43 protein-coding genes (1 of these 43 running past the window's edge) are annotated in these 57671 nt (G+C 66.0%); 31 read left to right on the top strand and 12 right to left on the bottom strand.

The annotated features are described in order from the left end of the window. On the top strand, positions 1-444 hold the 3' portion of the coding sequence (locus tag IEY07_RS16770) for an SDR family NAD(P)-dependent oxidoreductase (RefSeq protein ID WP_188896555.1). It extends 366 nt beyond the left edge of the window; the window shows 444 of its 810 coding nt (coding positions 367-810); the start codon falls outside the window, past its left edge; its stop codon occupies positions 442-444. A 15-nt stretch (positions 445-459) separates the two neighbouring features. Here the strand turns inward: IEY07_RS16770 and kce are convergent, their stop codons facing one another. Further along, positions 460-1404, bottom strand: coding sequence for a 3,5-dioxohexanoate:acetyl-CoA acetone transferase (kce, locus tag IEY07_RS16765; protein WP_188896554.1), 945 nt, complete (start codon positions 1402-1404; stop codon positions 460-462). Beyond that, positions 1404-2435 (bottom strand): mannonate dehydratase, encoded by a 1032-nt coding sequence (locus IEY07_RS16760; protein ID WP_188896553.1) that lies wholly within the window; start codon positions 2433-2435, stop codon positions 1404-1406. The genes kce and IEY07_RS16760 overlap by 1 nt, the downstream gene beginning before the upstream one ends. Before the next feature lie 125 nt (positions 2436-2560). Here IEY07_RS16760 and IEY07_RS16755 point away from each other — a divergent pair, with 125 nt between their 5' ends. Then, entirely contained in the window at positions 2561-3532 is a 972-nt protein-coding gene (locus tag IEY07_RS16755) for a mannonate dehydratase (RefSeq protein WP_188896552.1), read from the top strand. A gap of 8 nt (positions 3533-3540) precedes the next feature. On the opposite strand, the gene IEY07_RS16750 is transcribed toward IEY07_RS16755, so the two are convergent. Further along, the gene (locus IEY07_RS16750) at positions 3541-4962 is read right to left on the bottom strand and encodes an MGH1-like glycoside hydrolase domain-containing protein (protein ID WP_188896551.1); all 1422 of its coding nucleotides are present in this window, start codon (positions 4960-4962) and stop codon (positions 3541-3543) included. Further along, positions 4959-8036 (bottom strand): alpha-mannosidase, encoded by a 3078-nt coding sequence (locus tag IEY07_RS16745; RefSeq protein ID WP_188896550.1) that lies wholly within the window; start codon positions 8034-8036, stop codon positions 4959-4961. The genes IEY07_RS16750 and IEY07_RS16745 overlap by 4 nt, the downstream gene beginning before the upstream one ends. A 141-nt stretch (positions 8037-8177) precedes the next feature. On the opposite strand from IEY07_RS16745, the gene IEY07_RS16740 reads away from it, so the two are divergent. The 8 genes from IEY07_RS16740 to IEY07_RS16705 all read left to right on the top strand — a co-directional run bounded on the left by IEY07_RS16740 (position 8178) and on the right by IEY07_RS16705 (position 18868). Next, the gene (locus tag IEY07_RS16740; RefSeq protein ID WP_188896549.1) at positions 8178-8519 is read left to right on the top strand and encodes a winged helix-turn-helix transcriptional regulator; all 342 of its coding nucleotides are present in this window, start codon (positions 8178-8180) and stop codon (positions 8517-8519) included. A 163-nt stretch (positions 8520-8682) separates the two neighbouring features. Continuing rightward, on the top strand, positions 8683-9642 hold the full coding sequence (locus tag IEY07_RS16735) for an aldo/keto reductase (protein ID WP_188896548.1): 960 nt from the start codon (positions 8683-8685) through the stop codon (positions 9640-9642). Between the two features lie 109 nt (positions 9643-9751). Next, a complete protein-coding gene (locus tag IEY07_RS16730; RefSeq protein ID WP_188896547.1) occupies positions 9752-12331 on the top strand; it encodes a DUF4118 domain-containing protein in 2580 nt (859 codons plus the stop codon). After that, the gene (locus tag IEY07_RS16725) at positions 12328-13014 is read left to right on the top strand and encodes a response regulator (protein WP_188896546.1); all 687 of its coding nucleotides are present in this window, start codon (positions 12328-12330) and stop codon (positions 13012-13014) included. Before IEY07_RS16730 ends, IEY07_RS16725 begins: the two co-directional genes overlap by 4 nt. Before the next feature lie 143 nt (positions 13015-13157). Further along, positions 13158-14633: an alpha-amylase family protein gene (locus tag IEY07_RS16720; protein WP_188896545.1), complete on the top strand. Its 1476-nt coding sequence runs from the start codon at positions 13158-13160 to the stop codon at positions 14631-14633. Positions 14634-14730: 97 nt separating this feature from the next. Next, complete coding sequence (locus IEY07_RS16715) at positions 14731-15606, top strand: aldo/keto reductase (RefSeq protein WP_188896544.1); 876 nt, start codon at positions 14731-14733, stop codon at positions 15604-15606. Continuing rightward, the gene (locus IEY07_RS16710) at positions 15603-16265 is read left to right on the top strand and encodes an MBL fold metallo-hydrolase (protein WP_188896543.1); all 663 of its coding nucleotides are present in this window, start codon (positions 15603-15605) and stop codon (positions 16263-16265) included. The genes IEY07_RS16715 and IEY07_RS16710 overlap by 4 nt, the downstream gene beginning before the upstream one ends. A gap of 104 nt (positions 16266-16369) precedes the next feature. Then, positions 16370-18868 (top strand): hypothetical protein, encoded by a 2499-nt coding sequence (locus IEY07_RS16705; RefSeq protein WP_188896542.1) that lies wholly within the window; start codon positions 16370-16372, stop codon positions 18866-18868. A 39-nt stretch (positions 18869-18907) separates the two neighbouring features. On the opposite strand, the gene IEY07_RS16700 is transcribed toward IEY07_RS16705, so the two are convergent. From IEY07_RS16700 to IEY07_RS16675, 6 genes are all read right to left on the bottom strand, one after another. Then, positions 18908-19669 carry an IclR family transcriptional regulator gene (locus IEY07_RS16700; protein ID WP_188896541.1) on the bottom strand — a complete coding sequence of 254 codons (762 nt, stop codon included), beginning with the start codon at positions 19667-19669 and terminating at the stop codon, positions 18908-18910. 99 nt (positions 19670-19768) lie between these two features. Next, entirely contained in the window at positions 19769-21964 is a 2196-nt protein-coding gene (locus IEY07_RS16695) for an alpha-amylase family protein (RefSeq protein ID WP_188896540.1), read from the bottom strand. Continuing rightward, entirely contained in the window at positions 21961-24687 is a 2727-nt protein-coding gene (locus IEY07_RS16690) for a hypothetical protein (protein ID WP_188896539.1), read from the bottom strand. Before IEY07_RS16690 ends, IEY07_RS16695 begins: the two co-directional genes overlap by 4 nt. A gap of 39 nt (positions 24688-24726) precedes the next feature. Continuing rightward, complete coding sequence (locus IEY07_RS16685; RefSeq protein WP_188896538.1) at positions 24727-25608, bottom strand: carbohydrate ABC transporter permease; 882 nt, start codon at positions 25606-25608, stop codon at positions 24727-24729. A 27-nt stretch (positions 25609-25635) separates the two neighbouring features. Next, positions 25636-26580 carry a carbohydrate ABC transporter permease gene (locus IEY07_RS16680; RefSeq protein ID WP_229670197.1) on the bottom strand — a complete coding sequence of 315 codons (945 nt, stop codon included), beginning with the start codon at positions 26578-26580 and terminating at the stop codon, positions 25636-25638. A gap of 16 nt (positions 26581-26596) precedes the next feature. Beyond that, positions 26597-27907, bottom strand: a complete 1311-nt coding sequence (locus IEY07_RS16675; protein WP_188896537.1) for an extracellular solute-binding protein — start codon at positions 27905-27907, stop codon at positions 26597-26599. A 550-nt stretch (positions 27908-28457) separates the two neighbouring features. Here IEY07_RS16675 and IEY07_RS24490 point away from each other — a divergent pair. The 7 genes from IEY07_RS24490 (at position 28458) to IEY07_RS16645 (ending at position 37108) form a co-directional block, all read left to right on the top strand. Beyond that, the gene (locus IEY07_RS24490) at positions 28458-28592 is read left to right on the top strand and encodes a hypothetical protein (RefSeq protein WP_268239236.1); all 135 of its coding nucleotides are present in this window, start codon (positions 28458-28460) and stop codon (positions 28590-28592) included. Between the two features lie 253 nt (positions 28593-28845). Continuing rightward, positions 28846-31041: a malate synthase G gene (locus IEY07_RS16670; RefSeq protein WP_188896536.1), complete on the top strand. Its 2196-nt coding sequence runs from the start codon at positions 28846-28848 to the stop codon at positions 31039-31041. After that, a complete protein-coding gene (locus IEY07_RS16665; RefSeq protein WP_188896535.1) occupies positions 31038-31466 on the top strand; it encodes a GlcG/HbpS family heme-binding protein in 429 nt (142 codons plus the stop codon). The genes IEY07_RS16670 and IEY07_RS16665 overlap by 4 nt, the downstream gene beginning before the upstream one ends. Before the next feature lie 37 nt (positions 31467-31503). Continuing rightward, positions 31504-33024 (top strand): FAD-linked oxidase C-terminal domain-containing protein, encoded by a 1521-nt coding sequence (locus IEY07_RS16660; protein WP_229670196.1) that lies wholly within the window; start codon positions 31504-31506, stop codon positions 33022-33024. Beyond that, positions 33024-34247, top strand: coding sequence for an FAD-binding oxidoreductase (locus IEY07_RS16655; RefSeq protein WP_188896534.1), 1224 nt, complete (start codon positions 33024-33026; stop codon positions 34245-34247). The genes IEY07_RS16660 and IEY07_RS16655 overlap by 1 nt, the downstream gene beginning before the upstream one ends. A gap of 66 nt (positions 34248-34313) precedes the next feature. Then, positions 34314-35663: a heterodisulfide reductase-related iron-sulfur binding cluster gene (locus IEY07_RS16650; protein WP_229670195.1), complete on the top strand. Its 1350-nt coding sequence runs from the start codon at positions 34314-34316 to the stop codon at positions 35661-35663. Further along, complete coding sequence (locus tag IEY07_RS16645; RefSeq protein WP_188896532.1) at positions 35660-37108, top strand: NAD-dependent malic enzyme; 1449 nt, start codon at positions 35660-35662, stop codon at positions 37106-37108. Before IEY07_RS16650 ends, IEY07_RS16645 begins: the two co-directional genes overlap by 4 nt. Positions 37109-37148: 40 nt before the next feature. On the opposite strand, the gene IEY07_RS16640 is transcribed toward IEY07_RS16645, so the two are convergent. After that, on the bottom strand, positions 37149-37790 hold the full coding sequence (locus tag IEY07_RS16640; protein WP_188896531.1) for a GntR family transcriptional regulator: 642 nt from the start codon (positions 37788-37790) through the stop codon (positions 37149-37151). 622 nt (positions 37791-38412) lie between these two features. Here IEY07_RS16640 and IEY07_RS16635 point away from each other — a divergent pair. The 11 genes from IEY07_RS16635 (at position 38413) to IEY07_RS16585 (ending at position 53345) form a co-directional block, all read left to right on the top strand. After that, positions 38413-40143 (top strand): ABC transporter substrate-binding protein, encoded by a 1731-nt coding sequence (locus IEY07_RS16635; RefSeq protein ID WP_188896530.1) that lies wholly within the window; start codon positions 38413-38415, stop codon positions 40141-40143. 29 nt (positions 40144-40172) lie between these two features. Further along, the gene (locus tag IEY07_RS16630; RefSeq protein ID WP_188896529.1) at positions 40173-42314 is read left to right on the top strand and encodes an alpha-amylase family protein; all 2142 of its coding nucleotides are present in this window, start codon (positions 40173-40175) and stop codon (positions 42312-42314) included. Between the two features lie 62 nt (positions 42315-42376). Beyond that, entirely contained in the window at positions 42377-43369 is a 993-nt protein-coding gene (locus tag IEY07_RS16625; protein ID WP_188896528.1) for an ABC transporter permease, read from the top strand. Between the two features lie 49 nt (positions 43370-43418). Further along, positions 43419-44579: an ABC transporter permease gene (locus IEY07_RS16620; protein WP_188896527.1), complete on the top strand. Its 1161-nt coding sequence runs from the start codon at positions 43419-43421 to the stop codon at positions 44577-44579. A 56-nt stretch (positions 44580-44635) separates the two neighbouring features. After that, complete coding sequence (locus tag IEY07_RS16615; RefSeq protein ID WP_188896526.1) at positions 44636-45793, top strand: ABC transporter ATP-binding protein; 1158 nt, start codon at positions 44636-44638, stop codon at positions 45791-45793. Then, positions 45786-46853 carry an ABC transporter ATP-binding protein gene (locus IEY07_RS16610; protein WP_188896525.1) on the top strand — a complete coding sequence of 356 codons (1068 nt, stop codon included), beginning with the start codon at positions 45786-45788 and terminating at the stop codon, positions 46851-46853. Before IEY07_RS16615 ends, IEY07_RS16610 begins: the two co-directional genes overlap by 8 nt. A gap of 34 nt (positions 46854-46887) precedes the next feature. Next, positions 46888-48996, top strand: a complete 2109-nt coding sequence (locus IEY07_RS16605) for a beta-galactosidase (RefSeq protein WP_188896524.1) — start codon at positions 46888-46890, stop codon at positions 48994-48996. A 48-nt stretch (positions 48997-49044) separates the two neighbouring features. Continuing rightward, positions 49045-49935: a 2-hydroxy-3-oxopropionate reductase gene (locus tag IEY07_RS16600; protein ID WP_268239234.1), complete on the top strand. Its 891-nt coding sequence runs from the start codon at positions 49045-49047 to the stop codon at positions 49933-49935. Beyond that, positions 49932-50807 carry a hydroxypyruvate isomerase family protein gene (locus tag IEY07_RS16595; RefSeq protein ID WP_188896522.1) on the top strand — a complete coding sequence of 292 codons (876 nt, stop codon included), beginning with the start codon at positions 49932-49934 and terminating at the stop codon, positions 50805-50807. The genes IEY07_RS16600 and IEY07_RS16595 overlap by 4 nt, the downstream gene beginning before the upstream one ends. Before the next feature lie 76 nt (positions 50808-50883). Further along, positions 50884-52212 (top strand): alpha-galactosidase, encoded by a 1329-nt coding sequence (locus IEY07_RS16590; protein ID WP_188896521.1) that lies wholly within the window; start codon positions 50884-50886, stop codon positions 52210-52212. A 2-nt stretch (positions 52213-52214) separates the two neighbouring features. Next, positions 52215-53345: an enolase C-terminal domain-like protein gene (locus IEY07_RS16585; protein WP_229670194.1), complete on the top strand. Its 1131-nt coding sequence runs from the start codon at positions 52215-52217 to the stop codon at positions 53343-53345. Here IEY07_RS16585 and IEY07_RS16580 read toward each other — a convergent pair. Then, entirely contained in the window at positions 53332-54363 is a 1032-nt protein-coding gene (locus tag IEY07_RS16580; protein ID WP_188896520.1) for a LacI family DNA-binding transcriptional regulator, read from the bottom strand. The two genes, IEY07_RS16585 and IEY07_RS16580, sit on opposite strands and share 14 nt — an antisense overlap. 141 nt (positions 54364-54504) lie before the next feature. Here IEY07_RS16580 and IEY07_RS16575 point away from each other — a divergent pair, with 141 nt between their 5' ends. The 3 genes from IEY07_RS16575 to IEY07_RS16565 all read left to right on the top strand — a co-directional run bounded on the left by IEY07_RS16575 (position 54505) and on the right by IEY07_RS16565 (position 57281). Continuing rightward, on the top strand, positions 54505-55923 hold the full coding sequence (locus tag IEY07_RS16575; protein WP_188896519.1) for a glycoside hydrolase family protein: 1419 nt from the start codon (positions 54505-54507) through the stop codon (positions 55921-55923). 55 nt (positions 55924-55978) lie between these two features. Beyond that, positions 55979-56542, top strand: a complete 564-nt coding sequence (locus IEY07_RS16570) for a DUF1990 domain-containing protein (RefSeq protein ID WP_188896518.1) — start codon at positions 55979-55981, stop codon at positions 56540-56542. 376 nt (positions 56543-56918) lie between these two features. Next, complete coding sequence (locus tag IEY07_RS16565; protein ID WP_188896517.1) at positions 56919-57281, top strand: hypothetical protein; 363 nt, start codon at positions 56919-56921, stop codon at positions 57279-57281. The last annotated feature ends 390 nt before the right edge of the window (positions 57282-57671 follow it).

Raw genomic sequence — 57671 nt, 5'->3', positions numbered from 1 at the left:
CTGGCCGCCAAGTACGCCGTCCCGCAGCTTCGGGCCCGCGGCGGCGGAGCGATCGTCAACATCTCCTCGGTCCAGGGCTTCGCACCGGAGTCCCGGGTGGTCGGCTACTCCGTGAGCAAGGCCGGGATCGACGCGCTGAGCCGGTCGATGGCGATCGACCACGCCGCCGACGGCATCCGGGTCAACAGCGTCGCGCCCGGACCGGTCCGTACGCCACTGGTCACGGTCGACGGGGTTCGCGACGTCGATCCTGGCGCCGCGACTGCCCCCGACGGACCGGATCACCCGGCGGCCAATGGTCGCGGCCGGATGGCCGAGCCGGAGGAGGTTGCCGCGGTGATCGCGTTCCTGTGCAGCGATTCGGCGTCCTACGTCACCGGGACAACGGTGCTCGTCGACGGCGGAACTCTGGCCAATCCCGGCCACGTCCTGTTGTCCCGATGACCGTGAGCGGAATGATCACGGAAGTGGTTGTTCCAGGACAGTGCTTCCGGGTCCTTTGAGGGCGAGCAACTGTCGTGCCTCGTCCGGGGTGGCGACCTCCCGGCCGATGTCCTCGACGACGCCGCGGATCTTCTGCACCTGCTCGGCATTGCTGGTGGCGAGCCTGCCCTTGCCGATCCATAGGCTGTCCTCCAGGCCGACCCGGACGTGGCCGCCGAGCCAGGCGGAATGGGTGCCGAACTGGAACTGGTTGCGGCCGGCGGCGAAGCAGGAGAAGTGATAGGAGTCCCCGAAGAGCTTGTCGGCGATAGCGACCATGTGGGTGAGATTCTCGTGGTCGGCGCCGATGCCGCCGAGGATCCCGAAGACGCCCTGGATCAGGAACGGTGGCTTTGCCAGTCCACGGTCGGCGAAGTAGGCCAGCGTGTAGAGGTGGCCGATGTCGTAGCACTCGTATTCGAAGCGCGTGCCGCCGGCGCCGAGGGTGGTGAGGATGTGCTCGATCTGGTCGAAGCTGTTGATGAAGGGATGGCTGTAGGTGTTCAGGACGTACGGCTTCTCCCAGTCGTGCCGCCAGTTGGTGATCTTGTCGGCGATCCCGGAGTAGACGAAATTCATCGAGCCCATGTTGAGCGAGGCGAGCTCGGGGCTGAATCTGCGGGACCATGCGAGTCGTTGGTCCATGGTCATCGCCGAGGATCCGCCGGTGGTGATGTTGATGACGACATCGACCTGGTCGAGGATCGGCGGGATGATCTGCTCGAAGACCTCCGGCTCGAAGGCCGGGCGGCCGTCCGGTTGACGGGCGTGCAGGTGGATGATCGCCGATCCGGCCCGGGCTGCGCCGACCGCGGCTTCGACGACCTGCTCCGGTGCCAGCGGCAGATAGGGACTCTGGGACGGGATGTTCACCGAGCCGGTCACCGCGGTGCTGATGATCACCTTCGGGGACTTGATCATCAGACCGGCACGCTCTCGCCGACCAGGAGCTCCGGCGTAGTGCGTCTCAGGGTCCGGGTACCGAGCGACTGCAGCAGGCCGGCGATGTACCCGACGGCGAACAGCCGGCCGTAGAGCTGGTAGCCGGGACGGTGGTTGTCCTCACCCTCGACGCTCGGTACGTGATCGGGGCGGAGGACTCCGGTGAACCCCACCTCGTCGTAGGTCTTCAGGCACTCCAGCATGTCGGTCTGCCCGTCGTCGTGCCAGGTCTCGTGATAGTCCTCGACGGTCCCCGCGACGTCGCGCAGATGGACGAAGAAGATCTTGCCCTGCCGGCCGAATTTCCGGATGGTCTTCGGCACGTCGGGATCCATCAGCACGAAGTTTCCCTGGCACAAGGTGATGCCGTTCATCGGCGAGGGCACGATGTCCAGCAGCCGTTGGTAGTTGTCGATCGAGCTCATGATCCGCGCGACGCCGCGGATGGGCGAGATCGGCGGATCGTCCGGGTGCATCGCCAATTCGACGCCGGCCTTCTCGGCGACCGGCAGCACCCGGCGCAGGAAATACTCCAACGCCTCCCAGAGAGTCTCCTCGCTGACCTCGCCCCACTCCGTCAGCGGCGCGTCGGCCATGTCGGCGTGCCGGTAGCGGGTGACCAGTGAGCCGCCGCGGGACTGATAGCCGAAATCCGTACGCAGCCAGTTGAAGTCGGCCATCCACTCGTAACACCAGGTCCTGATCCCGACCCGGCCCATGTTCTCGAGCAGCTTGCAGACCACGTCGATCTCCGCATCGCGGCCCTCCAAGCCGCGCTTGGTCAGATTCAGCGGCGGCCGTGATTCGATCACCGGCAACGCAAAACCGGCGTCGTTGTGCTTCTGCTTGAGCCGCAGCAAGGGCAGGTAATCCCATGGAGCCTCACCGGGGCCACACAGCGTCGCGTCCGGGAGGGTGCCGACCGCGTACTGGACTCCCATCTGGCTGACGAGTCGCCAGAGGGGTTCATTGCCGGGGCCGTTGGGCAGCATTTCAGCGATCTGGACCATGGGAGACGCTCCATTGTGTCGGGGGTCAGACATTCCACTAGCAGCAACCGGTTCTCAGCGTAGAACGGTCCCGCGCACGGGCTGCCGCGGCCTCTGCTATCAATGCCTGAGGACGAAGGAGTCACATGAAGCTGACACTGCAGTTGTCGCAGGATTTCACCGAAGATGATCTTCGCTACGCCCAGCAGATCGGCGTCGAGCACGTCACGGTCTCCTCGACCGGTGGTGGTCGGGACTTCTTCCGCTCTGTCAAGCAGCGGGTGGACGCGGCTGGTCTGATCTTGACCAATGTCGGGAACACCGACGTGCACAACATGCCGTCAGTCACCCTGGGACTGCCGGATCGGGACCAGAAGATCGACGCCTACATCGAGCACCTGCGAGCGATGGCCGAGATCGGCATGACCTACACGACCTACGCCCACATGGCCAACGGGATCTGGGGCCGGGACCGGAGACCGGCGCGCGGCGGCGCCTCCGCGCGCTCCTACACCGACGGATCGGCGACCGGCTTCTGGGCCGGCACGACCTATCCGTCGACCGGCTTCAGCCACGGCCGCGCCTTCAGCGAGGACGAGATCTGGGACAACTTCGCCTACTTCGTCCGCCGGGTCGTCCCGGTGGCCGAGGAGCTCGGGATCAGGATCGGGCTGCATCCCGATGATCCGCCGGGTGTCCCGCTCGGTGGTGTGCCGCGGTGCATCGCCAGTTCCTGGGAGGGCTACCAGCGGGCGTTCGACATCGCGGACAGCCCGAACTTCGGCGCCTGCCTGTGCCTGGGCACCTGGCTGGAGGGCGGCGCCACGATGGGCCGGACGCCGACCGAGGCGATCCGCGGCTTCGCCGCCCAGGACAAGCTGTGGAAGATCCACTTCCGCAATGTCAGCTCGCCGATGCCGGACTTCGTCGAGTCCTTCATCGATTCCGGCTACGGCGACATGCGCGAGTATCTCAAGACGTTGGCCGAGGTCGGCTTCGACGGCACCCTGATCGTTGATCATGTCCCGCAGATGATCGGGGACAGCCGCAACGCCTGGAGCTGGTCGATCGGTTACGTCAAGGGAATGATGGACGCCTTGGGCATCCCCACCGCTTGAGGCCCACCTCAGCCGCGGGTGATGTCGACCCGATGCTCTCCCGTCAGCCCGCCCGGGACGTGGTGATCGTTTGCGGTCACGTCCTCACCGTCCACCAGCACCCGGGTGATCGGGCCGTCACCGTCGACCGTGATGTCGAGCAGCGCTCTGCGCCAGCCGATGCCGGTCGCACGCACGGTCCCCAGCCCGGGTATGTGATCATCGGTGAACCTCAGGCCGTCGACCTCGGGCTGCAGTCCGATCGCGCCGTGATGCACCAGCCGCAAGTACGACGTCGCGGACCAGGTCTGGTCGATCAACGGCGGCCACTCGTGACCGACCTGCCAGCCGCCGCTCGGCAGCCCGGTCCGGGCGTCGTAGATCTCCCAGAACCGACCGTCACGCCCGACCAGCGTGTGGAACTGGTCAAGGACCGTCCGAGCAAGATCGGGGGCGTACCGACTGGCGCCCAGTCCGACCAATCCCATGATCATCGGCCACAACATCACGTTGTGTCGGCCAGGATGGTCCTGGTCGTAGCGCTCGAACGACGGCCACACGCTGACGTGCCCGTACGGCTCCAGGTGCAGCTGCTGCAGCAGGCGGGCGGCTCGCTCCGCCGGTACGACCTCCAGCGCGGCAAGCAGGCCGAAGCCCGCCGCTTCCTGCGAGAGGTCGAGACTCCCGTCGCCGTGCCGGAAGTAGCCGTACGTCTGCTGGCGCGGATCCCACAGCTCGGCGTCGACGGCCGTCGTGAGTCGGTCGGCACGCTCGGTCCAGCCGAGGGAGGCGGCCGCGTCCCCGACTTCGGCGGCCATCCTGGCCAGCGCCCGGAGCGCTCCGACGTAGACGGCGTTGGTGGACAGCGAGGCGATGGTGTGCGCTCCCGGATAGTCCAGCACGAACGACGATTCCTCGCGGTCGGTCGCGGGTGGGGAGGGCAGTCCGGCGATGCCGTCCTGCATCAGGGCCGGGCCGAGATACAACCCGGTTCCCGGGTCGTAGTGGGTCGCGTCCAGGATCGCCAGCGAGCGCGCCCCGATCCCGTACGCGGCGGCGAGGAAGCCCCGGTCGCCGGTCGCTCGGGCGTGCTGCTCGGCGGCGATCACCCAGATGATCTGGTCCCACCATTGGTTGTCCTGGGCGATCACCGGTCCTTCGGGTCCCTCGTCGCAGACCATCCGCAGTGTGCGCTCGGCGACGTCCGGTCGCAGGATCGACGCCGCGCCCCAGGCGTTGAGCGCCGCATCCCGTGTCCACGGAGTTGGATAACCGGCCCCAGCACGGATGAAGTGGGCCGGGTCATCGTCCGGGCCCGGGACGATGTTGGCCGCCAGCGTCCGGATCGCGAGGGCATACGTCGGCCCGAGTTCGGCCGACCCGCTGGCGGAGATCGTCGGAGCCCAACCGGGCTGATCCGGCAGGGCGGGCGGTGTGGCCGGCGCGCTCATCGGGTCGCCCCGGTAGGAGTCATGCGGAGCGTGACGATCTCGAACGGGCGCAGGACCAAGTCGATCTTGTTCTCGGTCGCACCGAGCAGCGCCGTACCGTCCCGGTCGTCCTCGAGCAGATCGACCTCGCGGACACTCGTGACGGGGACGTCGGTCCCCAGGGTCGCCGTCGCGCGATCGCCGTTCGGCTCGTAGAGCCGGAGCACAAGATCACCGGACCGGTCGTCGGCGAGCTTGATCGTTTCCAGCACGACCGGACCGTCGACCACAGCGATCGGATCCACCGCAGCCGCGCCGCTGACCGACCGCTCCGGTGTGCCGAGTGCGTAGCCCTCGCGGACCGCGTCCGAGACGTCGGCGTCCAGGACCAGGGCGAAGCGGGCCAGGTGCCGCCCCTGGTCCGCCTGCGGATCGGGGAAGAGCGGCCCGCGGACCAGCGACAGCCGCAGCGTCGTGTAGGTGCCGCCGTTGGGATGCTCGTGCCGGGTGACATCGTGACCGTAGGTCGAGTCGTTGACCACCGCGGCACCCCAACCGCGCTCGCCGACATGTACCCAGCGGTGCGCGACGACCTCGAAGCGGGCCGCCTCCCACGTCGTGTTGTCGTGGGTCGGCCGGACCACGTGCCCGAACTGCGTCTCGTACGCCGCCGTGTCCGCATGGACGTCGACCGGGAAGGCGACCTTGAGCAGGTGCTCCTGCTCGTGCCAGTCGATCTCGGTGCTGATGTCGACTCGCAGGCCATCGGCGGCCAGCGCGATCTCCTGGACGACGGACGATCCGTGCCCGAACGACCGGGCAACCCGCAGTCCCTGGCGTCCGTCGCCGAGGGTCACGGGTGCGATCTCGTCCGCCGAGTCAAGATCGACGACGGTGTTGCGGTAGTACTTGTCGACGTCCCAGGCGTCCCACTCGGCCGGCAGGTCCGGATGGAGCTGGAGCAGATTGGCCCGAGTGCCGGGCGGCAGCACCTCGCGGCCGCTGGGGCCGACCGCCGAGACGATGGTGCCGTCGGCGGCGATGGTGATCTTGGCCCGGTCGTTGGCCAGCTCCCAGCCTTCGCCGGTCGAGACGACGGTGGAGGTGGTCGATGCACTCGTCGCGACCTGGAGGGCGTACGCCTCGATCCCGCGCCGGGCGTAGGGCGAAGCGTTCGCCACGAGCTGCGTATCGCCCGCACCGGCCAGAGCGGCCAGCGAACGCTCGATGATCGGTTCCAGAGCTGTCGCGATCTCGCGGTAGCGCTGGATGGACTCCTGATGGACCCAAGCGATGCTTGTACCGGGCAGCATGTCGTGGAACTGGTGCAGCAGCACCATCCGCCACTGTGCCTCGAGCTCGTCGTACGGGTAGTCGATCAGGCCGCGTACGGCTGCTGCGGTCGCCCAGGCTTCGGCCTCGTGCAGAAGCCGTTCGCTGGTTCGGTTTCCGCGCTTGACGTCGGCCTGGGTGATCGAGGTCGCGCGGTGCAGCTCGAGGTAGAGCTCGCCCTTCCAGACCGGTGGATCCGGGTACTGCTGCTCGGCCTCGGCGAAGAAGTCGGCCGGCTTGCGGATCACCAGCTTCGGTGAGCCTTCAAGATCACGAGCGCGCTTGGCACGCTGCATCATCTCCCGGGTCGGCCCGCCGCCGCCGTCTCCCCAGCCGAAGGGCAGGAAGGAATGATCGGAAACGGCCTTCTCGCTGAAGTTCTTCACCGAGTAGGTGAGCTGTTCGGCGGACAGCACTCCCTGCAGGGTGTCGGCCGGCGGGAAGTGGGTGTAGATCCTGGTGCCGTCGATGCCCTCCCACTGGAAGGTGTGGTGGGGGAAGCGGTTGGTCTTGTTCCAGGAGATCTTCTGGGTGAAGAACCAGCGGATCCCTGCCAGGCTGCAGATCTGCGGCAGCGCGGCGGAGTAGCCGAAGGTGTCCGGCAGCCAGGCCTCGCGGTTGGTGATGCCGAATTCGTCGCGGAAGAACCGCTGGCCGAAGGTGAACTGGCGGACCATCACTTCGGATCCGACCAGATTGGCATCCGACTCGACCCACATGCCGCCGATCGGGTGGAACCTGCCCTGCTTGACCGACCCGACGATCCGGGCCCACAGCTGCGGCCTGGTCTCCTTGATCCAGGCGTACTGCTGGGCCGAGGACATCGCGTACTGCAGGTCGGGCTCGCGCTCCATCAGGTCCAGCACGTTGGAGGCGGTCCGAGCCACCTTCCGTACGGTCTCGCGCACCGGCCACAGCCAGGCGGAATCAATGTGCGAATGACCGATCACGCTGACGGTGTGGGCGGACGGGACGGCCGGCTTGGCCAGGACATCGGCCAGTTCGGCGCGAGCAGCGGTGGCAGTGCCGGCGAGATCGGAGAGGTCGACCGCGTCGAGCGCGGACTCGAGGGCGTGCAGGATCTTCCAGCGTCGTGGCTCACCAAGATCAAGTCTGGACTGCAGGTCCAGCAGGAATTCAAGATCAGCGCCCAACTCGGCCAGCTCGGCGTGCCGGATCGTGATGTCGACCGGGCGGAGCTGACCGACGAGATCATCGCTGAGGGTGGCGCGATCGCCTTGCACGCTCGGCTGGAACGGTCGCGGACCCGGCGAGAAATTCGGATTGGCCGCTGCCTCGACGAAGAGGTCGATCGGATCGCCCGGCCCACCATCGACCGGGATCCAGTTGTTGTACGGGTTGAGCGCCTTGACCGTCGTTCCGTCCGGCCGGAAGACCAGGCCCTCGGCCTGCGCACCGGCCTGGGTGCCGTTCCAGCCCAGGTCGACGACGATCTCCAGAGCGTCGGCGGCGGCGATAGGTGCCGGGGGCACGGTTCCGGTGAAGTGGAACCAGGTCGTCGACCAGGCCCGGCCCCACGGCGTCCCGATCGCGAAGGGTTCGTAGGCGACGCCGGCCGCCACGGCCGCGTCCGGATCGAGACCGGGCATTGCCGTCTCCGCGGCAACCGGTTCGCCGGTGCCGCCGCCGACATTCCAGGCCTCGACCTGCAACTGCCCGACGGTGCTGTGCACGCTCGGCAGGATGCGGTCCAGCAGGACGCGACGGGTTCGGTTCTCGAGCAGCACGTGATCGTCGTGCATGGTTCCTTCCTGGGCGCCGGACGCCGCAGATGGTCAGGGGTGGAGGCTCTGCGACGATCTGAGCCTCGTCGAGCCGCGAAGAACGCTATCGCGGGTCCGTCGCGCATCGGCCGCGGCATCGGGCCGAGCTACGCTCGATGAGTGAGTCAGGATTCTGGACCGACAAATCTCGGTGGTCCGCGGGTCTGCCCGATCGCCGATGCGCTGACAGTCGTCGGCGAGCGCTGGAGTCTCCTGGTGCTGCGCGAGCTCGACTTCGGCGTGCACCGTTTCTCCGACATCCAGGTCAACACCGGAGCGCCACGGGAGACCCTCGCCCTGCGGCTCAAACGACTCGAGGACGCCGGGCTGATCGAGCGCCGGCAGTACTCCGCCCGTCCGCCCCGGGCCGAATATCACCTGACCGAATCCGGCCGCGACATCGCACCGGTGCTGGCCGCGCTGCGCCGGTGGGGCGAGCGCCACGTCGCTCCAGTGGGGTGAACTTCTGGCCGGAGCCCCGGGTCGTCGCCTCGGGCTTGCTGGTGTCTCGCTCCGACGGCCCCGGCGAGAGTGAGTTTGGTTTTCGAACTCACCCGGGTACTGTCGAGCCCGACCATGTGAGTTCGATTTCCGTACTAACGCCGGGAGGGCATAGGGGGCACCAATGACCTGGACCGCATCCACCCACCAGGAACGTCGGAAGCAGTTCGGGCGCTTCCTGCTCGGCACCGGCGGCATCGGTGGCATCGCCGCCGCGACCGGCCCCGGGCTCGGCCTGTCCGAGGAGGACGGACTGAAGCTGATCGACCGTGCGGTCGGTGAGGGCTTCAAGATCCTCGACACCGCCGACGTCTACACCGGCGGCACCAGCGAACGCGTCGTCGGCACCTGGAATCGGGAGCATGCCGGCACCGAGGTGCTGACCCAGACCAAGACCGGCATCACTCCCAGCGGGCCCGATCTCAGCCCCGAACGCGTACAGCGCCAGCTCGATCACAGCATCGCGGTCCTGGGGCACGTTGATCTCTTCGTCGCCCACCAGATCGACACCACGACCCCGATGCAGGACTGGCTGCCGGTCTTCAGCACGGCGGTCGAGAACGGCAGCGTCCGGGCGTACGGGCTGTCCAACGTCAGCGCTGCCCAGCTGACCGAAGCGCTCGAGACCGCGGACCGGCTCGGGCTTGCCCGACCGGAGATCATCCAGAACTCCTACTCGCTGCTGGTGCGCGGCGACGACAAGGACGTGCTGCCGATCGCGGTGTCGGAGGGCCTGGCGTACGAGGCGTATTCGCCGCTGGCGACCGGCGTCCTGGCCGGCCGCTACAGCAACGGCGAACGGCCGGCCGCCGGCAGCCGTGCCAGCGTCGCATCGCGCGCCGACACCTACCTCGACGACCCGGACCTGATGGAACGGGTCCGGGCCTTCGACCAACTCGCCGCCGAAACCGGTGTCTCATCCGCCGGACTCGCGTTGGCATGGCTGGTCAACCATCCGACCGTCACCGCGCCGATCGTCGGCCCGAGCAAGGACTCCCAGTGGCAGGGCATCCGCGAGGCCACCCAGGTCAAGTGGACGGCCGACCTGGCCGACCGGCTGGATGCGCTCTTCCCGGTGCAGTGACCAGTTGACAGCGTACGGACGCTGCTGATCCGTCAAGAACGCGTCAAGAAGGTAGGGGACGTCGCTGCAGCGGCGTTCCGGGTCGCGGTCCGCGGCGGACAATGGAGGCATGAAACGCGGTGCGCTGCGGGTCTACCTCGGCGCCGCCCCCGGGGTGGGGAAGACGTACGCCATGCTCGACGAGGCGCGGCGCCGGCAGGCGCGCGGTACGGACGTGGTGGTCGGTCTGGTCGAGACTCACGGGCGCGCCCACACCGCCGAACTGCTGCACGGGCTGGAGATCGCGCCGCGGCGGATCATCGACCACCGCGGTGGCAGCTATTCGGAACTCGACCTGGACTGGCTGCTGCAGCGGCGGCCCGAGGTTGCGCTGGTGGACGAACTGGCCCATTCCATCCCGGCGATCCAGCCCGGCCACAACACCAAACGCTGGCAGGACGTCCAGGACCTGCTGGCCGCCGGCATCGACGTGATCTCCACGGTCAACGTCCAGCACCTGGAATCGCTCAACGATGTCGTCGCCGAGATCACCGGTGTCCGCCAGCAGGAGACGATCCCCGACGACGTGGTGCGGGCCGCAGATCAGATCGAACTCGTCGACATGTCGCCCGAGTCGTTGCGCAAGCGGCTGGAGCACGGCAACGTCTATCCACCGGAACAGGCCGACAGTGCGCTGTCCCACTACTTCCGACCCGGCAATCTCGGCGCGCTGCGGGAGTTGGCGCTGCTCTGGGTCGCCGACCGGGTGGATGCCGGACTGGCGAGCTATCGCAGCAAGCACGGCATCAGCCAACCGTGGCCGGCGCGGGAGCGGATCGTCGTCGCCCTGCCCGGCGGGCCCGAGGGTGAGACTCTCATCCGGCGTGGGGCGCGGATCGCCCAGCGCGGTGTCGGCGGCGAACTGATCGCCGTGCACGTCAGCCGCAGTGACGGACTGCTGTCCCGGCAGGCCGGCACCCTGGAGGCCCAGCGAGCGCTGACCGAGCAGCTCGGCGGCACCTTCCACCGGATCGTCGGCGACAACATCGCGGAGGCGATCACCGACTTCGCCCGCGGCGCCAACGCCACGTTGATCGTCGTCGGCGCGAGCAGCAAGCGGCCCTGGCAGTCGCTGTTGGTCGGCAGTGTCAGCAGTGCCGTGGTCGGCGGCGCGGGTGACGTGATCGACGTGCATGTGGTCACCCACGAACAAGCCCGGCGGGGCAGCCTGCCGCGGCGCAAGGATCTGCTGAGCCGTCGCCGCAAGGTGCTCGGCTGGATAGCGGCGGTGTTGGTGCCGCCGGCCCTGGCGTTGCTGGAGAATCTGCCGGTGCTGTCGCTCGGATTGGCGACCGATGCACTGCTGTCGCTGGCCGCGACCGTTGGCGTTGCGCTGCTGGGCGGGATGTGGCCGGCGGTCCTGGCGGCGGTGTGGGGGTCCCTGCTGCTGAATTTCTTCCGTACGCCACCGGTGCACACGTTCACCATCGCAGCACCGGAGAATGCGTTGGCGCTGGTCGTGACGGTGATCGTCGGAGCGGCGGTGGCCTCGGTGGTCGACACCGCGGCACGACGCAGCCAGCAGGCCCGGCGGGCCAATGCCGACGCCGAGACGCTGTCGATCCTGGCCGGAAGCGTGATCCGCGGACAGGACACCGTGGCCGCGATCTTGGAGCAGTTGCGGACGACGTTCGCATTGGATTCGGTGACGCTGTTGGAGCGCCAGGATGAGCGGTCGGCCTGGCAGATCGTCCAGTACGCAGGGGATCCGGTCTGCCGGACGCCGGCCGCGGCCGATACCCATATCCGGGTCAGCCCGACGCTCGGACTGGCGATCTGCGGGCCTGATCTCGATGCCGGATCGCGGCGGGTCCTGGAGGCGTTCGCCGCCCAGACCTCGGTGATCTTGGAACGTGAGCGCCTCCAACAGCGGGCCGAGGAGGCGCGCAAGCTCGAGGCCGGCGATGCCATGCGACGGACCCTGCTGGCTGCGGTGTCCCACGATCTGCGCACCCCGCTGGCGTCGATCAAGGCCAGTGTCACGAGTCTGCTGCAACCGGATGTGGACTTCAGTCCCCAGGACCGGGAACAGTTGCTGGACATGGTGCAGCATGCAGCCGTACGCCTGGAGCGGATTGTGGACAACCTGCTCGATCTGTCGCGACTGCAGTCGGGGACGACGCGGGCGCTTTCGCAGGCGACCAGCATCGACGAGATCGTCTGGCCGGCGATCGCCGACCTGCCACAGGACCGGCTCCGGGTCGAGGTGGACGAGACCCTGCCGCTGCTCGACACCGATCCTGGTCTTGTTGAACGAGCATTGGGAAATGTCGTGGAGAACGCGCTGAAGTACGCACCTGGCACGATCACGCTCCGCGCCGGGCTGGCAGGCTCTCCCGCCGAGGGGCCGGCGATCGAGATCAAGATCATCGATCATGGCCCCGGTGTCGATGATCATGTCAAGGAGCGGATCTTCGACGCCTTCCAGCGAGCGGGTGATCATCGGCAGAGCAGCGGGCTCGGACTCGGGCTGGCGGTCGCCCGCGGCTTCGCCGAGGCCGTTGGTGGATCGCTGACCGCCAGGGACACACCGGGCGGCGGCCTGACCATGGTGCTCACCTTGCCGGTGCCGGACGCCGGCAAGGATGTGGATCTGCGCCCGGCGATGCCCGGCGTTGCCGGCCAGGCGCTGAGCGGGGACCGCCGGTGACCGGGCCGACCGTCCTGATCGTCGACGACGAACCCGCGCTGGCCAAGGCGTTGTCGATCAACCTGAGGGCCCGGCACTGGGACGTGATCACCGCCAGCAACGGCGCGGCCGCCCTGGAGGCGGCCGCCAAGCGACCGATTGACCTGGCGATCATCGACCTCGGGCTGCCCGACATGGACGGCATCGAGGTGATCGAGGGCATCCGCGGGTGGTCCCGGGTCCCGATCATCGTGCTGTCGGCACGGCATGATTCCGACGAGAAGGTGGCCGCGCTGGATGCCGGCGCGGACGACTACGTCACCAAGCCGTTCGGGATGGACGAGTTGCTGGCCCGGCTGCGTGCCAACCTCCGTCGTTCCCAGCCGGCGGACGAGGCGAGTGAGCCGGTCGTCACCGCCGGTTCGCTGGAGATCGATCTTGCTGCCCGCAGGGTCACCCGCGATGGCCGGCCGGTTCGGCTGACGCCGACCGAATGGCACTTCCTGGAGGTGCTCGTACGCCATCGGGGGCGTCTGGTGTCGCACCAGCAGTTGCTCACCGAGGTCTGGGGGCCGGGCTATCGCACCGAGACCAACTACCTGCGGGTCTACTCGGCACAGTTGCGCCGCAAGCTCGAGGACGATCCCGCCCGTCCGAAGTTCATCGTGACCGAACCGGGCATGGGCTACCGCTTCGACGGTTGACTCGATTCTGCAAACATCGGCCCAGGCTGTGTAGCAGCAGATCCCCAGCCACGTCCGGCCTGCAGCGCCGCCCGGCGTGATCATGAAATCGGTTCCTCTACTGTGGTAAGTGCCACCGATGTCCCCGCAGACAAGGAGAATCCATGCCTGATCCCGTCGTTGCCCTTCAGGTCGGCGCCGTATCGTTCGTCGACGAGGGAGTGACCGAAGTGCTCGACACGGTCGGCGAACGGGCCGGGGTGAATGCCCTCTTCCTCGCGACGCCGACCTGGACCCGCGGTACCGGTGGCCGTCAGGTGCCCGGCTTCCCGCTGCCCGATCACGGCAAGCAGGAGTACGACCTGGACTGGGTCGGCGGCAACTACGCGCGGGTGCATCCGGAGCACTACGGGCGTACGGCCATCGGTCCTGCCGGGCGGGCACCGGAACATCCGGACTTCGACCTGCTCGGCGACGTGATCCCCGAGGCGAAACGACGAGGGATGCAGAGCTTCGCCTGGATCGAGGAGAGCAGCTACGCCGACGAGCTGCGGCGTTACCCGAACTTCCTGTCCACCATGGAAGTCGACATCTGGAACAAGCCTGCGCGGCGGCCGTGTTTCAACAACCCGGACTATCGCAACTGGCATCTGGCGATCGTCGAGGACTATCTCAGCCACTACGAGATCGACGGTCTGGCCTGGTGTTCGGAGCGCCCCGGGCCGCTGACGATGTTGATGCAGGGCCCGACGGCCCAGGGGCTGGGCCTGGTCACGTGCTTCTGCCGCTATTGCCGGGAGATTGCCGCCGACCGCAACATCGACTGGCGCAGGGCCCAGGAGGGCTACCGCAAGCTCGTGGCCTGGAATGCCCGGGTGGCGGTCGGGGACACCGGCTCCGACGGGGCCTTCGTCTCCTTCTGGCGACTGCTCTTGCAGTATCCGGAGTTGATCAGCTGGCAGAGTTTGTGGACCGACAGCCAGCATCAGATGTATCGCGACATCTACGGCACGGTGAAGGCCGCCCGACCGGAGGTGCAGGTCGGCTGGCACGTGTATCACAACATCTCCTTCAGCCCGTTCTACCGGGCCGACCAGGACTACTCGGCGATGAGCCACTTCTCCGACTTCATCAAGGTCGTCAGCTACGACAACTGTGCCGGTCCGCGATTCCACACCTGGATCGACAACATCTGCCACAGCCTGTTCGCCGACGCGACACCCGAGGAGGTCTACCCTCTGGTGCTCAAGATCCTCGGGCTGGAGGAGGCGGCGTACGAGTCGTTGCCGAGCACCGGATTCAGCGCCGACTATGTGCGCCGGGAGACCGAGCGTGCAGTCGCCGGCGTCGAGGGGCGGGCCGACATCTGGCCGGGGATCGACGTGGACATCCCCGTGGGCCGGGCCGGCTCGCAGACCAGGCAGAAGGACATCACCGCCGACGCCAGCGGGATCAGCAGCCGGCTCGACTCGGGTGATCAACTGACCCGGTGCACCCCGGAGTCGGTCAAGGCGGCGACCCTGGCAGCCTTCGAGGGTGGAGCCCAAGGGGTGGTGATCAGCCGCAAGTACTCCGAGATGCGACTGGACAACCTGTCCGGCGTTGGAGCCGCCCTGCGCGAGCTGCAGCTGCTGGACTGACGCTGCTGGACTGACGCTGCTGGAATGGCGCGGCTGGATCCCAGCTACCGATGGACCGCAGACTGCAGTCCACCATCGACGATTGTGAAGGAGTGCTGTGCAGACCATCACCCTCGGCCGTACCGGCCTCGTTGTCTCCCGGCTCATCCTCGGCGGCTACCCCTTCGGCGGCGTGAATCGTGCCCATGACTGGGATCCCTGGTCGGCTGCCGGTCGGGCGACGGCGATCGGCACGGTCAACCACGCGTTGGACCGGGGCATCAGCTACATCGACACCGCTCCCAGCTACGGCGCCGGCAACAGCGAGTCGATCATCGGTGAGGTGATGAAGCCCCGCCGCGACGAATGCGTGCTCGCGACCAAGGTCAACTGGGAGGGCCGTTCCCGTCGGGATGTGATCGACAGCGTCCATGCCAGCCTCGACCGGCTGCAGACCGATCACCTGGACATCGTCCAGTTCCACGGCGGCTTCTACACCCCTGCCGATCATGACCACATCGTCAGCGGCGGACCGCTGCAGGCATTGCGGGAGCTCAAGCAGCAGGGCGTGATCGGCTTCATCGGCATCACCGCCGAGGAGCCGTGGACGGCACTGCCGTTCCTCACCGAGCCCGACATCGACGTCTACCAACTGGCCTACAACCTGATCTACCAGTCCGCAGCCCGGCACATCCTCAATGCCGCGAGGGAACACAACGTCGGCGTGATCACCATGCGCACCATGACCTCCGGGATTCTGCAGCGGACCGTGCGACAGCTGGCACCGGAGTGGGCGCGGGCGCGCGACGTGTACCGCACCGCGCTGGAATTCGTCCTGGCCGACTCACGGGTGCATGCGCCGATCGTCGGGATGCGCTGGCCGGACGAGGTCGATCTCAATGTGGACCTGGTCGAGTCGTTCGCGCCCGATTTCGATCTTGCGGACCTGCCCCGGATGACCGCCCACATCTATCAGGCCGAGGATGCCGAGTGAGTCCAGGCAGCGCCGGACTGCGCTGGGACGTGCTGAACATCGGCAATCTCAGCCGGAACCGGTTCTGGGGTGAGCCGGATGATCATGCCGTCCGGCGGGCCTGGTGCACGAGCACCCTGGTCCGGACCCGGGATCTCACCCTGGTCGTCGATCCGGGCCTCCCGGCCGAAGCGATGACGCAGGTGCTCGATCAGCGGGCCGGACTGCGGCCTGACGATGTCGACGCCGTGTTTGTCACCCATCGGCACGGTGATCATCGGGTCGGTCTGGACGCCTTCGCAGGCGCCACCTGGTGGATGGCCGGCGCAGAGTTGGAGAGTTGGGCCGAGGACGCCGCACAATCGGCCTCCGACCCGCCCGACGCGCTGCTGCGGGCGCGACTGCAACCGGCGCCGGACGTGCTCGTCAGCGGAGTCCGGGTGATCGCCACTCCGGGTCACACCGCGGGACATAGTTCCGTACGGCTGGAGGCCGATGAGGGCACCGTGATCATCGCCGGTGACGCGGTGATGACCCGGGACTTCCTGATCGGCCGGGAGGTGTTCTTCAACACCGTCGACCGAGAGGCGGCGCGCCGCTGCCTGGATGAGATCGCCGCCACCGCTGTCGTGGTCGTCCCAGGGCACGACAACGCGTTCACCGTCACCGCGGGAGCTTGATTCCGGGCGTTTCGCGCTGGGGCGATGCCTTGCCGACAGGCGACAGTCATGCCATGATGAGTCCGATATCTGGCAGTGAAATTCCACGATCCGAAAGTGATCCCATGGCAGACGACACAACAGTGACGTTGACAATTGCCCCTGAGCTCGACGGTCCGCCGGTTCGGTGGGCAGCGGAGATCCTGACCGGTCGCACCGGAGGGACGGCTGACGGGCCGTCGGTGGAGCTGGTCGCCGGCGACATCGGCCCGCAGGGCTATGCCTACGCCGCCTCCGATGATCGGTTGCTGATCACGGCCACCGATGCGGTCGGTGCGTCGTACGGGCTGGTCGGGCTCGCTGATCAGCTGAGTCTGGCCGGTGATCTTCGGTCTGCCGTCGCCGGACTGGACGGGCGCAGCGCTGCGGCTGCCATGCCCGTCCGTGGAATCATGCGCTCCTTCTCCAGCGTCGACGAGGACCTGGGATGGTTCACCAGCCGGGAGTTCTGGGTCGACTACCTCGATTGGATCGCGCAGGCACGATTCAGCCGGTTCCACCTGACCTTGGGGATGCAGTACAACTACGGCGCCGATCTCAACGGCGCGACGGACAACTACCTCTGCTTCGCTTACCCGTTCTTCCTCGACGTACCGGGCTGGGACGTGCGTGCCGAGGGCGTCAGCGACGAGGAACGGGACCGCAACCTGGAGATCCTGAAATTCATCATCGCCGAGACCAAGCGCCGCGGGCTGGATTTCCAGATGGGACTGTGGAACCACGCGTACGACTACGGCCGGAATTCGGTCCATCGCTTCCCGATCACCGGGCTGACACCCGACACCCACGCCGACTACTGTGCCGCGGCGATCACCGAACTGCTGCGGGAGTGCCCGGATATCGACGGCTTCTCGTTCCGTGTGCACTACGAGGGCGGCATCCCCGACGAGGGCCACGAACGCTTCTGGGGAAAGGTTTTCGACGCGTTGTCGGCGACCGGCAAGCCGCTCCAGGTGGACATGCACGCCAAAGGCGTCGACGACGCGCTGCTCGACGCGGTGGACAAGCCCGGACTCAAGCCGGTGCTGGGCGCTAAGTACTGGGCCGAGCACCAGGGCCTGCCGTATCACCAGGCCTCGATCCGCAGGATGGAGGAGTCCAAGCCCGTTCCTCCGGGCCATGAGCTGACTGCCATCACGGAATTCTCCCGACGCTTCACGCGCTACGGCTACGGCGACTTCCTGAACACCGACCGTCGCACCGATCTGATCTTCCGGGTCTGGCCCGGGACGCAGAAGCTGCTGCTCTGGGGCGACCCGGCACTGGCGGCAGGCTACGGCCGGCTGTCGACCTTCGCCGGCGCGATCGGCATCGACGTCTGCGAGCCGCTGTTCTTCAAAGGACGCAAGGGAAGCGGCGTCCCCGGCCGTCGCGATCCCTACATCGCCGACGATCTTCGGCTCGGCCTGGCGGACTGGACGAAGTACAAGTACACCTACCGGCTCTGGGGACGCAAGCTCTACAACCCCGACGCCCCGGCTGACGAGTGGCGCGGCTATCTGCGCCAGACCTATGGCGACTATGCCGAGGCCGTCGAGAAGGCGCTGGCCCCGCTGAGTCGGATCCTGCCGCTGGTCACGGTCGTCCACGGCGTCGGCGGATCGAACAACGGCAACTGGCCCGAGATGTACACCAGCCTGCCGGTCACCCAGGGGGTCGACCCCGGTCACTACGGCAAGGACACCGAGACGCCGCCGATGTGGGGGACCGTCAGTCCCTTCGACCCGACGACCTTCTACGTGATCAACGAATGGGCGGCCGATGCGCTGGCCGGACGACTGGACGGTCGCTACACCCCGCTCGAAGTCGCCGACTGGATCTCCGGATTCGTCGCCGAGGCCGACGAGCATGTCAAGATCCTGCGATCGGCACCGGAGCCGGACCCGCAACTGCGCCGTACGGCTGTCGACGCGGTGATCCTTTCCTACCTGGGCAGCTTCTTCGCGGCCCGGTTCCGCTCGGCGGCCGACTACGCGATCTATCAGCAGACCGGCGACCGCACCCGACTGGAATCGGCACTGGTCGCGAACCGCGAGGCGCGGGATGCCTGGATCGAGCTGATCGATGCCAGCGAGGGAATCTACCAGTCGAATCTGCGTTTCGGGCCGGAACGCAACGAGCACGGCAACTGGGCCGACCGGCTGACCGCGATCGAAGCCGATGTCGATGCGATGGCACGTGAACTCAAGGCCTGCGCCGACGAGCCCGGCCGGCCGGCGAGGGTCGCCGTGCCCGATCGTCCGGCGAGCACCGGCCTGCAGCATCAGCCGCCCGAGTCGTACGAGCCAGGGGACGATGTGATGCTGTCGGTTGCGCCAGCAGCCAATGTCACCGGCGTGCGGTTGCGGTACCGCCACGTCAACCAGGCCGAGCATTGGGAGACGGTTGATCTTGAAGCGAGATCCGGTCAGCTGGTCGGGACCATCCCTGGGGACTACACCAAGTCGACCTATCCGCTGATGTACTTCTTCGTCGTTGAGCACGACAATGGTGCGGTCGCACTACATCCCGGATTCGAAGCAGACCTGGCCAACCAGCCGTACTACCTGATCATGCCGAGCTGAGCATGTCGGGCTGACCAGCAGCAGGGCCGTTGCCCCGGGTCAGTCGAGGACTCCGAGCAGTTCCTGCGAGATCGCCGTGGCCTCGCTGATCAGCAGCGGGACCGCCTTCTTGCCGAGCTCCTTGGTGACCCGAAACGCCGGGCCGGAAATGGAGATCGCCATCGAGATCGGGACGTCCGGCACTGCCACGGCGTAACAGAAAACACCGTTCTCCTGCTCGCCGTTGTCGGTGGCATATCCGGCGCGCCGGATGCGGTTCAACTCGGTCCGCAATTTGGCGACATCGGTGATCGTCCGTTCGGTCGCAGCAGGCATTCCTGCTCGCTGGACGATGCGGGCCACCTGGTCGTCCGGCAGCTGCGCCAGGATCGCCTTGCCGACTCCGGTCGAGTGCGTGTGCGCCCGATGACCGACCTCGGTGAACATCCGCATCGGATGCGGAGAGGGCGACTGGCCGATGTAGACGACCATGTCGCCCTCGAGCACGGCAAGGTTGGCCGACTCGCCGGTCTCCCGGGCCAGGGTGTCGAGGTGCGGCATGGCGATCGGACCGAACTGGGCGTCGACGCGACCGGCCAGCCGGACCAGGCCGAGTCCGAGCCCGTAGCGCCTGTTCGGCAGCTGGCGTACGTAGCCCAGGGACACCAGGGTCTTCAGGAAGCGGTGGGTGGTCGGGGCCGGCAGATCGATGGCGTTCGACAGTTCGGTCAAGGATAGGTCCCCGCTGTCGGCGAGCAGTTCGAGCAGATAGAACGCTCGCTCGACCGACTGGACTCCTCCCGAAATCCTGGTAGCCACCATCTCCCGCTCACTGCCTCCAAGGGTGCACCCGGCCGATATCCACGCTGCGTGGAAGGTAGCACAGCGTCAAGGGTGCAGCGAGCCGGTCGATCGGCACTGTCACTGCACCGCCAGGTCCTCGATGACGATCACCTCATGATCGGTGATCTTGTCGACCTCGAAGCTGACATAGCCGTCTTCCGCCTTGCCGGTCAGCTCGACGCCGGTGACCCGGGAGGTGATCCTCGGCTCGGTCGGGCCCTCGTGGCGTACCCGCACCGCGACCGGACCGACCGGGACCAGATGCGCCTCCCGGCCGGGGACCCGGGAGGTCAGGACCCGGTTGGTCAGATGCAGGATCCGGCGTCCCGGCTGCCCGTACAGCGACGCACTCACCAGCCCATCGGCATCGATGGTGAAGGCCGGACGATCACCGATTGCCCACCGCACGGCATTGCCGATGATGGTGGCGTGGTCCGGTTGCTCGTCGCGGGCATAGCTGCGGTCCAGATCGGCCAGCAGCCACACCAGACGACCGCCCGCCGGCAGCTGCTTGGCGATGATCGCCGGCACCTCGGTGCGCGGCTCGCGCATCCACGAGGTCTCCGGGGGATAGATCGGGAAGTCCGGGACGAAGGTGGCCAGCACCTCGGCATCCTCGACCTGCGCGACCGGGAGGTAACCACCGAAGGCGATCAGATCGGTCTCGTCGAGGCCGGTAACGACCGGGTGCCGGCTGCCTACAGGCTCCGGCGCCGAGGTGTCGCTGGGGCCGTCGAACCGGGCACGTAGTTCCGGCGTCAGTCGCAGGTAGCTGTGCCGCGCGTGGGTCTCGATGTTGAAGTCTGCCAGGCTCCGGGCACCGAACGACTCTCCGGTCAGGTGCACGCCGAACAGATCGGCAAGCGCGGAGTCGGATCGGGGGTTGCCGTCGCCGTCCTGCAGCGCCACCGGACCGGAGATGATCACCGATCCACCCCGCTCGACGAATCGTCGGACGGCAGCCACCTGATCATCGGCCAGCACTTCGACATTCGGCAGCACGATCACCCTGACGCGGCCGGAGGCGGCGACCAGATCGTCGGCATGCAACGGCAGGTAGCCGAGGCCCGCAGCATTCACGGCTCGGACCACACCCTTGTACGGGTCGAGGGTCCGCTCGGCGGCACTGTCGCGGCCGGCGAAGTCGTTGTTCTCCTGCGACCAGACGATGCCGACGTCGGCGATCGGCGTCCTGTCGGTGAGGATGTCGGAGTTGTCCCGATGCCAGCCGAAGAGCGGCGCGGCCGTCCGGTACTGGCGACGATCGTCGTGCCGGGAGCCGATGTGGTGCCACCACGGCTGGATTCCGCCCGCGAAGCCTGCCGTCGCCCACAGGCGGACCTCTGCCGCAGGCATCGCCGCGACCCGGAACGCCGGTACGCCGAGCTGGTACTGCGGTGTGCTCTCGGGGATGAGCTTGTCCCAGCCGAGCAGCTCGTGCAGCCGCTTGCCGGCCTCGGTGTTCTGCTCGAAACCGTCGACCTGATTGCGATGCTGGTGGTCGAGCATGATCAACTCCGACCTCGACAGGATCTGCCGAAGGTCGATGGATCGGTCCGAATTCCGCAGCACCTCACCGCTGATCATCCCGAACCAGAGGCAGTCGGGGCCGCCGGCTTCGGTGGTGACCCGGTTGTTGAGATCCCACAGGTCGGTACGCCGCTGGTAGCTCCACCTGATCCAGGCCCGATACTGTGGCGCATCCCAATCGTGATCATGAGGGAGCTCGAATCCGGTGGCAGTGCGGAAGAGCTCGGCGCAATGACTGCAGTAGCAGATCGATTGGCGGGGGAGGCCTGCCCAACTGTTGTCGGCGAACCCATCCGGGTGGCTGCGTTCGATGATCTCCCTGAGGACGTCGGGAAGGTACTCCCGGTAGTAGGGGGAGTTGATGCAGGTGACCCACTTGTCGGCGACCGTGATCGGCTGGCCGTCGATGTCGCGGCAGATCCACTCCGGATGTGCGCGGTAGAAGGCTTCGTCGACCCGGTTGGAGTCCATCCTCGCGACGACAGCCAGTCCCTCGTCGCGCGCCGAGGCCACGATCTCGCCGTACAGATCGCGGTCACCCAGCGCCACGGCGCGATGATGCAGCTCGAATTTCGACGGATAGTAGGCGACGATTCCGCCGGCGTTGATGATCGCGCCCTGGACTGCCGTGTCGTGCCAGTGCTTGCGCCACCAGGCGTCGTCGTATCGCTGCGGATCGATCTCGGTCAGGTTGGTCTGGGCCCAGCGCAACGTTGTGCGGTACCACGGATCGGCGGCGGTCATGAGTGGAATCCCTTTCTGGAGCTGCTGTGGATCAGCACATAGGGCTGGTTCGCCAACCCCGGTTCGAAACCCGGCACTACGGCTTGCTGCCCGGACCTGTCCTTGATCGCGAAGAAGTAGATCAACGGAAAGCTGCTGGCTGTATAACCGGCGTCGATGGTGGCGTTGTAGCCGTCATTCGTCGCTGTCATGGCCAGTTGCTGGAACGCCTCGGCCTGGTCGACGTGTCGATAGTGCAGGACGACCTCTGCCAGCTCGGAGCCGCCCGTCACAGTGAGCTCGAGTGGCGCGCCTCGGTCGAAGGCAGTCGGTGGCTCGTGATGGATGCCCGGATCGGCCAAGCGCCCTGGCGGATCGTCCACCACACTGGTCGGGGTGCCGGCCGGGGCCTCGTCCAGCTCGGCGCGCAGTGCGGCAAGATCGCGGTCGATCGATGGCAAGCGGTCGGCCCAGGTGCCGCCCTCGTACGGTTCCTTCCCGAACATCAGCTGTGGTTGATAGACGCCCGCCGCCAGCTCCGCGATCTCGGCATAGGCGTCCCTGGCAGGACGATAGGTCGCGATGCACCTCGCGAGCAGGGAGACGTCCTTGGTCGCGGTGTAGGTCGAGTACTGCACGGCGGAACGGAACTTGCCGGCGAAAAAGGTGCCGAGACGGGCGAGGATCTCCAGGTCCAGCACTGTACGCCGCAACTGGGCCTGGTCGGGCGCGCCACCATCCGTCTGGGCGGTGCGCAGGAAAGACAGGTGCTGTTCACCGCGGCGGACCAGGTCCTCGAGCCATCCAGCGACCTCGAGCGGGGTGTAGCGGGCGTCGAGCCGGGAGTTGACGAGATCGTCGACGTATCCGTCCACCGAATAGAACAACGTCGGATCGAACGGGCTGATCCCACCCCAGTTATTGGCGTCGTCGGTGTCGTGGATGATCAACTCGTCGATGAGTTCGCTCTCCTCGTCGGCCGTGTACTCGATCAGTGCATCGCCACGGGCAGCTTCGTCGAAGTGCACGGAGTAGGCGTACGAGATCCCGAGCTTCTCAGCGCGAGGATCAGGTTTGCGTACGCTGACTGGTACTCCGGCATGGATCCTGGCCGAGATCGGCACGTTCGCGTACATCTCCGGCCAGTAGAGGTTGTTCGACCCGCTGGCCCCGTGGGTGACCGTGACCAGCGGCAGCACCTTGCTCAGCGAACTCAAGGCGCCCTCGACCGCAGACGCCGCCGCACCGTAGGTGTCCGCGAGGTAGCGACGCCAGATCCTGGGGTCGCAGTCCGGGTCGTGGAGCAGTCGTCCCCACAGCAGATAGGTGTACTTGTATTTCGTCCAGTCCCGGACGCCCAGCTGGAGATCGGAAGCTGCGTACGGATCTCGCGCACCGTGTGCCGCGGTGTCGTCGCGTCCCTTGAAGAACAGCGGCTCGCACAGGTCGACACCCCGTGAGCCCGCGAAGGTGCTGTAACGGCCGAAACCGGCGGCAAGCTCGGGATCGCCGGACAATAACAGGCGTTGGGTACCGGGCCAGATCCTGAACATGAAGTCGGAAGGACGATCCTCTGCGAGGAAGTCGCCGTAGCCGTAACGGGTGAAGCGACGGCTGTAGTTGGTGACGCCGCGCAGATCCGCGCCCTCCTCGATAGGCCGGGCCGCCTCACGAGCCCGGATGGAGGCCTGGTGATAGGGCAGACCACAATGCTCGGCCCAGTACTTGCCGGAGATCACCGGGTGCAGTCCCGGCTTTGAGGCCAGTGACTCCAGCAGCAGTCCGTCGACACCCTTGGCATGCATGTCGATCTCGAGGCTCTTGCCGGACTGCGAGGCCGCGGTGAACACCTTGTCCCAGAACAACTCGTGTCCGTCCTCGGGGATGCCTCCCTCGTAATGCACCCGGAAGGTGAAGCCACCGATGCCGGGACACTGGTCGAGCAGCTTGGCCAACGCCGCCGCCGAGTAGTCGGCGTGATTGCTCGCGTCGAGTCCGCTGATCGGGAACCGTTCCCTGGACTCCGGCCCGTAGTCGTAGGCGTGATTCCACAGGCCGAGCTGGAAGTGCAGGCCGCGGCGAACCGTCTCGGACGCGATGAACCGCAGCGATTCCAGGTTTCGACGCTGCTCTGCAGCGTCCACGCCCGCCGCATGCACGTCGAAACCCTCGACGTCGAAGAGAAACGGATAGGCGAAACACAGGTAGTTGTCCGTCACCGTGTCATGTGAATAGTTGTACTGCATGCCGAGAGTTAGGTGGAATCGGTTGACCCGACTGGTGGCGATCCAGTCCAGATACTCGGCCCAGAAATCGCGATCATGGAACCACGCACTGTCGTGGTCGACATTGGCGAAGTCGCGCTGGATTCCGCGGACCGGGACGGCCGCCGGATGATCACCGGTCCTGATCCCGGCCAGCACGGCGGCGGGATCAGCACCATCCCCAGCCGCATCGGCGACGTCGAGCAGTCCGTAGGCGAAGCCGCGTGAATCCGAGGCCCGCAGCGTCAAGGGGCCGTCACCGGAGGTCTCGAAACTGTAGAATTCGGCAGCCCCCGCCTCGGTGATCAGGTTCACGTGCGCCGAGGCGTCCGGGCCGGTCGCTGCGACGCCGATGCCGGAGGTCGCCAGGCGCTCGGTGAGGACGCCGATCGCCCAGTCGAGCGCCGGTGCTGACTGCACCGGGTCGGCCGTGTCGCGGCTGATGACGAGTCGGGAGGCTGACGGTGGATTGGTGATCAACTGAGCTGTCTCCTCGGAAGGTGGCGGACGGTGTCGGGCTTATCGGAGGCCGCTGGCCGCGATGCCCTGCACGAAATATCTCTGTGCCAGCAGGAACACGACGATGACCGGCAGGATGCTGATCGCCGATGCGGCCATCAGCAGCGTCGTGGTGGAGAAGTACTGGCCCGAGAACTGGGCGAGCGCGAGCGGGAGTGTCGCCAGATTGGTCGAGTTGATGAAGATCAACGGACCGAAGAGATCGTTCCAGGACTCGATGAAGGTGAAGACGGCAACCGCCGCGACGGCCGGCCGGACCTGTGGCAACAGGATCCGCCAGTAGATGCCGAAGATGCTGACACCGTCGATCTTGGCGGCGTCATCGAGCTCACGGGGCAGGCCCATGAACGCCTGGCGCAGGAGGAAGGTTCCGAACACGGGTGTCATCACCCGTGGCACCCACAGCGGCAACTGGGTATCGACCCATCCGATCCGCTGGAAGATGATGTATTGCGGGATGAGCAACACGATGCTCGGAATGATCGCCGTCGCCAGCACGAAGAAGAACGCGATGTCACGGCCCGCGAACTCCAGCCGTGCAAAGGCGTACGCCGCAATCGACGAGATCACCAATACACCGACGACGTTGATGACGGCGAGTTGCACCGAATTCCACAGGAACGGGCTGATGGCCGTGAATGCCTGCCCGTAGTTGCTCCACACGAAATGTTGCGGGATCAGCGACAGGGTGTGGGCACTGAGATCGGTCTCGCTCTTCAACGATGTTGCCAGCATCCACAGCAATGGCGTCGCGAAGGCGATAGCCAGTACCAGCATGAAGATCCATCGGGCGCCGCGGGCGACGAACCGCGCCGCGTGCGCGTCGGCTGCGCTCGGCGCCGGGATCGCCTTGGGTGGAGCAAGTTGGGCTTCGGTCGACATGGAACTAGCTCTCTTCAGCAGTCGGGACTAGTCGTTGTAGAACACCCAGCGACGTTGCAACCGCAGCTGGGCGAAGGTCACCAGGCCGATGATCAGGAACAGGATCCACGCCATGGCGGAGGCGAATCCAAGATCACCGAAGGTGAAACCGTTCTGGTACAAGTAATAGATGTAGACGGTTGTCGCCGTGCCGGGACCACCCTTGGTCATGACGAAGATCAATGCGAACACCTGGAACGACGCGATGATCTGGGTGATCAGCACGAAGAAGATCTGCGGTGTCAGCAGCGGCAGGGTGACCCGGAGGAAACGGTTCCAGGAATTCGCCCCGTCGACCTTCGCAGCCTCGTGGAGCGTCTCCGGGATGTTCTGCAGTCCGGCCAAGAAGATCACCATCGGATAGCCGATGGCCTGCCAGGCCGATACCAGGATGACGGCCGGCATGGCCCAGTGCACGTCGGTCAACCATGACGGGCCGTCGATTCCGATCTTCGCCAGCAGTTGGTTCAGGACACCACTCGGTGTGAACAGCTGGCTCCAGACCAGGCCGATCGCCACGATGCTGGTCACGTACGGGGTGAAGTACGCGGTCCGGAAGACGGCGTTGGAGACCTTGCCCTTGCCGTTGCACAGCACCGCTAGCAACAGGGCACCGATGATCGTGAGCGGAATGACGCCGACGGTGAACTCGATCGTGTTGAGCAGCGTGCGCCAGTACTGCGGATCCTTGGTGAACATCCGGGCATAGTTGCCGAATCCGAGGAACTTCGGAGTCGTGATCCCGTCCCAGTTCGTGAAGGAGGTGTAGATGGAGACCACGACCGGGATCCCTTGGAACGCGAGGATTCCCAGGATCAGTGGTCCGATGAAGAGCCAGCCGTACAGCGTCATGCGGCGTCGTGCCCGCCGCGCACTGGCACGACGCTCGGGAGCGGAGGTCGGGCCGGTTGCCCGGACGGGCATGTCGGACATCGTTGTCACCATCGGATCAGCCGGCCGCCAGCGCTTGCTCGACCTGGGCGCGGATGCCTCCGAGCGCTTTGGCTGCGGTGAGATCGCCGGTGTAGACCCGCTGCAGCTGGGGACGGAAGAGGCTGACCGCGGCCGAACCTGCCGTCGTGTAGTTGACGATCTTGTTGTGGTCGGCGCCCGAGCTGAGCAAGTCGATGTGGGCCGGGTATTTGCCGGGACTCTTCAGGGATTCCGCCGCCTTCTTGTTCACCGGGACAGAGACGCCGGCCTCGGCGATGAACCTTCCGCCGTCCGGTCCGATCGCGAAATTGAGGTAGTCCCAGGCGGCGTCAGGGTTCTTGCCCTTCTCCGGAATGATGTAGAGCACGACGCTGCCCTGTTGGTACTGGTTGACCTTGGCCGGGATCGGCGCGAGATCCCACTCGAAGTCCTTGACGTTCTCGTTGTAGTAGGCGATGTCGGACGAGGTTGCCAGCATCATGCCGAGCTTGCCGGCGACGAACATCCGCTCGACGGCCTGGTCAGGTGTCACGTCGCCCCATTTCGGCTGCACGTGGTACTTGTTGGTCAGATCGGCGACCCACTGGATCGCCTCGACGCCCTTGGGATCGGCCAGGGTGAACTTTTTACCGTCCGGCGAATAGGTGCCCTCGCCGCCGTTGTTGCGGGACCAGATCTCTTCGTATCCGGTGTCCTGGTAGATCGACGCACCGTACTGGCTGGTTCCTTTCGTCAGGGACTTGGCGGCGCTCAGGAAGTCGTCCCAGGTCCAGTGGTCCGCGACCCAGTCGGTCGGCGGCAGCGGAACGTTTTCCTTCTGGAACATCGTCTTGTTGTAGTAGAGCACCCGCACCTGCTGGGCGACGACCAGTCCTCGCTGACCGCTGGGTAGGTCCGACCAGGTGAAGATGGGGAAGAAGTCGTCCTTGTTCAGGCCGGACTTCTTGAAATAGGGCGCCAGGTCCTTGCTCAGCTTCTTCCCGGAGATCTCTCCCAGGAAATCGTCGTTGAGTCGCATGACGTCCGGCGGTGCGCCGCCGGCGAGGAGGGTGCGGAACCGGGTCTGGTAGTCGTCGAAACTGACACTGGCCTGTGCCTGGATCTTCTTGCCGGACTTCTTGGACCAGGCGTCCGCGATGGCGCCCTTGAGCAGGTCGCCGACGCCGTCCTCCCAGGAGGCGCTGGTGACGATATTGCTACCGCCACCTGCTGCTGCGCCGGCGCTGCCGTTGCCCTTCGCGCAGGAACTGAGCGCGAGTGCAGCGGCACTGAGCCCTGACGTCGTGAGCAGGGCGCGGCGGGACATCGTTGAGCTACCGCGAGTCATCGGCCAATCTCCGATCTCTGAGAAGCGATCCGTGGCTCTCATAACGGAAAGGCGTGTGACGCCACCGCGCGTGCAGTCGAATCGCCGCGCGCCAGGTGAGTCATCGTCGAGCCACTGGACATGATGGATTGAGCTATGCGATTGTCGGAAAGCGCCGTATCGTGAAACGCGATTTCCGGATGCCGACATACGTTCTAGCCGCAGGGCTGCAGGGCCTTGTGAGAAAAGCTCCGCTATGTGGTAGTTGAACTCCACGACATGGAAACTGCGTGCTAGCGTAGAGCAGGAGCTGACGCGGGTCAATGGCCCCGCCGAAGTTCCGGCTCGGGACCGATCCGACGCCGTGGCCGGTTGCCGAGAGTTCCCTCTGGGCCACAGATCCGAGTTGTATCCGGTGATGTGCGGAAGCTTCTTCAGAGTTGATCACGCCCGCAGTCGCTGTCCCGACGGCACGCACTCGGCGCCGGTTTGATCAGGCTCGGCGATCAGGCGCAGGCGCCGCTGGGCGAGTATGCGGGACGTGAATTGGACACGCTGGTGCAGTGTCTTGGTGGAAACCGCCAACCTTGCGATCCTCGACCGCGGCGCGGCGGTTTGCGTTGCGCAATCGCCGTCACCGCACCCGCTGCGGATGTTCACCGAGGTCGGTCACCGGGTCGCGCTGCACGACGCCGGGGTCGCGTAAGGAGATCCTGGCGGCATTGGCGGACGCGTCCGTTGAAGGATGCCGCTGAGCGGATCGGGCGTTGCCATGGACTCCGGAACCGCCCGATGATGGTGTGCCGGTGCCGACCGACGGTCCACGCTTGACCGGGACGTCGGTATGCTTTACCTTAAATTCCGGTGCGCGGAGTATCAATTCCGTAAAGTGGAATAGCTGCTGCAAGGGTCGTCGACGGTGGCACAACTGTCGGGGCCGTGTCGTCGAAGGGACGTTCATGTCGGATACAGAGCGCGTCGAGGTTGCGGGGCTGTCCGTGGCGGCCGGATTGCATCGGTTCGTCGAGGATGTCGCGCTGCCGGGTTCCGGGCTGGAGTCCGGCAGCTTCTGGTCGGGTGTGGCCACGATCTTCGCCGACCTCGCGCCGCGGATCGACCGGTTGCTCGCTGACCGGGACGAGATCCAGGCCAAGATCGACGACTACCACCGCGCTGCCCCCGGACAGGTCGACGAGGACAAGTACCTCGACTTCCTGACCGACATCGGTTACCTGGTCGATGACAAGGGCGATGTCCGGGTCGATACCGGAAACGTCGATACCGAGATCGCCGAGCAGGCCGGTCCGCAGTTGGTCGTCCCGCTGCTCAACAAGCGGTATGCAGCCAACGCGGTCAATGCTCGCTGGGGTTCGCTCTACGACGCTTTGTACGGCACCGACGCGATCGACCAGTCCGGTGACCAGTCGCCCGGTACGGACTACAACCCGCTCCGCGGCGCCGCCGTGGTGGATCGCGTACGGGACTTCCTCGACTCCGTCGCGCCGCTCGCCGATGGGAGCCACCGGAACGCGACGAGCTATGCGATCTCCGGCGGCCGGCTTGCCGTCGAGCAATCCGACAATGGCACCGTCGGACTGGCGGATCCGGACCAGTTCGTCGGATACCGCGGCGACCCGGCGGCCCCGGAATCCGTGATCCTGCTCCACAACCGGCTGCACCTGGAGATTCTGATCGATCGCCGGGCGCCCATCGGGCGCGACGACCCGGCCGGCATCAAGGACGTCCTGGTCGAGTCGGCCGTGACGACGATCATGGACCTCGAGGACTCGATCGCGGCCGTCGACACCGAGGACAAGGTGCTCGGCTACACCAACTGGCTGCAGCTGATGGCCGGCACGCTCTCGGCCGAGGTGACCAAGGCCGGACGGACCTTCACCCGCCGGATGAATCCCGACCGCGATTACACCGCCCCCGACGGCTCCCCGGCGACGCTGCGCGGTCGTTCCCTGCTCTTCGTCCGCCACGTCGGTCACCACATGAACACCGACGCGATCCTGGACAACGCCGGCAACCAGGTGCCGGAGGGAATCCTCGACGCGATCATGACCGGGCTCGGTTCGCTCCGCGATCTTCAGAGCCGAACCCAGCTCAACAACTCGCTGACGGGCTCGATGTATGTGGTCAAGCCGAAGATGCACGGGCCCGACGAGGTCGCGCTGACCGCCGACATCTTCGCTCACGTCGAGGAACTGCTCGGCCTGGCGCCGCTGACGATCAAGCTCGGCATCATGGACGAGGAGCGCCGGACGTCGGCCAATCTCGTCGCATCCCTGGTCCCGGCCCGAGATCGGATCGTCTTCATCAACACCGGTTTCCTCGACCGGACCGGCGACGAGATCCACACGTCGATGTATGCCGGCCCGGTGGTCCGCAAGGCGGAGATGAAGAGCCAGCCGTGGATCACGGCGTACGAGGACCGCAACGTCGACATCGGCATCCGGGCAGGGCTTCCGGGGCGCGCCCAGATCGGCAAGGGCATGTGGGCGATGCCGGATCTGATGGCCGACATGCTCGAACAGAAGGTCCAGCAGCCGCTGGCCGGCGCGACCACCGCCTGGGTCCCGTCTCCCACCGCCGCCACCCTGCACGCGCTGCACTACCACCAGGTCGATGTCTTCGCCCGACAGCAGGAACTGGCATCGCGACCACCCACCGACCGGCGAGAGCTGCTCCGAATCCCCTTGGCGGCCCGCGACTACACCGCCGAGGAGCGGCAGGTCGAGATCGACAACAACATCCAGGGCGTGCTCGGCTACGTCGTCCGTTGGGTCGACCAGGGGATCGGCTGTTCGAAGGTTCCTGACATCGACGACGTCGCCCTGATGGAGGACCGCGCGACGTGCCGGATCTCCTCCCAGCATGTCGCCAACTGGCTGCTGCACGGCCTCGTCAGCCGGGACCAGGTCGAGGAGACGCTGCGCCGGATGGCGGTGAAGGTCGACGAGCAGAATTCCGGCGACCCCGACTATCGACCGATGGCGCCGGGCTACGACGGCGAGGCGTTCCTGGCCGCCCGGGCCTTGATCATCGAAGGCACCGCTCAGCCGAACGGCTACACCGAGCCGATCCTGCATCGCTACCGTCGGCAGGTCAAAGACAAGTTGATCACTGAACCGGTGAGGAGTGCCTCGTGAGCACATTCGGTCTGGCAGCTGCCCGGGTCATCGTTGCGGCAGCCCTGGACACCGCGCACGCCGAGGATCTGAAGCCGATGGCGGTGATCGTGCTGGACGCCGGCGGCCATCTGATCGCCGCCGAACGCGAGGACGGCGCCTCGAACAAGCGCTTCGAGATCGCCCATGCCAAGGCGTACGGAGCCATCTCCCTGGGGATGGGCTCGCGGGCTCTGATGAGTCGTGCCGAACAGCAGGCGTACTTCATCTCCGGTGCCGCGTCGGCGATCGGCGGTGCGCTGGTCGCGGTTCCGGGCGGCGTGCTGGTCCTCGACGACGGCGCGGTCGTCGGTGTTGTTGGAGCGTCCGGTGACACGTCGGACAATGACGAGAAGGTCGTGATCGCGGGGATCGCCGCCGCGGGTCTGACCGCCCAGCCCGACTGAGAACCCCGACGCATCACGCCATCCGAAAGGTCACGCAGTGCCGCATCCGACCTCGCACCCCGTCACGGGTACTGAGCTGGGCGCCAGCGAACCGGCCGCGGCCGGGCGGGCCACTGCGGCCCGAAGTGCTTTCCAGGCGGCATTTCCGCCCGAGCAGCTGGTCACCGATGCGGTCGGACTGAAGGCGTACGAGTGCGACGGGCTCACCGCCTTCCGGATGCGGCCGGCGCTGGTCGTGCTGGCCGAATCCACCGAGGACGTCGCCAGGGCCGTCAGGATCTGTGCCGAGTACGGCGTCAGCTTCGTCCCGCGCGGGGCCGGTACCGGTCTGTCCGGCGGGGCGCTGCCCGGCCCGGACAGCGTCGTGATCAGCACTGCCCGGATGCGCAAGGTGCTGGCGATCGACGCCGACAACCGACGGATGACCGTCCAACCCGGGATGGCCAACAGCGCGGTGTCGGCGGCGGCAGAGCCGTACGGTCTGTACTTCGCCCCGGACCCGTCCAGCCAGATCGTCTGCAGTGTCGGCGGCAATGTCGCGGAGAACAGCGGTGGTGCGCATTGCCTGAAGTACGGCTTCACCACCAATCACATCCACGCCGTCACCGTCGTCACGCCCATGGGCGAGGTCGTCCAGCTGGGTGGCAACTCGGCAGACCCGATCGGTCCTGATCTGCTTGCGGTGTTCATCGGCTCCGAGGGCACGCTCGGCATCGTCACCGAGATCATCGTCAAGCTCCTGGTCCGTCCGGTCGCGGTCCGGACTCTGGTCGCCGACTTCGCGACAGCCGAACAGGCTGCCGATGCGGTCAGCGGCCTGGTGTCGCACGGAGTCATCCCGGCCGCGGTCGAGATGCTTGATCAACTCGCCATTTCAGCGGTGGAGACAGCCACCCATGCCGGCTACAACCGGGACGCCGGAGCCGCCCTGGTGATCGAGGTCGACGGATTCGACGCCGCAGTCGGCGAGGAGTTCGAGATCGCCGAGCGACTCTGCCGCGACAATCACGCCACCAACATCAGGATCGCCCAGACCCCACACGAGCGCGACCTGATCTGGAAGGGGCGCAAGTCCGCCTTCGCTGCCATGGGACGGATCAGTCCTGCCTACCTGGTCCAGGACGGCGTGATTCCGCGGACCCGGCTTGCCGAGGTCCTGACCCGCATCGACCAACTGGCCAACGCCGCCGCGCTCCGGGTCGCCAACGTCTTCCATGCCGGCGACGGGAATCTGCATCCGCTGGTGCTCTTCGACTCCGACAATGCCGAGGAGACTGAGCGCGCCGAACAACTCTCCACCGCGATCGCCGAGCTTTGCGTCGCCTTCGGCGGCGCGCTCAGCGGCGAGCACGGCATCGGAGCGGACAAGGCCTGCTCGATGCCGACGATGTTCTCCGACGACGACCTCGACACCATGCAGCGGGTCCGCAACGCCTTCAACCCGGACGGTCTGGCCAACCCGGACAAGATCTTTCCGACCCCGCGACTGTGTGGCGAGAGGTCCGGGAAGTACCGGCCGCACCCGTTGGAGACGACCGGCCTGATCGGACGCGGCTGATGGCCGCCGCCGGAACGGTTTCCGCCGTCGATGATCACCAGAGCCCGACCGACCTGGAGGCGGCGGCTCGGCTGCTCCGCGACACTGCGGGCGAGCGAGTCAGGATTCTGATCAGTGGTGCGGGCAGCAAACTGGGTTGGGCCGGACCCGTCGACTCTCCGGATCTGGAGATCAGTACCGCCGGCCTCGACCAGCTCATCGACTACCGGCCCGGTGACATGACCGTCGCCGTCCAGGCCGGCATGCCACTGGATGCCTTGCAGCCGGTCCTCGCCGAGCATGGGCAGTGGCTGGCCATCGACCCGCCGACCCAGGCAGCCGGAGCAACGATCGGCGGTCTGCTCGTCTCCGGTGATGCCGGTCCATGCCGACTGCGGCACGGCACGCTGCGCGACCTCTCGATCGGCTGCACCCTGGTCCTGGCCGACGGCACCATCGCCCGCGCCGGCGGTCACGTGATCAAGAACGTCGCCGGCTACGACCTGACCAAACTCATGCACGGATCCCTGGGCACTCTGGCGCTGGTCGTCGAGGTGGTACTCCGGCTCAATCCGCTGCCAGCGGCAAGCCGGACCATCCTCTGCAAGCTGGATGCAACCGGCGGGATCCGTGCGACCGCCGCGGTGATCGGCTCCGGTGTCGAGCCGAGCGCCGTCGAGTGGTCGGGAACGCCTTCCGGTACGGGTAATCTGCTGGTCCGCCTCGACGGCACCGCGCGGACGATCGAGGCATTGAGTGACCATGCCGTCCGGGCATTGCGCGACTCCGGTGCCCACAATCCGGAGATCGTGTCAGAAGCCCCTTCGACACCCTCAGGGATCTCGGGACCTGAGCTTGTCGCAGGGCAGCCCGCCCCCGCAACCGTCTGCCTCGGCACGCTTCCCGACCAGCTCCCGATGATCGCCGAGAAGATCGACAAGCTCGCAGATCGGCACCAGGTCGCAGTCTCCATGATCAGCAGCACCGGCCTCGGGCTGCACACGGCCAGGCTGTCCGGGCCGATAGCGGCGCAGGCGGCCATGGTCGACGAGCTCGGCGCCGTCGTCCAACACCTGGGCGGCAGCCTTGCGCTGCGCGACCGGGACCCCGAGCTGGATCGCGTCCGCGGGACGTCGGCCCCGATGCCGGAGCAACCGCCGGCCGCCGCACTGCAGCGCGCCGTCAAAGATCGTTTCGATCCCGATCATCGACTCGCCCCCGGCCGGTTCGCGCCCTGGTTCTGAGCCGAGCAGACCACCGATGCCCATGTCTTGGAGGGACCAGCGATGATCCAGCCGTCCGATGCCTTCGTGAGCGCGTCGATCCTGGACCGCCAGGGACGCGTCTTCGATGATCATCATCCGCCCGAGGACGAGTTGATCTCCGACTGCGTGCACTGCGGATTCTGCTTGTCGTCGTGCCCTACCTATCAGCTCTGGGGCAACGAGGTGGACTCGCCGCGCGGCCGGATCTATCTGATGAAGGCTGGCAACGAGGGCACGATCGAACTCGACGACGCGTTCGTGCAGTCCTTCGACAACTGCCTGGGCTGTCTGGCCTGCACGACCGCCTGTCCCAGCGGCGTGCAATACGACAAGTTGATCACCGAGGTCCGCCCGCAGATTGAACGGCACCATCGGCGCCGACTGCCCGACCGGGTCTGGCGGGCGATGATCTTCGCACTCTTCCCGCATCCCGACCGGCTGCGGGTGGCGGCGGTTGCGGGGGCCGTCTACCAGCGCACATTGCGGCCGGTGCTCGTACGATCCGGTGTGCTGGGACGGCTGCCGAAGAAGCTGCAGGCGATGGAGGCGCTGTTGCCGCCGGTACGGATCGGCGACGTCATGGCCCGGTTGCCGGAACGCACGGCGGCGACGGGACCCGTACGCCGGCGGGTCGGGATCGTCACCGGCTGCGCGCAGCAGGTCTTCTTCCACGACGTCAACCAGGCGACCGTCCGGGTCCTGGCGGCCGAAGGATGTGAGGTCTTCGCGCCGACGCATCAGGGCTGCTGTGGTGCACTGTCCGAACACGTCGGGCGCGAGGACGTGGCGCTGGACCAGGCCCGGAGGTTGATCGACGACTTCGAGCCGCTCGGCCTCGACGCCGTCGTCACCAACGTCGCCGGTTGCGGAGCCAACATCAAGGAGTACGGCCATCTGCTCCGTGACGATCCGGTCTACGCCGAGCGCGCGGCTGCCTTCTCGGCGAAATGTCGGGACATCTCCGAGGTCCTGGACGAGCTCGGCCCGGTTGCCGACCGGCATCCGATCAACGCCCGGGTCGCCTACCACGACGCCTGCCATCTGGCCCACGGACAGCAGGTCCGCAGCCAGCCACGGGCCGCGTTGCGGACCATCCCGGGGCTGGAGGTCTGCGACATCCCCGAATCGGAGATCTGCTGCGGATCGGCCGGGACCTACAACCTGACGAATCCCGAGCCGGCCGAGCAGCTCGGCAGGCGGAAGGTGGCCAACATCGCCACCACTCATCCGGACCTGATCGCCACCGGCAATGCCGGCTGCCTGCTCCAGGTGCGCCGCTATCTCGCCGAACGAGATGATGCGGTCCCGCTCTACCACCCGATCCAGCTCATCGACTTCTCCATCCGCGGCGTGCAACCGCGGTTGGACCCGCCGAAGAAGGTTGGTGCGCAATGAGTGCTGTCCCGTCGGTGTCGAATTCGATCACGGTCCGTCTCGAGGTGCCGGCCGGTGGTTCGTCGGTGTCCGCGCTCACCATTGCGGTCGAGCGGGCAGGCGGCAGCATCACCGCCCTCGACGTGACCGCGTCCGGCCATCAGCGGTTGCAGATCGATGTGACGGTTGCGGCGCGGGACACCACCCATGCCGACGAACTGGTCGCAGTGATGCGGGCTGTCCCGGGCGTTGTGATCGGCAAGGTGTCGGACCGGGTGTTCTTGGCCCATATCGGTGGCAAGATCACGATGGACGGCAAGCGGCCGATTCGCAACCGTGACGATCTTTCCCTGGTCTACACCCCGGGCGTCGCCCGCGTTTCCACTGCCCTGGCAGCGAATCCCGAGGACGCGCGGCGGCTGACGATCAAGCGCAACAGCGTCGCCGTGATCACCGACGGGTCCGCGGTGCTTGGACTGGGCAACGTGGGTCCGTACGCGGCGTTGCCGGTGATGGAGGGCAAGGCTGCCTTGTTCAAGCGGTTCGGTGGGATCGATGCCTGGCCGCTGTGCCTGGACACCCAGGACACCGAGGAGATCATCTCCGTCGTGCGGGCAGTGGCTCCGGGTTTCGCCGGGATCAACCTGGAGGACATTGCGGCACCGCGATGTTTCGAGATCGAAGCCCGGTTGCGCGAGGAACTGGACATTCCGGTGTTCCACGATGATCAACACGGGACTGCGATCTGCGTCCTGGCCGCGCTGCTCAACGCCTTGCGCGTCGTCGGCAAGCAGATCGAAGACGTCCGGATCGTGATGTCGGGTGCCGGGGCGGCGGGAACGGCGATCATCAAACTGTTGTTGGCCGCCGGCGCCTGGAACCTCGTCGTCACAGACATAGACGGTGTCGTGCACTCCGGCCGGCAAGGCATCGCGGGCGAGCTGTTGTGGATCGCAGAGCACACGAACCGGGTTGGGGTGGATGGCACGATCCATAAAGCGATCGTGGGTGCCGACGTCTTCATCGGGGTGTCGGCTCCGAACGTGATCACCGGTGACGATGTCGCCAGGATGGCGGAGCGGTCGATCGTGTTCGCGTTGGCCAATCCTGATCCGGAGGTGGATCCGGCGGAGGCGAGTCGGTATGCGGCGGTGGTGGCGACCGGTCGTTCGGACTATCCGAATCAGATCAACAACGTTCTGGCCTTCCCTGGCGTCTTCCGGGGCTTGTTGGATGCCCAGTCCAAGGAGGTCACGACGCCGATGTTGGTTGCTGCGGCGCACGCGCTCGCCGGGGTGGTCAAGGATGAGGAGCTGAACGCCGCCTACATCACGCCGAGTGTGTTCCATGCCGATGTGCACACCGCGGTGGCGGCTGCGGTCCGTACGGCTGCGGGCGGTCCGGTCGAGCTCCCGAAAGACACCGAGCTTGGAGACGACGAGATCGTCCGCTCCTCGGCGCTGTGATCATCTGGATACCGAGTGGTTGTCGTTCCCGGGATTGGACCTAGGCATCGGCCGCCTCGATGAAGTGGTGCTCGATCGAGCGCACCGAGTTGTCGAGGTGTGCAACCAATGACGCGCGGGCTAACTCGGCATCTCCTGCGATGATGGCCTCGTAGATCGCTCGGTGCTCCTTGGCGAGTTCCTGCGGACTGTGCAGGTGATGAGTCTGTTTCAAGACCATGCACAGATGGGCCTCACCGATGATCGAGGCGTAGATGCGCCGCATGCGAGGGCTGCCCACCGCGTCGACGAGCGACTGGTGGAACGCGATGTCGGCATCGACGACACCCTTGGTTGCGCCGGCCTGTGCCGCGCGGTCGAAGGCTTCCAGCGCGGCATCTGCCGCCGCGAGCGGCAGGTGCCGTTCAGCTAGGTGAACGACAACGGTGCTTTCGATGGCTGTCCGGGTGAAGTAGATGTCGCGAACGTCGCTCACCGTCAGAGCCGGAACACGAGCTGACTTGTTCGCTGTCCGCCGCAGCAGGCCCTGGTGCACCAAGCGATCGATCGCCGCCTTGGCGGTTGGCCGGGCTACGCCGTACAACTCCGCGGTCTTCTGCTCGACCAGCACCTCCGAAGGGTCGAGTTCGCCGGAGAGGATCCGGTCACGGATGGCGTTGTAGACCGCATCGACGATCGACACGGTCCGCACTGTCTCGCTCATGCCGGAACTCTCCTTGACCTCTCCGCGACCCGGCGGTCCACCGGGCCTGAGCGCATACTGCCATACCGCTGGCATACCGCCCTAACGGGTGTTCGGGTCTAGCCAGATTGCAAGTCTATCTGGAGCACTTGACAGACAATGTTACTAGCAAATACGCTCCCCGAGGCAGTGACAGCAGCCAGCCGAGCGGCCGGTCATGGTGCGCAATGACCACCAGGTCTCCTCGACAGACCTGTCCTGGTTGCCGCCGCGAGCACTTGGAGATCAAGGGAGATCCGATATGCGTAATTTGTCCGTACCGGGCAGCCGGCTGACCCGCCGACGGCTCATCGAGACCAGCGCACTGAGCGTCCTGGCTGTGGCCGGCGCAACCGGGTGTTCTGCGTTCTCAACCAAACCCAAGTCACAGGCGAGTTCGTCCGGTAACGGAGGATCTGCCGGCGGAACCGCGTCCGGGAATGCATCGACGGCGAAAGAGGCGCCATCCCTCGCTCAGCAGGTCAAGGCAGGCAAGCTGCCGCCGGTCACGCAGCGGCTACCCACAAAGCCGCTGGTCGTGACACCGGTGGACTCACCAGGCGTCTACGGAGGAACCTGGCGGATGGGTGTCACCGGCGGTTCGGGCTCGTTCTCCCAGATCAATCGGTTCCAGGGCTACGACGGGCTCATGCGCTGGCGCCCTGACTACTCGGGAGTGATTCCCAACGTCGCGGAGAAGGTGCAATCGAGCAAGGGCGGTGCTACCTATACGTTCAGCTTGCGTCAGGGCATCAAGTGGTCTGATGGCGAGCCGTTCAACGCCGATGACGTGCTCTTCTGGTACGAGGACGTCGTCCTGAACAAGGATCTAAGTCCGGATCCGCCAGCGTGGATGATGATTGACAACAAGCTGGGCAAGGTCCGAAAGATCAATGACTACGAAGTCGAGTTCAGTTTCGCCAAGCCGCACGGGCTCTTTCTCGAACTTCTCGCCGAACCAACGAACGACGCCCCGGTGCGCTACGCCAAGCACTACTTGAAGAAGTACCACAAGAAGTACAACCCGAAGGTCAACGACCTGGTGAAACAGGAGAAGCTGACGGACTGGGTCCAGCTGTTCCAGAATCATGGCGGCTCGGATGACGACACGGTGCGGTGGACCGTCTCGAATCAGCCCTTGCTCTATCCGTGGACCTTCACCAAGGCGCCCGACGGAGGCACCGGTAAAGCGGTCGCCCAACGGAACCCGTACTACTGGAAGGTCGACACCCAGGGGCGGCAGTTGCCCTATCTCGACGGGCTCGAATACTCCTTCCTGGCCGGATCGGACACCAACTCCCTCACCCTGATGGCTCTCGGTGGGCAGATCGACATGGAGGACCAGTTCTTCTGCATCCCGCAGAACAAGCCGGTGCTCGCCGACGGACGGCAGAAGGGCGGCTTCGACTTCTACACGACTACGCCCACTGAGCCGAACCAGGCAGTCATCCAGCTGAACCTGAACCACAAGGATCCCGTCAAGCGCGAGATCTTCACCAACAAGAACTTCCGTATCGGGCTGTCGTACGCCTTGAACCGGCAGGAGATGATCAATCTCGTCCTGCTCAAGCAGGGAGCGCCGTGGCAGGTGGCGCCCTCCAAGGGTTCGGCGTACTACAACGAACAACTCGCCACCCAGTACACCGAGTACAGCGTCGCGAAGGCCAACAGCGCACTGGACCAGGCGGGCTACAAGAAGAACGGGTCCGGTGTACGGGTCGGGCCCGATGGGAAGCCGATCTCGATCGCATTCGACATCGACAACGGCCGCCCGGTGTTCGTGGACCTGATGCCGATGATCAAGACGTATTGGCAGGCGGTCGGCATCCAGGTCAACTTCACAGCCATGGAACGATCGCTGTGGGAGGAGCGAGTGCGCACCAATGCTGACTTCGATGCGACGATCCATCGGTTCGGCGGCGGCAACGGCGAAGAAGTTGTCTTGGATCCGCGCTACTACTTCCCGCTGAACGGGAACTCGGTCTTCGCGGCGAAGTGGCAGGCCTGGTACAACGGGCTGACGGGCAGTTCGGCCTCGGCAGGCATCGAGAAGCCGCCGGCCGCGGTCCATAAGCAAATGAAGCTGTACGACCAGCTGAAGCAGACCGTCAACACCGATCAGCGGACGAAGCTCATGAACCAGATCCTCGCGATCGCGGCTGATGAGTTCTACGTGATCGGGGTGAGCGCCGTCGCGGACGGTTACGGCATCGTCCGCAACGACTTCCACAACGTGCCGAAGAGCATGCCCAACTCCTACATCTATCCCAATCCCGGCCCTTGTAATCCCGAACAGTTCTACATCGCCAGCTGAGTATCGCGATCGAAACGGAGTGTAGTTTGATGAATCTTGCGCAGGCGACCACGGCCGATACTGCTCTCGTCGCGTCGGCACCGTGGTACGACAGGACGCAACGCTGGGCACAACTCACTCTTGTGGAGAACGATCCCGGACGGTACGACCCGAAGTTCTGGCTGGACTACTTCAAGCGCTCCCGCAGCGACGGCACGTGCCTGAGCGCGGGCGGCTATGTCGCCTACTATCCGACCGATATCCGCCTTCACCATCGCAGCAGGTGGATGGGCGATACCGACCCCTTCGGTGATCTTGCCCGAGGCAGTCGGCAAGCCGGCATGACGGTCCTTGCGCGAACTGATCCCCATGCCGTGCATCAGCCCGTGTACGACGCCGAGCCCGGCTGGATCGCCGTCGATCAGGACGGCAATCCGCGCAGGCATTGGGCTGCCAAGGATGCCTGGATCACCTGCGCGCTCGGCCCGTACAACTTCGAGTTCATGACCGAGGTGAACAAGGAGATCGTCTCGCGCTACGACGTCGACGGCATCTTCAGCAACCGCTGGGCCGGGACCGGAATGTGCTATTGCGAGAATTGTGCCCGGCTCTTCAAGGAATTCTGCGGTTTGGACCTGCCACGGTCGATCGACCCTGCCGACCCGGCACGCCGGCAGTATCTGGTCTGGCACCAGCAGCGGCTCTTCGAACTCTGCCGGCTATGGGATTCGACCATCCGTGAGATCAACCCGGATGCCAGATTCGTGCCGAACTCAGGTGGTGGCGCCCTGAGTGAACTCGATATGAGCGAACTGGCCGGACTGACTGACACGATGTTCGCCGACCGGCAGGGCCGCGCAGGAATCATGGTGCCGTGGAGTGCGGGCAAGAACGCCAAGGAATACCGCGCCACGATGGGCGACAAGACCATCGGTGGAATCTTCAGCGTCGGCATCGAAGGTAAGCACCGTTGGAAGGATTCGACTCAGGGGAGCGCCGAGATCGACGTCTGGGTCGCCGACAGCATCGCGAACGGGATGCGTCCCTGGTTCACCAAGTTCGCAGGTGTCGTCTACGACAACCGCTGGCTCGCCCCGGTGGAGCGGATCTATCGCTGGCATGAGCGCTGGAGTCCTTACCTTGTGGATCAGCAACCGCTCGCCAGAGTCGCCGTCGTGTATTCGCAACAGACCGCCAAGTTCTACGGCGGTCCCGAGGCGGGAGACCGCGTCGAGGCCCATATCGAGGGCGTCTATCAGGCACTGATCGAGGCACGGATTCCTTTCGAGATGGTCCATGATCAACTGCTTGATGCCGAGCATCTGAGTCGGTTCAAGACCCTCGTGCTGCCGAATATCGCTGCACTCTCTGATGATCAGTGCCGGCAGCTCCGCGACTACGTCGCTGGGGGCGGAAGCATCGTCGCTACTCACGAGACATCGCTGTATGACGAGTGGGGCGTCCGGCGCGATGATCTTGGTCTCGGTGATCTCTTCAATGCGCGGGTCACCGGGAACCTTGAATCCGACCTCAAGAACTCCTACCTTGAGCTCGCCCAGGGCGCGGCTGATCGGAACCATCCGCTGTTGGCCGGTCTGCTGGACGCCGACCGGATCATCAACGGCGTCTCGCGGCTGCCGACCGAGCCGATCAAGCCGTTATCGGACCACCTGCTCGGTCTGGTGCCGTCCTATCCTGACCTACCCATGGAGGACGTCTTTCCGCTGACCGACGGCCCGCAGGGCGATGAGGTCTACCTCGGAGAATACGGTCGCGGCCGCGTTGCCTACTTCCCCTGGGACATCGACCGAACGTTCTGGGAGGTGCTCGATCCCGATCATGGTCGGCTGCTCGGGAACGCCGTTCGCTGGGCGTCCGAAGGCGAATCGCCGGCGGAGGTGACAGGAGAGGGCATGCTCGACGTCACCTGCTGGCGCCAGCCCTCTTCGATCACTGTCCATCTGGTGAACCTGACCAATCCGATGACGATGCGCGGCCCGTACCGGTCGCCGGTCGCCGTCGGACCGCAGCGGGTCACGGTGCAGTTGCCTACCGGAGAGAGCGTACGGCGCGTCCGGTTGCTGAGCAGCGGTCGGCAGATCGACTACGACGACATCGACGGTGCGATCACCGTCACTGTGCCGAACGTGCTGGTCCACGAGGTAGTCGCCGTCGATCTGGAGACAGCGTGACGGTGCGGACCGAGAGCGCCGAGACGAAGTCGACAGGAACCTGACATGAAAGGGGTGCACCGATGCTGACCTACATCGGACGTCGACTGCTTTACATGGTGCCGACCGTCATCCTGATCTCGATGGTCGCGTTCGTGATCATCCAGCTTCCGCCCGGTGACTATCTGACCGCTCTTGCTGCCCAGTTGTCGCAACAAGGGCAGTCGCTAGACCATGCGCAACTGGTGACCCTGGAGCACAGGTACGGCCTCGGCCAGCCGATCTATGTCCAGTACGGCAAGTGGATCTGGGCGATTCTCTCTCACGGCGACTTCGGCCAGTCCTTCGAATGGAACCGGCCGGTGTCGGCGCTGGTCAGCCAGCGACTGCCGATGACGATCGTGCTTGGCTTCACCACCGTGATCTTCACCTGGATCGTCGCATTCCCGGTCGGCATCTACTCGGCCATCCGGCAGTACTCGCCGGGTGACTACGTTGCCACCACGCTCACCTTCCTCGGTGTCGCGGTACCCAACTTCCTGATCGCCCTTGTGCTGATGTACTTGGGCTATCGGTTCTTCGGGCTGACCGTGGGAGGCCTGTTCTCGCCGGACTTCGAGAATGCGGGATGGAACCTCGGCAAACTCCTGGACCTCTTCTCACATCTGTGGGTCCCGGTGGTGGTCCTGGGTGCAGCGGGCGCTGCCGGTCTCGTTCGCACGCTTCGGGCCAACCTGCTCGACGAACTCCACATGCCATACGTCGTCGCGGCCCGCGCGCGTGGCGTCCCCGAACGCAGACTGCTGTTCCGCTATCCACTGCGGGTCGCTCTCAACCCGTTCATCTCGACCATCGGCTGGGTGCTGCCGACGCTGGTCTCGGGAGAGATCGTCGTAGCCCAGGTGCTCTCGCTGCCGACGACCGGACCACTCCTGCTCGAGTCGCTGGAGAGTCAGGACATGTACCTGGCAGGTTCGTTGATCTTGATCGTTTCGGTGCTGACCGTGGTGGGGACGCTGATCTCGGACATCTGCCTGGCCTGGCTCGACCCTCGCGTACGGCTGCGCTACAAGTGACGGCGCTTCAATTGATGGCGCCTCAATTGACGGAAGGGACGTGCCTGCCATGAGCGTCCAGACAACACTGGCGACCGAGTCGATCACCGACTCGGAGCCAGCCCAGACCGCCGCCGACGAGGTCGCGGTCGCACGACAATGGCGACTTGTCTGGCGTGCCTTCCTGCGGCATCGGCTGGCAGTCGTCGGACTCGTCGTCATGGTGATCATCTACCTGGTCGCGATCTTCGCCGAGTTCGTGGCGCCGTATTCGGCGACCCAGTTCAATTCGGACTATCCGTATGCACCGCCGCAGCGCATCCATCTGATCGACCACAGCGCGGACGGCACCCACGTCGGGCTCTTCGTCTACGGGTACAAGGCGAAGCTCGATCCGGAGACGCTCAAATCCACTTTCACGGTGGACACGTCGAACAGGATCCCCCTGACCTTGTTCGCCCACAGCACACAGCCGTATCGGATGTGGGGGCTCTTCAACGCCCACCTCCACCTGATCGGTCCGAAGGACGGGCACACTCAGGTGTATCTCCTCGGTGCCGATCACAACGGTCGCGATCTGTTGTCGCGATTGATCTACGGGACCCGAATATCCATGTCGGTCGGCCTGATCGGAGTCGGGCTGGCCTTCGTCCTTGGCCTGGTGCTCGGCGGGGTCTCAGGCTACTTCGGAGGGCGAACGGACACCCTCATCCAGCGGGTGGTGGAGTTCTTCATGTCGCTGCCCACCCTGCCGCTGTGGATGGGACTCGCGGCTGCACTGCCAAGCAGCTGGGGATCATTGCGGCGCTACTTCGCGATCACGATCATTCTGGCGATCATGGCCTGGACCGGCCTGGCCCGGGTGACCCGTGGCCGGTTTCTTTCGCTGCGTGAGGAGCAGTTCGTGACCGCGGCGCGGCTGGACGGGAACCGGTCCGGGCGGGTGATCTTCCGGCACATGCTGCCCTCGTTCACCAGCTACCTGATCGCATCGCTGACACTGTCAGTTCCCGGCATGATCCTGGCCGAGACCTCGCTCAGCTTTCTCGGCCTCGGTCTCCAGGAACCCGTCGTCAGCTGGGGGGTCCTGCTTGAGGATGCCCAGAACATCCGCGTCGTCGCGACCGCCCCTTGGCTGATGTTGCCGGGAGTCGCGGTCGTGATCGCGGTACTGGCGCTCAACTTCGTCGGCGACGGGCTGCGGGATGCCGCGGACCCGTACAAACGATGATCGACACAGCCGCGCCCCGGCACGAGAAGAACGAAGTGTTCGGGAAGGACATGGGGATGGACGAATCCGTAGCATCGGACGAACGCCGGCCGCTGCTCAGGATCGAGAGCCTGAAGACCCACTTCTTCGTCGACGACGGCCCGGTGCGAGCGGTCGACGGCGTCACCCTGACCGTGCCACGTGGGAAGACCGTGTGCATCGTCGGGGAGTCCGGGTGCGGCAAGAGCATCACCGGCCGGTCGGTCATGGGGCTCGTGGAACATCCGGGCAGGGTCGTCGACGGCCACATCTGGTGGAGCCCGGCGGACGGCGACCAGAGATCGAGCGCCGGCGGCCGAAATCCACTGCGCCGATCGCGTCGCCATGCCGCCGACTCCGATCAGGATGCGGTCGATCTGGCTGCCCTGGACCCGCGGGGTGAGGCTCTGCGTCGCATCCGCGGCAACGAGATCTCGATGGTGTTCCAGGAGCCGATGGCATCGCTCTCACCGATGTACACCATCGCCGAGCAGCTTATCGAGACCATCAGGCTGCATCGGCGGATGAGCAAGCGGGATGCTTATCGCCTCGGCGTCGAGCTGCTGACCCGCGTCGGCATTCCGCGGGCGGAGCAACGGATGAACGCCTACTCGTTCCAACTTTCGGGCGGGATGTGCCAGCGGGTCATGATCGCGATCGCGATCGCCTGTGGCCCGAAGCTGTTGATCGCCGACGAGCCGACCACGGCACTGGACGTCACCACCCAGGCGCGCATCATCGACCTGCTGGCAGAGATCCAGGCCGAGACCGACATGTCGATGATGTTCATCACCCATGATCTTGGCGTCGTCGCCCAGATCGCTGACGAGGTCGTCGTGATGTATCTGGGCACGGTCGTCGAGCAGGGCAGTGTCGAGGAGATCTTCCACGACCCGAAGCACCCGTACACCCGGGCGCTGCTCGCCTCCATCCCGAAGATGGGCGTGGGGGCGCGCAAACGTCCGGAAACGATTCGGGGGCAGGTGCCGCATCCGCTGAACCGACCTGCGGGCTGCCCATTCCATCCGCGGTGCGACCAGGCGATCGCCGGAGTCTGCGATACCTCTGAGCCGCCGACGGTGGAGCTCCCGAACGGCAGGCGGGTGCGGTGTGTGCTGTACGACCGCGAGCTGGTGACCACCGCAGCCAAGGGCGACCAGGCCGTCGAAGCGACGTCGGGAGGAACCGATGAGTGAAGCGGAGTCCACACCGGACGAAGAGCCACTGATCCGTGTCAGCGGCCTGCACATGGACTATCCGATCCGCGGACGCGGGTTGTTCAGCCGTACGACCGGGGCGGTGCACGCGGTCAACGGAGTCGATCTGTCGGTCAGGCCGGGGGAGGTTCTCGGGCTGGTCGGCGAATCCGGCTGTGGCAAGTCGACGCTTGGGCGCTGCATCGTCGGCGACGAGCGCGCGACCGCCGGCCATGTCTACTATCAGGAGTCGCCAGGCCACGTCGCGGACCTGGTGACAGCCGGCAAGGAAGACCTGCGCCGGTACCAACGTGACATCCGGGTGATCTTCCAGGATCCCTTCTCGTCTTTGAATCCGCGCATGACGGTCGCGCAGATCGTCGGCGATCCGTTGGCCAGTCGCCATCTCGCCAGGGGATCCGAGCTCGAGGACCGCGTCGCCGAGGCATTGCGCCGGGTCGGTCTCTCGCCGACCTACATGCGCCGTTTTCCGCACGCCTTCTCCGGCGGCGAGCGACAACGGATCAACATCGCCCGGGCGCTGATCCTCAATCCCCGGTTCGTGATCGCCGACGAGGCAGTCTCGGCCTTGGACGTCTCCGTAAGGGCGCAGATCATCAACCTGCTGCGCGATCTGCAGGAGGAACTGTCGCTGACCTATCTGTTCATCTCCCATGATCTGTCGGTTGTGGAGAGCATCTGCGACCGGGTCGCGGTGATGTACCTGGGCAAGATCGTCGAGCTTGCGGACACCGAGGAGATCTACGCCGAACCGAAACATCCCTACACCGAGGCATTGCTCTCCGCCGTGCCTCGGCCGGATCCGCGGCTGCGTGGTGCTGGCGGGAGGATCCGTCTCTCCGACGAATTCCCCGATCCGTCCGATCCGCCGGCCGGCTGCTTCTTCCACACCCGCTGCCCGTACGCAGATCCGGAGCGCTGCAGCGCCGATCCGACCGTACTGCGAGAACTGACACCGAAGCACTGGTCCGATTGCCACTACAGCGAGACATTGACCTTGGCAGGCGTCGGAGCCGAACAGGAGGTGGCGGCGAGTTGATCTTGCATGCCGTGTCGATCGAGGAGACGACCAGGTGACTGACAAGCCGGCGATCTATCAGGGATTCCCTTATGGAGCGGTGTACTTCCGCAAGACCAATCCACCGGCGGAGGACTGGGAGCGTGACTACCGGGTTGCCCGCGAGGACGGCTTCACCAGCTTCCGGCATTGGTTCATGTGGTCCGGCATCGAGGTCGCGCCGGGCGAATACGAGTGGAACGACTACGACCAGCAACTCGATCTTGCCGCCGAGAACGGGTTGACCACGATCATCGCCGAGCACGTCACGATCGCCCCGGAGTGGCTCTTCACCACCTACCCGGACAGCCGCTATGAGCGCCGCGACGGCAGCAAGATCGACTCCCAGATGCAGGTGAGCTCGAGTATCGGCGGTACGCCCGGTCTGTGCTTGGACAACGACGACGTCCTCCAGGCCGCGGGCCGGTTCCTGACCGAGCTCGTGACCCGGTATCGCAACCACCCTGGCACCGGCGGCTACGACGTCTGGAACGAGACCAACATCGATCCCGACGTCTGCTACTGCCCGGCAACCCAGGCACGCTTCCGGGACTGGCTGAAAAGGCGGTACGGCGACGATCTCGCCGTGCTGCGCAAACGCTGGGGCCGTTACTACTCGAAATGGGAGGACGTGCAGGCGCCGCGCACGCTGGGGCTCTACGGTCAAAGCATCGACTGGCTCCTCTTCCGCCGCGACCGGGCACATGAGTTGCTGCGCTGGCGGGTCGACCTGATCAGGTCACTCGACCAAGATCATCCGATCACCGCCCACGGTGTCGCCGGCACCCTCGGCTTCGGCATCGAGAAGGGCATCGATGACTGGATGGCCGTCTCCGAGGTCGATTCGTTCGGCTTCACCTTCGTCGCGTCGAGGCGTACCGATCGCCGGTGGAAACAGGCGCTTGCCGTGGAGCTGGTGCGGTCGGCCAGTGACGGGAAACCGTTCTGGCATGCGGAAATGCAGGCCGGACCGCTCTGGCTCCAACCGCAGGTCGTCGATCGCCCCTTGGACGACGGCCGGGTCTCGCGGCCGGATGACATCCGGTACTGGAATCTGATGAGCATGGCCGGCGGCGTCAACGGCATCTTTCACCTGCGCTGGCGGCCACTGTTGGACGGCCCGCTGTTCCAGGCGTTCGGAGCCTACGACCTCGACGGGTCGCGTACGGACCGGTCCCGCCAGGTGTCGGCGATGGCGCAATGGGCGCACGAACCGGAGCAGCAGGAGCTGTGGGCTGCACGACCCGCCCCGGCCCAGCTCAGCATGCTCTTCGTCCCGGAGTCACAGGCGTACGGCCTCATCGCTCGGCACAGCCGCAAGCCGTACGAGCGGGCGATCTCCGGTGCCTGGCGCGCCTTCTACGACCTCTCCGTCGTGCCTGACCTGCGCAAGCTGCATCAACTCGGCGGCGCCAAGGTCGCCTACCTGCCGTATCCGACCCTGCTGCCCGACGAGTGGGCTGAAGCGCTGACCGAATGGGTCCGCGCCGGCGGGACCTTGATCAGTGAGGCGACGCCGGCCTGGTTCAACGATCATGCTCATGCGGCGACCCGTCGTCCGGGCGCAGGGCTGGACAAGGTCTTCGGGGCGACCGAGCAGGACGTCGAATTCACCCCGGACATCCTGGATGATCTTCAGTTCCGCAGTGCTGGCTCCCGTGCGCACGGCGGCGAGATCAGGCAGCGACTGACCCCCACCACCGGTGTCGCCACAGGCTGGTACGACGACGGCTCGGTCGCGGTTGTCGATCATGAATTCGGAGCCGGGCGGACGCGTCTGATCGGCACCATGCCTGGCACCGGCTACAGCAACCACGAGGACGCCGGGACGAGGGGGTTCTACCAGAGCCTGCTCGACTGGGCCGGCATCCAGCCCCTGGTTCGTGCGGACGACGAGCGGCTGGTGACCCGGCTGCACCGCGGCAGTGACGCCGATTTCCTCTGGGTGATCAATTCCAGCCGCGACGACGTGGAGTCGACGGTCGAATTCTCCGGGGACCAGGTCTTCAGCAAGGACGTCCGCGCGCTCTGGGGAAGCACCGACCAGGTGGAGATCTCCGAGACCCATACGACTCGGGTGCGGGTCGGGGCGCGGGACGGACTGGTGATCAGGATCAACCACTGATGCACGCACCCGAAGCTGGACGAAAGCGGTCGAACGAGAGGACAGGACGTGAGAATAGCCTTCATAGGCTTGGGCGTGATGGGTCTGCCGATGGCCAGGAACCTGCTCAAGGCCGGCCACACGGTCGTCGGTTTCAACCGATCGCCGGAGAAGGTCGAGAGATTCGCGGCCGACGGCGGTAGCGGTGCCGGGTCGATCGCCGAGGCGGTCGACGGCGCGGAGGTCGTGGTGACCATGCTGCCGGACTCGCCCGATGTGCTCGCGGTCTACACCGGTGACCAGGGCATCCTGACCAGCGCGGCACCGGGAACACTGCTGATCGACGCGAGCACCATCCGTCCCGATGTCACCGTCGATCTCCATCACCGGGCAACGGAATCCGGCTTCCGATTCCTCGACGCCCCGGTCAGTGGTGGCGAGCAAGGGGCTGTCGACGGCTCGTTGTCGATCATGTGCGGCGGGGAGCAGGAGACCTTCGACGCCGCGCGGGCCGTCCTCGAGGCGGTGGGCAAGACGATCGTCCTGGTCGGTGGTCCGGGTAGCGGCCAGACGGTGAAGGCGGCCAATCAGCTGCTGGTCGCCGGAACGATCCAGCTGGTCGCGGAGGCGTTGGTGTTCCTCGATGCGCACGAGGTCGACCTTGCGCCGGCCCTGGAGGTCCTCAATGGGGGCCTGGCCGGCAACACGATCATGACCAGGAAGGGGCAGTCGATGCTCGACGGACAGTTCGCCCCCGGGTTCCGGGTCGATCTTCACCACAAGGACCTCGGCATCTACCGCGAGGCGGCGCGTGATCAAGGAGTGTTCTCCCCGCTCGGGACCGCGGTCACCGAGCTGATGGCCGCGCTACGCAGGACCGGCGGTGGCGACCTCGACCATTCGGCACTGTTGCAGCAGGTCGACGCACTGTCCGGCCGCTCCCGGTGGGCGGATCGATGACGGCGCGGGTTGCCGGGATCGAAGATGAGCGGACCTGGTCGCTGGTCGCGAACATCTCGCTGTTGTTCGCCGAACTTCCTTTGCTGGAACGGATCCCCGCTGCCAAGGAAGCCGGATTCGATGCGGTCGAGGCATGGTGGCCGTTCCCCGGCGGCACGTTCGATGATGCCGTCGAGGACTTCCTGGACACCATCGAACGAACCGGGATCCGCCTTACCGGCCTGAATTTCTTCGCCGGCGACATGCCCGGCGGCGAACGCGGCATCGTGTCCCGGCCGGACCGTCAGAACGAGTTCGCCGAGAACGTCGAGGCGATCGTACGGATCGCTGAGCGGACCGGCGCGAGCGGCTTCAACGCTCTCTACGGGCAGCGGCAACCGGGCATGGACCCGGAGGACCAGGATCAGGTCGGCTTCGACAACCTGGTGCATGCCACGCGCGCACTGGCGCCCGTCGGCGGCACCACCCTGGTCGAGCCGCTGAGCCGGGGCCTCAACGGTGCCTACCCCTTGGAGACCGCGACACAGGCGGTCGAGCTGGTCGACCGCGTACGGGGAGCCGCCGGCACTGACAACATCGGCTTCCTGTTCGACACCTTCCACCTGGCCAACAACGGTGAGGATCTGGTTGCCGTGATCGAACGGCACGCGTCGCGGATCGCGCACGTGCAGTTGGCCGATGCGCCGGGTCGCGGGGCACCCGGCACCGGCACGGTGGACTTCGACGCAGTGCTGGCTGCTCTTGCCCGGGTGGGGTACGACGGCCTGGTCGCCTGCGAGTACGCACCCGGCGAGCAGACGATCCCGTCGCTGGCCTGGATCGCGGCGTGCCGTTACGTACGACTCGGCCGCGGGCCGGATGATCATCGATGATCTAATAGAGCCATACCGAGCCATGCCGGGTGTGGAGCAATGTCGTCACCCACCGACCGAGAGTGAGCTCCGTCGCATGCCACTGGATGAAGTCGCTGCCAGCCTGTACGCCTGGGATCTCGCCGACGAGGGCGTCGAGCACTGTCTGGACAATCTCGAGGCCCTGGCCGGCGTCAACTCGGCCTATCTGGTCGGGATGATGCACAAGGAGAAGCGGCCGCTGCACGCACGCTTCTACCCGCACAACCCGATCCGCAAGTACTACACGCCCGAGGACAGCCGGGCCTACTGGATCCCGAAGGACGGCGCCTATCCAGGGCGGATCAAGCCGCTGACCTCGGACCGGGAATTCCTGGCCGGCACCGACTGGCTTGACACCCTCACCGACGCCGCCCGGAAGCGCGGGATGCGGACCGGCTGCGAGATCTCGCACACGATCATCGACGCCAATGTCGCCCGGACCGAATATCCCGACATCCTGCAGCGCGACCCGTTCGGCAACGTGGTCGGGACCTTCGAGGCGATCGAGGCCCAGCGCGCGCTCCCGTGCCTGAACAACACCGACGTCCGCGAATACCTGGTCAACCTGGCCACCGATCTGGTCACCAACCACGACGTCGACTTCATCCAGAGCTGCCTGGTGATGTTCGGCTCGGGCTACTCCCGCAACAACACCGTCGGCCGCTCTGCGCTCTCCGTCGGCTGGACCGCGCTCGCGGCCACCGCAACCGGCGGCTGCTTCTGCTCGGTCTGCGAGTCGAAGGCCCGCGCCGCGGGGCTGGACTGGGACGCGATCCTGGCCGAAGCCCGACACATCGCGATCATGATCACCGGCCGCGACCTCGAAGAGGCCCACGAGGCACAGCTGCTGCGGGAGAGCAACTACAGCGAAGCGGAGTTCCTGCTGGAGCACGAGCACTTCGCCAGCTGGCTGCTCTTCCGCCGGCACTCGATCGACGAGCTGTTCGAGACCATCGGGTCGGCGATCCACACTGCCCGACCGGGCGTCGAATTCCGCTACAACACCTACATGGCCCAGCCCGAACTCTCCGGGCTGAATTTCAAGTCGGCGTTCGCGTTCGTCGACTCGGTCCGGGAATCGGATTACTCGGATCAGCTCGGCACGCCGGAGGGTGTCGCGGTCAAGCGGGCCAAGCTGATGAAAGCCCGGCGTGCGCTGGGCTACGACAAGCCGCTGATCGCGGCACTCGGCGTCCGCCCCAACGCGACCCCGGAGATCCTGCGGGCCAGTATCAAGGCTGCCGTCGACTCCGGATGCGACGGTCTGTCGCTGGGCCATTACGACGGCGCGACCATGGAACGACTGCGGGCCGTACGCGACGGGATGCGTGAGTGGGAGGCGACCGAAGCCGACTGGCAGCACACCCCCGACAGGGAAAGTTGATCATGCCAGCGATCACCCGTGTGACGATCACCGAATTCGAGTTCGCTCCCGGGGACGACCCGGGCCGTACGCTGCGCAAGTTCGCCGTCGACATCGACAGCGCGGACGGCCTGACGGGCAGTTATGTCGCGTTGTGGAGTGCGCCGCCGCTCGCGGTGCTTCAGGTCAAGGACATGGCCAAGCAACTCATCGGTCGCGACTACCGTGACCGCGAGCGGCTGTGGGACGCGGCCAGCCGGAGCCACGCCAAGGACGACCGGATCGGCTATGGCGCTCTCGATATCGCCCTCTGGGATCTCGCCGGCAAGGCGGTCGGCGAGCCGGTCTGGGCCTTGCTCGGCCGGTGTCGGACGCGACTGCCCGCCTATGTCAGCACGGTCGGTGGGCGTAAGGGGTCCGGATCTCTAGGGTCCCCGGCCGCGTACGCAGATTTCGCCGAGGCGTGTGTCGCTCGCGGCGCGCTGGCGTACAAGTTCCACGGTCTGTCGGACGGCACGGTACGCGACGAGATCGACGTCCTGCGCGCCGTCGCCGATCGGGTCGGCGACCGGGCGGACATCATGACCGACCCCGGCAAGCGGCTCGCCACCTATGCCGACGCGCTCCGCCTCGGCCGGGTCTGTGACGAGGTCGGCGCCTACTGGTGGGAGGACCCGGTCCGCGGCGACTCGCCGACCTCGCACCGGATGCTCCGGGAGCGGGTGAAGACACCATTGTTGATCACTGAATTCGTTCGCAGTCTGGAGCTGCGGATCGCGATCGCGCTCGAAGGCGGCACCGACCTGCTGCGCGCCGACCCGGAGCTCGATATGGGCATCACCGGCGTGATGAAGACGGCCCATGCCGCGGAAGCGCTCGGACTTGATTGTGAGGTGCACGCCGGTGGGCCGGCTCAGCGGCACTGCATGGCATCGATCCGCAACACCAACTACTACGAGCTCGGGCTGATCGACCCGGAATTCGGCAATCCGGTGATGCCGCCCGTCTACGGCGACGGCTACGTCGAGGATCTGACCGCGATCGACCCGGCCGACGGCTGCGTCGAGGTCCCGGACGGTCCCGGGCTGGGTGTCGAATACGACCGGGACTGGATTGTCGGGCACGCCGTCGATTCGGTGATCATCTCCGGCTGAAGCTCTCCGACTGCCGATCCGCGCGGACGACCAGATTGCGCGGGATGAAAGTCGGCGGGACCCGGGTGTGGGTGAATCCCGTCCGGTCGCCGGACAGCCGGCGGAAGATCGCCTGGGCCGCAGCCGTACCCATCGTCGGCACCTCCTGGCTGATCACCGAAATCCCGCCGCGGACCACGTCGGCCAGCGGGAAGTCGTCGAAGCCGACCAGTTGGAGATCGGCGGTGGCGGGCAGCGTCCGAACGAGCGTCGTCGCCGACAGCGAACTCGCTGCGAAGATCGCCGTCGGCGGATCGGGCAGCAGCTGCCAGTAGGCGAGCTGCTTGGCCAGGGCCGGGATGTCTTGGCGGCGCCGGAAGACCAGCCGGTCGTCCGGCGCCAGACCCGCCGCATACAAGGATTGCTTGTATCCGGTGAATCGCTCGGCCTGGGTGAAGAGCTCGGGCAGATCGCCGACGAACGCGATCCGGCGGTGACCGGCTGCGATCAGAGCTGACACGCCCTCTTCGGCTCCGCGCTGGTTGTCGCAGAACACGGAGTCGGTCTCGACACCGGGGATCGGCCGGTCGACACAGACCACCGGCACGATCCGGCCGAGCCGCTCCAGGAACCGGCTGCGGACGCCGGTCGGCCAGAGCACGATCCCGTCGACCTGACGGGAGAGCAGCGACTCGATCACCGACTGTTCCCGGGCGGGGTCGTGATGGGTCACCGACACCGTCATCGCGGCGTCGGCCTCGACCGCCACCGCCTCGATCGCCCCTGCCAGCCGGGCCTGGACGGGCTCGGCGATGTCCTCGCAGACGTACGCGATCGAGCGGGAGACCCTCTTGCGCAGCACCCGGGCCGCAGCATTCGGGCGGTAGTCGAGAGCCTGGATCGAGGCCTGGACCCGGGTCCGCGTGGTGTCGCTGACCGCCCGTTCACCATTGAGCACCCGGGACACGGTCTTGACCGCGACACCGGCGTGCCGGGCCACATCGTTGATGGTCGCGCGCCGGTCGGAGCCGAAGTCCATCTGACCTCCTGGGTGAGCTCGAATTGTGACATCGTTGTCAACGCTCGCACTAGGCATTACGCCACCAATCGTGCCTCACGCGGCGTAACGAGGAGCTGCTGCATCCGGATCCGGAGGCGGCAGTTGTCCTACGTTCGACACATGCCAAGGCTCTACTACCAGCACCCGGGGACCTGGTTCGGCGACTGCATGCCGATCTTCGCCGACGGTGCCTTCCAGCTCTTCCATCAGCGCGACACCCGCAACCCCGGCCCGTTCGGCGAACCGTTCGGCTGGGCGCTGGCCAGGACCACCGATTTCGTCAGCTACCAGGACTTGGGGGAGGCCCTCCAGCGGGGCGCCGACGACGCCCAGGATCAGTTCATCTTCGCCGGCAGCGTGTTCGAGGCCGCCACGGCAAAACCAACGGCGACGCAGGGGGCAGACGGTCGGTTCCACGCCTTCTACACCGGCTTCAACCGCGACTTCGCCAAGATCGGCAAGCCGGCCCAGGTGCTGATGCACGCGGTCAGCGATGATCTTGTCCACTGGGAGACTCTCGACGGCGAGCTGGTCGCGCCGGAGCCCGGCTACGATCCGCACAACTGGCGCGACCCCTATGTGCTCCGTGACGATGATGATGATCGCTGGATCATGATCCTCGGCGCCCGCAAGGACGGCGACCAGATCGTCAGCGGCCGTACCGTCTGGTACACCTCGACGGATCTGGAGAGCTGGCACTTCGAGGGCGACTTCTGGGCCCCCGACCTCTACAGCATGCACGAGATGCCGGACCTCTTCCGGATCGGTGATCATTGGTACCTGCTGACCACCGAATACAGCGATCGCAGCAAGACCGTCTATCGCAGCAGCACGAGTCTTGCAGGGCCGTGGAGCGCCCCGGTCGACGACGCCTTCGACGGCCGTGCCTACTACGCGGCCCGATCCGCGTCGGACGGTGATCATCGCTACCTCTTCGGCTGGGTCGCCACCAAGGAGGACGAAGATGATCTTGGCAAGGTGCAGTGGGGAGGCACGCTGGTCGTGCACGAGGTCTTCCAGCGTGATGATCATTCGCTCGGGGTCAGGCCGCCGCAGAGTGTGCTCGACGCGTTCGGGCCGGCACAGGAACTGATCACTGACTCACAGACCGTGGCCGCCCCGGATGGTCGACGGACCCAACTGCTCGGCAACACCGAGAGCTCGACCTTCCTGCTCCGGCTGACCCTGCGGCCCGAGCAGAACCGGAGTTTTGCGATCCGGCTCTTCGGCGACGAGCAGACCGGTGATGGGTACGCCTTCACCTTCCGGACCGGCGAGCAGCGGGTCGACTTCGACCGAGTGCCGAACTTCCCGTGGTATCGCTACGACAACCGCGGATCGGAGCGACCCTTCACGGTCAATCCGGGGCAGACCTACGAGATCGCGATCATCGTCGACGAGACGATCGCCACGTTGTATGTGGATGGAGTGGCGCTCAACGTCCGTCGGTACGCCGAACCGGGCAAGGCAATCGGCGTGGACATCGTCGACGGCGAGGTGGAGATCCTGTCCTCCACACTGGCGGAGCTGCCGGGCTGATCATCAGCGATCGTCGTCGGCGGGCCGTCCACCGCCGACGGCGTAGCTTCGGATCATGCAGGAATCCGGTCGTCGGGCAGGTGCCCCACTGCAGGTCGTCGATGACCTGGCGGATCGGTTCCGTACGGTCCCGTTCAGCTATCCCGAGATCGGCGCGACCCGGCAGGAGCGGCTTCCACGAGGCTATCGGCATCTGGAGGCAGAGACCGAGGTCGGCCGCGGACGGTCGCGCTACCTCGAGGTGGCCGAGCGACTGCTGACCTGGCAGCTCCACACCGGCTCCGGACTGTCGGTGCGGGCCTCGGACGAGCGAGCGCGGCAGGGCGCCATCCAGCTGGCGACCCTGCCGCTCGGTCCTTTCAAGATCACCACCCGGTGTCGGGTGGTCTACCTGATCGAGGAGGACCAGCGGGCCGGATTCGCGTACGGAACGCTGGAGGGGCATCCCGAGCGCGGCGAGGAACGATTCTGCGTGGAACTCACCGACGATGATCGGGTGGTCTTCAGTCTGCGCGCATTCTCCCGTAACGCCTGGCTGGTGAGTCGACTCGGCGCTCCGGTCAGCAACCGTGTCCAGGCGATGGTGAATCGCCGCTACCTTGCCGCAGCCCTTTCCTGACAACTGCGGTGATCCGCGGAATCGGGTTGCCCGGCTGGGATCGGATCGGGCCGAAGTGGTCCTTCCGACGGCTATGTTCTTGGCGTCCGGGTGATCCGTGACAGCTTTCAGGACTGCCGATTCCAGGACTGCCGGGAGGGTGATTGTGGGTCAGTCCCCGGTGCGCTCGGGCCAATCACAACCGGGCCAATCACAACCGGGCCAATCACAACCGGGCCTGTCAGATCTGGGCCCAGCAGATCTGGGCCGGTCGCGTCCGGCGATCGAGGGCGTTCCCGCGGGAACGCTCGGGCTGACCGCCGTCAGGCGGCTGCGTCACCGCCACATCATCGATCGACTGGACTACCTGCGGGAGCTGCGTCGGCTGGCGGACGCGATGTCCCAATCCGACATCGCCAGGGCGCTCGGCCTGACCCAGCCGTCGATCAGCTCGGCGCTCAAGTCGGCCGCGAAGATTCCCGACCCGCCCGCCGGATTCTCCGGGGCCAGCGTGTACGAGATCGCCCAGCGCTTCACCGCCGGCAAGCTTGCCCGGGAAGACCTGGTCGACCAGCTCGGGCGGTGGCAGGACCCGAACACCCGCTCGGCCCGCGAGCAGCGGCGGGTCGACGACGAGTTGACCCGGGCTCTCCGCGACGGTCTCTTGGACGATGCCGTCTATCGGGCCGTTCTGGATCGCCGCCAGCGACTCGGCCGCCCGTCCCACGTGATTCCGACCGCAACGGCCGCGGGGGAGTAGGGCGGCGAGCCTGGAGCCAGAGAACGACGATGGCCGCCCAGTCGGTTCCCCCAAGTCCCGACCGGACGGCCATCGCCCTTCAGATGTCACCCGCCGACGATGCCTGGCACGACTTCCGTCGGCTGCAACGACCTAAGGCGTCACAGGTCACATCCCCCAAAGTCGCCATAGGCCCCAGGTCTGGGGTCCATGGCTCTCTCCCGCGACATACGCTAGCACCACGTGTCCCGATCCGGACATGTCCAATATGGACATTTCCCTCAGGATATCGTCAAGCCGATTGGCGGTGTGCTGCGCGAGTGCTGCCGCGGCAGCTTCCGGGCTAGCCAGTTTGCCCCTGGCGGGGCGCCCGTTCCGGGCTGAAAATGGGGTGTGGTCGCCCTCGGTGAC

The sequence above is a fragment of the Microlunatus endophyticus genome, assembly GCF_014646195.1.
In the GTDB taxonomy this organism is placed as follows: Bacteria; Actinomycetota; Actinomycetes; order Propionibacteriales; family Propionibacteriaceae; genus Microlunatus; species Microlunatus endophyticus.
This window is presented reverse-complemented; position numbering and strand designations above follow the sequence as displayed.

Coding starts and splice junctions, on each gene's coding strand:
- kce (WP_188896554.1), bottom strand. CDS start 1,404: ATGATCAAGTCCCCGAAGGTGATCATCAGCACCGCGGTGACCGGCTCG.
- IEY07_RS16760 (WP_188896553.1), bottom strand. CDS start 2,435: ATGGTCCAGATCGCTGAAATGCTGCCCAACGGCCCCGGCAATGAACCC.
- IEY07_RS16755 (WP_188896552.1), top strand. CDS start 2,561: ATGAAGCTGACACTGCAGTTGTCGCAGGATTTCACCGAAGATGATCTT.
- IEY07_RS16750 (WP_188896551.1), bottom strand. CDS start 4,962: ATGAGCGCGCCGGCCACACCGCCCGCCCTGCCGGATCAGCCCGGTTGG.
- IEY07_RS16745 (WP_188896550.1), bottom strand. CDS start 8,036: ATGCACGACGATCACGTGCTGCTCGAGAACCGAACCCGTCGCGTCCTG.
- IEY07_RS16735 (WP_188896548.1), top strand. CDS start 8,683: ATGACCTGGACCGCATCCACCCACCAGGAACGTCGGAAGCAGTTCGGG.
- IEY07_RS16730 (WP_188896547.1), top strand. CDS start 9,752: ATGAAACGCGGTGCGCTGCGGGTCTACCTCGGCGCCGCCCCCGGGGTG.
- IEY07_RS16720 (WP_188896545.1), top strand. CDS start 13,158: ATGCCTGATCCCGTCGTTGCCCTTCAGGTCGGCGCCGTATCGTTCGTC.
- IEY07_RS16705 (WP_188896542.1), top strand. CDS start 16,370: ATGGCAGACGACACAACAGTGACGTTGACAATTGCCCCTGAGCTCGAC.
- IEY07_RS16700 (WP_188896541.1), bottom strand. CDS start 19,669: ATGGTGGCTACCAGGATTTCGGGAGGAGTCCAGTCGGTCGAGCGAGCG.
- IEY07_RS16695 (WP_188896540.1), bottom strand. CDS start 21,964: ATGACCGCCGCCGATCCGTGGTACCGCACAACGTTGCGCTGGGCCCAG.
- IEY07_RS16685 (WP_188896538.1), bottom strand. CDS start 25,608: ATGTCGACCGAAGCCCAACTTGCTCCACCCAAGGCGATCCCGGCGCCG.
- IEY07_RS16680 (WP_229670197.1), bottom strand. CDS start 26,580: ATGTCCGACATGCCCGTCCGGGCAACCGGCCCGACCTCCGCTCCCGAG.
- IEY07_RS16675 (WP_188896537.1), bottom strand. CDS start 27,907: ATGACTCGCGGTAGCTCAACGATGTCCCGCCGCGCCCTGCTCACGACG.
- IEY07_RS16670 (WP_188896536.1), top strand. CDS start 28,846: ATGTCGGATACAGAGCGCGTCGAGGTTGCGGGGCTGTCCGTGGCGGCC.
- IEY07_RS16655 (WP_188896534.1), top strand. CDS start 33,024: ATGGCCGCCGCCGGAACGGTTTCCGCCGTCGATGATCACCAGAGCCCG.
- IEY07_RS16645 (WP_188896532.1), top strand. CDS start 35,660: ATGAGTGCTGTCCCGTCGGTGTCGAATTCGATCACGGTCCGTCTCGAG.
- IEY07_RS16635 (WP_188896530.1), top strand. CDS start 38,413: ATGGGTGTCACCGGCGGTTCGGGCTCGTTCTCCCAGATCAATCGGTTC.
- IEY07_RS16630 (WP_188896529.1), top strand. CDS start 40,173: ATGAATCTTGCGCAGGCGACCACGGCCGATACTGCTCTCGTCGCGTCG.
- IEY07_RS16625 (WP_188896528.1), top strand. CDS start 42,377: ATGCTGACCTACATCGGACGTCGACTGCTTTACATGGTGCCGACCGTC.
- IEY07_RS16620 (WP_188896527.1), top strand. CDS start 43,419: ATGAGCGTCCAGACAACACTGGCGACCGAGTCGATCACCGACTCGGAG.
- IEY07_RS16615 (WP_188896526.1), top strand. CDS start 44,636: ATGGACGAATCCGTAGCATCGGACGAACGCCGGCCGCTGCTCAGGATC.
- IEY07_RS16610 (WP_188896525.1), top strand. CDS start 45,786: ATGAGTGAAGCGGAGTCCACACCGGACGAAGAGCCACTGATCCGTGTC.
- IEY07_RS16595 (WP_188896522.1), top strand. CDS start 49,932: ATGACGGCGCGGGTTGCCGGGATCGAAGATGAGCGGACCTGGTCGCTG.
- IEY07_RS16590 (WP_188896521.1), top strand. CDS start 50,884: ATGCCACTGGATGAAGTCGCTGCCAGCCTGTACGCCTGGGATCTCGCC.
- IEY07_RS16585 (WP_229670194.1), top strand. CDS start 52,215: ATGCCAGCGATCACCCGTGTGACGATCACCGAATTCGAGTTCGCTCCC.
- IEY07_RS16580 (WP_188896520.1), bottom strand. CDS start 54,363: ATGGACTTCGGCTCCGACCGGCGCGCGACCATCAACGATGTGGCCCGG.
- IEY07_RS16575 (WP_188896519.1), top strand. CDS start 54,505: ATGCCAAGGCTCTACTACCAGCACCCGGGGACCTGGTTCGGCGACTGC.
- IEY07_RS16570 (WP_188896518.1), top strand. CDS start 55,979: ATGCAGGAATCCGGTCGTCGGGCAGGTGCCCCACTGCAGGTCGTCGAT.
- IEY07_RS16565 (WP_188896517.1), top strand. CDS start 56,919: ATGTCCCAATCCGACATCGCCAGGGCGCTCGGCCTGACCCAGCCGTCG.